Below are 57,671 nucleotides of genomic sequence, written 5' to 3'. Positions count from 1 at the left end.
CAAAATGCGCGGGAGTGCCTGCGGCCTGGGCTATCTCAAACTCGTTGCGGATGAATTCGTCTTCTTCGGCGTGCTCGGTGGTCAGGTAAAATGGAATCCGTTTGAAGTGGCAGTCGATGGAGAATTTGTTCGTCAAGCTCTCAATCATATCAACCGCCGAAGCTCTGGAAGCCATCACTCTGCTCACCGTTTCCTGGTCGTACTTGGTTTTGAGTTTCTGCAGGTACTCGCCTACGTAAGAATAGAGGTTTCCGGTGGAATAGCCCGTGGTACTTTCGGCTACTTGCAAAGCTTCCAGCACGACCACCCGCTTGCCGGCGGAGGCCAAAAGATGCGCCGTGGTGATACCGGTAATACCGCCGCCAATAATGGCCACGTCGGCTTCAATTTCTTCGTGTAAAGTAGGGTAATGCGTAGCTTCGGCATCTTGCCGCCAGATAGAAGTTGTCTTCATAGGTTTATTTTTCAGGTTTGGTAGAAAGGCATTCAAGGGTATACCTACATTAAACGCGATGAATCTGAAAAGGTAGGAGGGGCGGTACTTGAATTCAGGACTTTCACCTGCTCTACTGGATATAACTTGCTTTACTTACTTCTTGCTCTTCCGGATTTGCAATCCGGAAGCGGGTATACAGGGGATTTGTAATCCCCGTTGTTGCGCCATTGAACGGAAAAGCCGCGGAAGTAGTATTTGCTGCCCTTATCACTTTTATAGCATTATCCGTAAGCCACAGGCTACTTGAGGCAAAGTGGGATTTATAAATCCCGAACAGCGACGTCGAGGTTATGGTGTTTTTAGCCTAATTTTCGAAAAACAGCCTAAAAACAGCTCATACCGTTGAGTAGCTAGTTTGAAATACTTTCGTTAGCAAAGGTGAAGTGAGAAGAAGATGAATCTCCGCCACTACCTCTGCCGTTCACATAAATCAACATTCAACTACTCAGTCTCATGTCAGCAGCTTATTACTCTTCTAAAGTTGTTCTGATTACCGGAGGTGCCCAGGGCATAGGATTAGGAATGGCTCAGGCCTTCGCACAAGCCGGGGCAAAGGTTATTATATCAGATGTTGACGCTGAAGCAGGTAAAGAGGCAATAGTTCGTCTGGAAGAGCAGCACCTGCAGGCGGAGTTTCTGCCTTGCGATGTAGCCGAGGAAGACCAGGTGAAGCAATTAATGGCTGCAATAGAGCAGAAATACAACCAGCTGGACGCGCTCATCAACAATGCCGGAATAGCCTCGCCCGCCCGAAAGCCTTTGGCTGAATTGCCGATGGCAGAATTTGACCAGGTGCTGAACGTAAACCTGCGCGGCCCTATGCTATGCACCAAATATGCGTTGCCGCTTCTGCAGAAAGCCGCACACCCCGCTGTGTTGAACATTAGCTCTACCCGCGCTTTCATGTCGGAGCCCGATACGTTTGCCTACTCGGCCTCCAAAGGCGGGCTGGAGGCGCTCACGCATTCGCTGGCGGTAAGTCTGGGGCCTAAGATACGGGTAAACGCCATCAGCCCCGGCTGGATTGAAACCGGGCCGTGGGAGAAAAATAGTAAACGTTATGAGCCAGAGCACAGCGAAGAAGACAAAGCCCAGCACCCGGTGGGCAGGGTTGGGGTGCCGGAAGATGTGGCTGAGGCCGCTCTGTTTCTTTGCTCTGACCAAGCAGGCTTCATTACCGGCCAGAGCCTGATAATAGATGGTGGCATGACCGTGAAAATGATTTACCAATAGAGGCGCTGTTTTGGGCCTGATTTCTGAAAAAGAGGCCAAAAATGAAGCTTTCAACTAGCCACTACATCTGAAAATTTAACTTAGGTGCTGAACCTTTGTGTCGGAGTATTCAGTAAAAGACTTTAGACCAAAGATGGAGCCAATGCAAAACCTGCCAGATAATCCTAAACTGCTGTATGTAACAGATCCCATGTGCGCCTGGTGTTACGGGTTTACGCCCATCATTCGGCGGCTTCGGGCTCTTTGGTACGGCAGGCTGTCGGTGCAGGTGCTGGTGGGAGGGCTTCGGCCGTACGCGCAAGAGCCGCTCACTTCTGAAGAGTCAGACAAACTGGCGGTAAGCTGGCACCGGGCCCAGGAGAAATCACACCTGCCTTTTGACTATTCCTTCTTCCTGAAAAAAGAAATTTACTATGATACCGAGCCCGCCTGCAGGGCTCTGCTCACAGTACGGAACCTGCGGCCTAATTTAACATTGGAGGTGCTCCGCGCCCTGCATTCCGCTTTCTACGCCGATGGTCTGGATATCAGTAATCCACAGGTGCTGGTGCAGGTGGTAAAGCCATTCGGCATTTCTGAGAATCTGTTTTTGGCTCTCTTTGAAACCGAGGAAATCTACCGGCAGACCGAACAGGAATTCCAGTTCGTGGAAAATCTGGGTGTGACCACTCTACCAAGCGTCTACCTAGAACATCCCGCAGGGCCTCGGCTCATCTCCCGCGGCTTCTCCCAACTCCCAGACCTGGAAGAGCATCTTTTGCAGGCGTTCCAGATTCCATATTAAAAAACTCTAGCTGTTCCATTCAAAGAAAATGTACGGACAGATCGCGACCTGTCCCACTGCGGTGGCTGTCTTATTTTCTCTTGCTCCTGAGTGTCTTCGTTAGGTCCCTCGGCTTTGCTCGGGATGACCACAAAGGAGTAGGACCAACAATGTTTAGCTCTCCTTGTGTAAACATTCCCCTCGCCCCCTTCAAAAGGGGGAGTATCAGACATGCATGGTTGAGGTAAATATACTAAAGCAACTATATCTGGTCTGTTTGAGTAAAACATTAGAAATACTGAGCCAACCTTAAATGCCTACTACTATGATGAAAACAATAGCCGTTCTAACTGACTTTTCAGACGAAGCCCGCCACGCCACCACGTATGCTATAGAGCTAGCCCAAGCGCTGGAAGCGAAGTTGGTTTTTGTGCATGCCGGCCAATTAAATGCCTCCACCATGGGTACTTCTGTCACGGCCTCCGGATTAGCTTGGTCAGACCCTAATATATACAATCCTGCCACAGTGGAGATGGATGAAGAACGACTGCGGGACGAGGAGAGAAGGCTGAATGATATAGTATCAGAAGTTCGTCGTTCAGTGGCGCCCGACCAGCTGGTGGAGGCTGTTTTTCTAAGAGGAGTAGGCACCGATGTTATTCTGGATTACCTGGAGCAAAACCCAGTTGGGTTAGTGGTAATGGGCACCAAAGGTGCCCAGTCTTCTCTTGACCGCTGGATTGGCACCAACACCGGCTACATTATGGACAAAGCACCCTGCCCTGTTTTGGCTGTTCCGCGTCACAGCAACTACACCGGCCTCAAAAAGATTGTTTTCGCTGCCGACCCACACCATGAAGTACAGTGGCACATAGAGGAGTTAACCACCATTGCTAATACTTTCGGAGCCGAAGTAACGGTTCTGTATGTGCAGGAGCATGAAGGCGAACAGAAAGACGAGGATCGCTGGCTTGTGTTCTCCCAGAAAATGGAACTGCAGGCGCCCACGTTTAAATTCGCCAGAATCTTCAGTGGTGATTTGGCGCGTAGCATTGAAGAATACGCCCAAAGTAAAAACGCCGATATGTTGATCGTGGCCAAGCAGCACCGCTCTTACCTGGAGAATCTGTTCCATACCAGTACTACCGAGCGCCTTGCGCACGACAGCGTATTGCCGTTGCTCTCCTTGCCTGCGGTAGAAGAAGGAAAAGCGAGGCCTGATTCTATTTTTACGAGGTAGCAGGTTTGGTAAACGGTATTGGCACAGACACTAGCAGGTCTGCGCCATTGCCGTTTCTAGCCTGTTTTTCCAAAATCAGCTCCAAAACAGGTACCTTCAGAAGAAACTAGCTGCAATAGCAAACCTTATTACAGCTTTCCCACAAGTAACTTTCAGGATGACAAGAGAGAATATAATACACTTGACAATTCCTTATTCTCTATCAAAGTAAATTCGGAAACAGAAAGACGCCAGCAAAAGGCAGATTCTCCCCTTGAGGGGAGATAAAGAGGGGTGTTTACAAAGGAGAGCACGCATTGTCGATAAATCATTTCCTGAAGGATTGAATCCTAGATAGCATGGAACAATTGTAGGCAATGCGTGGACCGGCAGCTGTAAACACCCCTCTTCGCTCCCCTCAAGGGGAGAATCTCTGCAAAGGCGTAGAGGCGAAGTCTTTGGCAGTTGCAACTCCCTAGTTTACGTTAATTCCCATTTCCTAATTCCCAATTAAACCATACTCCCTCATAAACACCTCCTCCAGCTTCTTCGCTTCTGGCAAACCACCAGCGTAGGCGGCTTGTACTAAGTTCTGCAGCCCGTACAAGTTCAGCTGGCGCTCTCTGAAGAAGTGAGCAGGTTGCGTGCGGTAATAATTCAGCTGTGAGGCAAAACGGTTTGACAACAGGTTTGTCAAGTCTCGGGCTTCTTTGGTCAGTCCGGCTTGGGCGAGGGGCAGCACCAGGCTGGTGCTTTCATAGTTGTGCGGTGCGCCTTTGTCGGGCATGAGTTCCAGGGCTTTAATCAAAACGTGGCGGGCTTGGGCAGTGTCTCCGGCTTGTAAATGCGCTGAGGCCAGCTCCGCAAAATTGCTCCGGTACACCGGCACTATCTGCGTGGTGAAATTTTCCTCATACGGATGGTCATCTTCGGCCAAGCCGGTGTACTGGAAATTCTTTAATAGGCTTTCTTGGGTGCGGGCGCGGTCTACATAAAAGGGAGCCTTAGGGTCTGGGTTTCGGGCGGGCACCAACCGAAGCGCTTGCCCTTCTAACTGCAGGAACGGCTGCAGACCCAGTTCAGCCGTTTCAGAGCCGGTGCTGGCGAAGTAGATAGGTCGTTCCCATTGGTTTGCAGCCAGAACATCGAGCATGAAGAGGTGCTTTTTCTCCAATGCCCCAGCCGTTACTTCCCAGTTCATTACCTCCGGAACCTGATTCGCTCTTTCAGAAGAGACTGTTCCATTTTGCAGGACTGCGTTTCTGTCTACCCGAAGGCTTAGCTTTTTGGTGGGCAGTACACTGAGTGTTCGGCCGTCCTGAGTTTGCACCTGCAGCGCCGGATGGTTCTGTTTTAGCAAGTCCATGTACTGGTTTAAGTCCATGCCGCTGTCTTGCACGCTGGGGTTGGCCATGTACGGCAGGTAATTGTTTTTGCTGAAGGCGTAGTGCGACGGTTCTAATGTGGTGGGCAGCGGTGCTGAGGTGTTCACCTGCCGCATGGCCTGTTCCACGTACCAATCGGTGTTGAGGTAAGTCATTACCAGCACCCGCACATCGGTTCTAAAGCCCTCCACTTTCTGCGCGTACCACAGCGGAAACGTGTCGTTGTCGCCGTTAGTGAACAAGATGGCATTGGGCGCCACAGAACTTAACAAGTTTTTAGCGGATAGGAGAGCGTGGTAGCGGTTAGAACGGTCGTGGTCGTCATAGCCTTCGGCTAAGAGTATGATAGGAACTGAGAATGCCAGAACGGTGGCTATCACCGCTGTCGGAACCGCTGATTTCAGGAACTTGCGTAATCCTTCGGCGAGAGCCAGAACGCCTAAACCAATCCAGATGCTGAAGGCATAGTACGAGCCCGCAAAAGTGTAGTCCCGCTCGCGGGGTTCAATAGGCGGTTGGTTCAGGTACAGCACAATGGCTATGCCCGTGAAAAAGAATAAAAGCGCCACTACCCACGCATCTCTGTTTTGGCGCCGAAATTGGAAAATCAGCCCCAAAACACCTAACAGGAAGGGGAGCTGGAAGAACTGGTTCCGGTACTTGCTGCTGGCCATTGGCTCGGGTACGTCTTGTTTTTGTTTCCAAGGCCATAGCACCCCCGCGCCCTGCACTTCGCTTTCGCGGCCAATGAAATTCCACCCGAAATACCGCCAGTACATGTGGCCCAGCTGGTATTTCCACAGGAAACTCAGGTTCTGCCCGAAGCTAGGTTTCTGGCCCGCCTGTACGTCCACCCACTGCTGGTACGCCCGCAGGTGCACCGGCTGGTCTGAGTACAGGCGGGGGAGCAGGGTTTTGTCTTTGCCATCGTACACACTCTCAAACTTCTGGTCTACCACCACATATTTGCCGTTCTGCGGCGCGTATACCTTACCGGTGTTCTCGTAGCTCTGCGCCTGGGCAGGGAACTGCGGCCCGAACAGCAGCGGCCTTGAGCCGTACTGCTCGCGTTTTAGGTAACTCACGAAGGAGAGAATATTCTCAGGATTGTTTTCGTCAATAGGCGGATTAAAGCCAGACCGTATAGGCACCATCAGGTAAGAAGAATAGCCCACCAACACCAGTACCAGTGCCACCAGTGAAGTGTGCAACAGCGGCTTCTGATGCTGCTTCGCCCAGCGCAGTCCGTACACAATAGCTCCTGCCAGCAAGAGCAAGAACACCACCGCGCCGCTGCCAAAAGGCAAGCCTATGCTGTTCACGAAGAACACCTCAAACGCGCCTGCTATGGACGGAAGCCCCGTAATGACACCCTCCATCACCGCCAGCACCAGCGCCCCGCCAATGGCCAAGGCTGCCACCACGCCACCCTTTGTTAGTTTGTATTTCTTGAAATACACCAGCAGCGCCAACGCCGGAAGCGCCACCAGATTGAGCAGGTGCACACCAATGGAAAGCCCCACCAGATACGCCAGAAACAAGAGCCAACGGTCGGCCTCCGGAGCGTCTGCCTGTTCCTGCCACTTCAGCGCCGCCCACACCACAATGGCCGTAAAAAACGACGACATGCCATAGACTTCGGCCTCTACCGCACTAAACCAGAATGAATCTGTAAACGCAAAGGCCAACGCACCCACCGCCCCGCTGGCTATTAGCAAAATGCGTTGGGCAGGAGTAGGGCCTTCGGCCGAAATGGACATTAGCCGTTGCGCCAGCAGCGTAATGCTCCAGAACAGAAACAGCACCGTTCCCGCGCTACTCAACGCCGACAGAAAGTTCATCCACCACGCCACTTGTGATGTATCACCGAAACTGAACAACGTGAACAGTCGCCCGATGAGCAAAAAGAGCGGTGCCCCTGGCGGATGCGGCACCTGTAGTTTATAAGCCGCTGCAATGAACTCGCCCGTGTCCCAGAAGCTGGTGCTGGGCTCCAGCGTCAGCACATACACTCCCAGCGCCACTAAACCAACAAACCAGCCGGTTAAAGTATCAAGCTTTTGAAATGCGCGCCATGCCGGAGAAACCGTTACTTTTACTTTTGCTGGGAGAGGGGAGTCCTGCGGATGCGTTTCTGGCCTGTTTTTCCTGAAAATGCCCCAAAACGGAAGCGCCAACCCCACTACCACCAGCAACGGCCCCAGCGTGAGCCCCTGAAAGCCGTAACCCTGCGGGTGCGCGTCAGAAGCCATCAGGACAAACCCAAGTGCAATGATACCAATGCCAAGGAGCAGCGGCATGAACTGGCGTTTGGTGAATAGGAAATGTGGTTGTAAAACTGGTTTGCTAGGTGCTTTAATGATGGTACTCATAGTTGTCAGCGCTGTACTTACAGTTCTTGGTTCTCTATATAAATTGCTGTTCGGGATTTGCAATCCCGAATTTGGGTAACTGCGGATTTGTAATCCGCACAAAGGAGGCAGCTAGAATTGCGAAGGGGATTGCAAATCCCCAGTTAAATACTTCCGGATTGCAAATCCGAAAGAGCAAGGGTTCGCAAATCCGGAAGACAACAATGAAAGCAATTTCCTTTGCTAACTCCTTCTCCTTTGCAAACATACCGGCTTCTGTCAAGCACCTAGGTTAATGGTTTGTAAAAAGATGTTAATGAGATGTTAATGCGGTGGCGCAGAGGGAGAAAATCCGTACTTTTAACCCATGAGCAGACGGAAAATCCAAATCATTCTGGTGCTGGCCAGCGTTTCGCTGATGGCCTTGCTGGGCGCGCAACTGGTGTGGCTCACCAAAGCCTACAATGTGCAGGAACGGGAGTTCAACCACAGCGTGCAGGTGGCCCTGACCAATGTGGCCGACCAACTGCTGACCCAGCTGGGGCAAACGGCCTCTGCCAAGCCCATTCAGCAAGTAGCTTCTAATTTCTTCGTGGCCGAACTGAACGCGCCGGTAGACCCAACCGTGGCCGCGGCGCTGCTACAACAAGAACTGGGTCGACGGAAACTGCAGGAACCGTATGAATTCGGTTTGTACAACAGTCTGGATGATACGCTCATGTTTGGCCAGTTTGTGCCTGCTACGCAGCAAATTTCCTCCGCCAAAGAGCCTCAAACAGTGATACGTCATGAGAATGAAGGGGCAGTGCCGATGTACAATCTGGCAGTGGTGTTTCCCTCCAAAACCTCGTTTATTCTGAAGGAAATGGAGTTCTGGTGGTACAGCACCGGTGCCTTGCTGCTGGTGGTGCTGTTCTTCGCCTACACCATGATTCAGATTCTGCGCGAGAAGCGGTTAGCCGAACTCAAGACAGATTTCATCAACAACCTCACCCACGAACTGCAAACCCCTATTACCAATATCGGACTGGCCAGCGAGGTACTGCGCAAACGCGCCGAAACCTTGCCCGCTGAAAGGCTCACCCGTTACCACGACCTGATTCATTCTGAAAACGAAAGGCTGCGGGCGCAGGTGGAGCGGGTACTTCAGATGGCTACCATGGAAAGCCGGGAGCTGGCCCTGAAGAAAGAAGCGGTTGACCTGCACGCTCTTTTGCAGCAAACCTCAGAGAACCTGTCGCCGCGTTTGCAGCAGCGTTCTGGTCAGCTTAGGTTAGATCTACAGGCCACCCAGTCGTTGGTGCACGCCGACAGCCTGCACGTGGCCAATGCGCTGTACAGTTTGCTGGACAACGCCGAGAAATATTCGCCGCAGGCCCCGAAGATTGAAGTGAGCACCCAAGACGTGGAGCAAGGTATTCTCATCAGCATCCGCGACCATGGCATCGGTATCAAGAAAGAATTCCAGAAGTTTTTGTTTGACAAGTTTTACCGCGTGCCCACCGGCAACGTGCATGACGTGAAGGGTTTCGGCTTAGGGTTGAGCTATGTAAAAGCCATCATGGACGCGCACCACGGGCAAGTGACGGTTGAGAGCGCCGAGCAGCAGGGAACGTGTTTTAGATTGGTGCTGCCGGTGAGATAAAGATTAGCTGAATACGCTTAACTTTATCATCAATCCAATTGAGGATTTAAAATAACATTAAGCTATCTTGAAATGAATGCGAATAATATATTATTGATAAGTGCTCTAATATTATTTTGTAGTTGCGATTGGGGTAGAACCCCTAGTAAAAATAGATTTCAAACAGCTGCAGATATAATTATTCCTACAGACATTCAAATTATACAGGATGAGTACCAAGATATGTGGCAAGATTATGCCATTATATATAAAATCGGACTTACTCCGGCAAGTACTACTCAATTGATCAAAAGTATACATAAGTCAAAATATTACGATCCAGTAAAAGCGAAAAGTAGCATCTTAAAAGCTGGCTCAGAGAGTTACAATGGTGTTAGTGGAGAATGGTTAGATTCAGAAGATGGTTATCTCTTTCAGGGAAAGGAGGGGCGTACATTTTTTTCTATTGAACTAGACACAGTTAATCGGGAAGCTATCTTCAAAGAACTAGCGGATTGATTTATATAAAATAGTTGAAAATTAGCCTCAAAACAGAAACCCGCACCATGCCAACCCCTCTTAAAGAAGTATACTCTCCGCAATTTTTTGACGGCTTCACTAAAGTACTGCAGAAGGTAGTGCCAACTGTTGACCCGGTAGAATTCAAGCGGCAAATCTTTGCGGAGGGCTGGGAAGCGAAAGAACTGAAGGAGCGTATGCGGCATACGGCGCAGGTGCTACACCATTTTCTGCCGCAAGAATTTCCGGAAGCGGTGCGGCTCATTTTGCAGTCCATAAACCAACTGAAGGCAGAGCAGTTTCCAGTACGGCATGTGGAGTTCATGTTCTTTCCGGATTATGTGGAGCTGTACGGGCTGGATGATTTGGAAACGTCTACCATGGCCATGGAACAGATTACCCAGTTCATCAGCTGTGAATTTGCGGTGCGGCCGTTTCTTCTCAAGTACCCAGAACAGATGATGGCGCAGATGCTGGCGTGGTCTAAGCATGAGCACCATGCGGTAAGACGGTTTGCCAGCGAAGGTTGCCGGCCTAGATTGCCGTGGGCCATGGCGCTGCCGTTCCTGAAGAAAAATCCGTCGCCCATTCTACCCATTCTGGAAAACCTGAAGAACGACCCTTTTGAGTTTGTGCGCCGAAGTGTAGCCAACAACTTGAACGATATTTCCAAAGACAATCCGGAGCTGGTACTGGAACTGCTGGCCCAGTGGAAAGGCCAAACGCCGGAAGCGGATTGGGTGGTAAAACACGGCTGCCGTACCTTACTGAAACAGGGGCATACGGAGGTGCTGAAGTACTTCGGGTATGAAGGAGATGCACAGTTGGCACTACAAGACTTTAAAGTGCTCACGCCCGAGGTGTCGTTGGGTAAAGACTTGCTATTCTCGTTCGTGCTACAAAATACCTCAGACCTTCCGCAGAAGGTACGGCTGGAGTATGGCGTGTATTATCAGAAGGCGAACAAATCATTGGCGCGGAAGGTGTTTAAGATAAGTGAGCGGGAGTACGCGCCGGTAGAGAAGGTGGCCATCACGCGCAAGCAGAGCTTCAAATATATTACTACCCGCAAGTACTACACCGGTCCGCACCGCGTGTCACTTATTGTGAACGGGCAGGAGAAAGACATTGCTGATTTTGTAGTGGTGAATTAAACCATTGATAAGCGCTAAGGTTGTTTGCAATGTTTACGTTTTAACTCTTTAATTTTTTCTATGGCGCAAGCGTCCGCTTGTGCCAACTATGCAGAGTAGTAATACGTGCGGACTCAAGCGGACGCTTGCGCCAGAAAATAACTTTCTTTGCAGTACAAGACACTACACTAATCTACCAAAATCTAGAATCTAACGTCTAATATCTATAGTCTAACAAAATGCCGCACATCCTCATTGTAGAAGACGACCCAAATCTTGGTTTCCTGCTGCAGGACGGCTTGGAGAGCGCTGGCTATGCTGTGACTCTGTGCACGGACGGGGAAGCTGGGTTAGCGGCGGCGACAGGGGAAACGTATGACCTTTGCGTACTGGACGTGATGTTGCCCAGGCTAGATGGTTTTTCTCTGGCGCAGGAACTACGGAAAAAAAAAGCACAGGTACCCTTCATGTTTCTGACTGCCAAAGCCATGAAAACGGATAGATTGCAAGGCTTTGAATTGGGATGTGATGATTACCTGACCAAGCCCTTCGGGTTGGAGGAACTGGTGTACCGGGTAAAGGCAATTTTACGGCGCACCACCCGCCAAGTAGATGCTGCCTCTGCCTCTTCAGCTGTTCAACCGGCAGAGGATATGTTCAGAATTGGAGCCTCTACCTTAGAATTCAAGAACCTGCAGCTGCACGTAAATGGTCAGACCCACACGCTCACTGATAGAGAAGCTGAACTGTTACGGCTGTTTGCGCAGAACCCTCATCAACTATTGCGCCGCGAAGAAATTCTACAGCGACTGTGGCAAGACGACGGTTATTTTGTAGGCCGAAGTTTAGACGTGTTTATCTCGCGTTTGCGCAAGTATCTACAGCCAGACTCCAACGTGAAAATTACCACAGTGCACGGGCGCGGTTATAAGCTAGAGGTGGCGGAATAAAAGTGTTTTGGAGCTGTTTTTAGAAAAACAGGCCAAAAACAAATCACTAACTCAGTTCTTCTGCTGCTCCTCTTTTTTTTCCTCGGCCTCTTCTTTGGCTTTTTTGGTTTCTTTGATCTTTTTTAGTTGCTGCTTAATGTTGACGGAACCAGTTTTTTCTCCGCTCATTTCAACAGTGCCCACCACCTCACTTTTAGGCTCTATCACAGAATGCATGGTCATGTGGTAAGGCCAATCTTTGTCCCCGAAGATGGTTTTAAAGGTAGTCTTGATTGGGTTCTTTACGTCTGAGGTGGCTACCACTTGCACAGGGGTTTTGCTCTGCGCTTTAATAAGGTAATCTTTCTTCAATTTTCCGGAGGTGAAAACGTAATCTTTCAGCTTCATTTTTATGTCATAGCGCCGAACGTAAAAATCAAAGTGGTTTGGGTTGTCAATAACCATGGTCATAAGCATCTCCATGTTGTCCAGCCCAAAATCAGTAATCTTCACGTCTACCAATTCTTGGCCGGGCAGGGCCGGAATAATCATTTCAAGGTCTTGGTCTATGTCAAGTTTCTGCCGGCCGAAGAGCGGCATGTCAGTATACGCGTCAATATGCGCCTGCACCTTGCCACCCTCTTTTACCTGCCGCCGCACCAGTTCACGGGTAACGTTATGGTTCATGGTAACGGGGAGCTTGAGGACTTGGGTTTGACCTTTCTGTTCAGCTTTAGAAAATGTCTTTTTCCCTTTGGCGATGCTGATGCCGTACAGCCTGAAATCATAGGCCACGCTGTCCACAAAGCCCGATAACAGAGATGGTTTCACTTCGGCCAACATTTGCATGGTAGCGTTCTGTTCGTCCAGCTTCACATCGGTCACGCGCAGGTTGTCAATCTCTGGGGCGAAAAACGAGACCAGTTTACGGGTGGGAGTGAGGGCAAATACTAATACGCCAGCTACCAGAATGACCAGCAGTACCGTCAGTAGAATCTTCAGCCCCTTTTTCATCTTGGTAAAGTTTTAGGTGATGTGGCGAATAAAGTCCCTTTTCAGCAAACGCATCTAGGAAATCTTGGTTAGTGAGGACATGACAATTAGGTGTTTATTCTGATAGGTCAGCGGTTTCCTAAAACAAGGCTGGGGTAAAATGCAAGAGAAGCTGTTTTGGAGCTGCATTATTAAAAATAGCCCAAAAACAGCTTCTCTTGTATAAAGTTTGCCTGCGGCGGAGCCTCTTCTATGATTTTCTGAGAACAACAGAAGCTAACTAGTGTAGAAAACTGCTGATTAGTTTATTTTCATTTCGGATAATAACAGAAATCCCCACCAAATCTCTAGTGGGGATTTTCTTTAGATTAGCAGAAGAAGCTGGAATTAGGCCGGTATCATGGCTTTTTCTTCGCGTTCCCAGTGGCGGTACTCGCCCAGGCTTTCCAGGAAACTGCTCACGAAGCTTTTGACATCAGCGCCGGTGCCGGCCGTTACCACTCCTTTGCTGGTGGTAACGCTGCTGGCTTCTGGCTGCACAAAGTCTACACCCTGAATGTGGGAGGACTGCAGCAACTCAATGCCCTCGCCTAGGGCCGCAATGGTTTTGCAGTGCTTGAAAGCCTCATTCACAAAATGTAGGGCATCGCCTTGTTTTTTCATGGCCTCCACACTTTCTTTTCCCGCTGGAATAAGAACAGCATCAAACATGATTGAAGCAGTGGTAACGTGGTTTTTATCAACCTCCAGCTCATTTCCGTTCTTCCCTTTCAGTTTACCGAAGAACTTGGAGACGATTTTAGCTTCCACGCCCTCGGCCTTCAGAGCTTCTTTGATCTGCATTACCTGCTCCGCATCCACACCGTGGTCCGCCAAAACGGCTATTTTTAAGGTGGCTACGGTTTTCTTTTTGCCTTTTTCCTGGCTCAGCGCCGGCGACTCATCTACCATTTTTTTGGAGGAGAGTTTTTCTTTGAACGAGGCGAGGGTGCTTTTTACCTTTTCAGCCACTGAACCCGTTGGAACTTCAACGCCTATGCCCTCGGCCACCATGGCCGCAAGATCCAGATCTACGTGGGCCAGGTTGTGCACCATCCGCTCGCGCACCGCCAACGTTTCCACTTTGCCCAGCTCAAAATGTAAGGCACTGACAATATGCTTTTTCTCAGTTTCAGTCATGGAGTTCCAGAAGAGCGTGGCTTGGCTGTAGTGGTCATCAAAGCTTTCGCTCCGTTTCCTGATTTTGTGACCTTCCACTTTTTCCATGTAATGCACATAGCCGCCCATTTTTTCCGGTGCCATCATGGGGCATCCGCCGCCCAGGGAGTTAGGGGTATAGTTCACTTTTCCTTTGTTGATGGTGTGGCGCATGAAGCCGGCCCCGTTTACATTGTGAACCGGTACCACTGGTCGGTTGATAGGCACCTCCACAAAATTGGAGCTGTGGAAACGGTTTAACTGGGTATCTAGGTAAGAGAACAGGCGGCCCTGCAGCAATGGGTCATTGGTCACGTCAATGCCCGGAACCAGATTGCCCGGGTGAAATGCAACCTGCTCGGTCTCGGCGAAGAAGTTGTCTGGGTTGCGGTTGAGCACCATTTTACCGATGGGTGTGATGGGTACCAATTCTTCTGGGATTAACTTTGTTGGGTCTAGTAAATCGAAGGCGAACGCGTGCTCATCTTCTTCTTCCACAATCTGCACACCTAATTCAAATTCAGGGTAATTTCCTTCTTCAATGGCTTCCCATAGGTCGCGGCGGAGCCAGTCGGCATCTTTTCCGGCCAGCTTCTGGGCCTCGTCCCACACCAGAGATTTTACCCCCAACATGGGTCGCCAGTGGAGCTTGACAAAACGGCCTTTGCCTTCCTCGTTGATAAACCGGAACGTGTGCACGCCAAAGCCCTCCATCATTCTAAAGCTGCGCGGAATAGCTCGGTCAGAGAGAACCCACATGAGCATGTGAGTGCTTTCGGGCATGAGCGAGGCAAAGTCCCAGAAATTATCGTGCGCCGCCGAGGCTTGGGGCATTTCATTGTGCGGCTCGGGCTTAATAGAGTGCACTAAGTCCGGGAACTTGATTCCATCCTGAATAAAGAAGGGTGGCATGTTGTTGCCTACCAGATCATAGTTACCCTCAGCAGTGTAGAATTTGGTGGCGAAGCCGCGCACGTCACGCACGGTGTCAGCGGAGCCACGGGAGCCAACCACGGTAGAAAACCGTACAAACACGGGTGTACGGCGGTTAGGCTCGGTTAGGAACTTGGCCTTGGTGTATTTTTTCATGGAATCATCATAGGCCTGGAAATAGCCGTGGGCGCCAGAGCCGCGGGCGTGTACTATGCGCTCCGGAATAGACTCATGGTCAAAGTGGGTCATCTTCTCCCTCAGGTGAAAATCTTCCAGAAGCGTAGGCCCACGGTCACCGGCGGTGAGGGAGTTGTCGGTATCGCTGATGCGCAGGCCTTGGTTGGTGGTGTAATACTGCTCCTTTGGGTCTTCCCGAAAGGCTTCCAATTGCTGGTTTTTGCTGTTTTCATCTACCTTGTCAGGGTCAAAGGTAGTTTGAGGCTTGTCATTTTTTTTCTCGTTGTGATCCATGAGTCAATTGGTTTGGTGTGTGAAGAAAAGGCGCATTACGTGCTGGAGATAGCACAGGAATTATGGTGAAAGAGAGTAAACCAGTAAAGCTAATGTTAGGAATACGGGCTAAATCAACAGCTAGTTGTATTAAAATCAGTATAATTTATATTAAAACCATATTAAAATTGGATAATCAGAAGATCGTGCAAGTTTACGAGGTGGTAAAGAGAGCTGCGGAGGGCATTTTCTTTGATAAAGATTGCCAGCACACAAAACCTAACGGTATGTTGAGTAGTTAGAGCAAATGGCGTAGCCATACATAGCCTATTCTTTGAACAAACGGGGCTGCCCGCAATCAAAGATTTAATTAGTAGGTTTGCAGAGGAAAAGGGCAACAGCCGAAGAAGAGGACTGACAGGGCAACACCAAGAGCGACATGATCAGAAATTTCTACTTAAGAAAAGACGAACTTCATTGGGAGAAAAACCCAGATGACTTTGACGGAGAGGAGAAGGGGCGTATCATTTGGGTAGACCTGCAGGCACCCTCAGACCATGAGATGCGTCGGGTAGAGGAAGAGTTCGGTATTGAGTTCTTTACCCCGCAGGAGGCCGCCGAGATTGAGAGCAGTTCGCGCTATTATGAAGACGATAGCTTACTGGAGGCCAACGCAGCTTTTGTGATGCACCAAGACGGCGGCTACATTACCCGCCAGGTTTCCTTCATACTCAAAGACGATGTATTGTTTACCCTGCGCCGCACTGAAATGAAGTCGTTTGGGGAAACGGTACGCAAGATGAAGACTTTCAAGGGAACCACCATTAAGGCCATCCAGATTTGGCTTTTGCTCCTGGAAACCCAGATTGACAACGATGCCGACTTTATTGAGCTCCTCACCCGCAAAACCAACCTTGTAAGCAAGCGGCTGGTAAAGGAAAAGTCAATTGAAGAGGAAGTGCTGCTGCGTATTTCAGAACTGCAGGAAAACACCATTCAAATTCGCGAGAGCATTGTAGATAAGCAAAGGCTGGTGTCTTCGCTGCTGCGGTCTTTTATAGTAGAAGAGCCCGAGAAGGACAGGCTGCGCATTGTCATCAAAGACATTGGCTCCCTTTTGCAACATACCCAGTTCAGTTTTGAGCGGCTAGAGTACCTGCAGAACACGTTTCTGGGTTTGGTGAACATTGAGCAGAACCAAGTTATCAAAATATTTACCGTGGTAACGGTGGTGTTCATGCCGCCCACGCTTATTGCCAGCATTTACGGCATGAACTTCGATTTTATGCCGGAGCTGCGGTGGCGGTTTGGTTACCCTTTTGCCTTGGTGCTCATGCTGCTTTCTTCCATGGCGTTTTTGTGGTACTTCAAGCGGAAAAAGTGGCTTTAGTTTCTACTGGAGCTTGGCGTGGCGAATAGCCTGGCTAACTTCTCTAAATGTATTCAATGGATTTTTCAAACATAAAACTCATAGCCTCCGACATGGACGGCACCCTGCTGGACCCCCAGCACCAACTTAGTCCCGATTTCTATCCTGTTTATGAGGCGCTCAAAGCCAAGGGGATTCTGTTTGCCGCCGCCAGCGGAAGGCAGTACTACAACTTGCTGAACCTGTTTGAGCCTATCAAGAATGACATTGTGTTCATGGCCGAAAACGGAAGTTATACCGCTTTTCAAGGGGAAGAGATTTTGGTGCAGGCCATGCCGCTGGAAACAACCCAGCAGCTTCTGCAGAAAGCCCGAACAGTACCCGGCGTTTACATTGTGCTCTGTGGCAAGAAAACGGCTTATGTAGATAATACCGCGCAGGAGTTTATGGACCAGGTAAAGCTTTACTATGACGAGGTGCAGGTGGTAGAGGATCTGTTACAAATAACCGATGATGAGTTTCTTAAAATTGCCATCTGTGATTTAGCCGGATCTGAAAGTAACAGCAACACCTACTTTCAGGAAGAAAGAACGCACTTGCAGGTAACTGTTTCGGGTAAAATCTGGCTGGACATCTGCCACAGAGAAGCGAATAAGGGTGTTGCCCTGCAGGCCGTGCAGAAGAAATTCGGCATAACGCCGGAGCAAACCATGGTGTTCGGTGATTATTTGAATGACCTCAAAATGATGGACCATGCCCACTTCTCTTATGCCATGGAAAACGCGCATGAAGACATAAAACAGGCCGCTAAGCTCAGAGCCAAAAGCAACACCCAAAACGGAGTGGTGGAAGTGCTGCGGCAGGTTGCAGGGGAGTAGAGGTCAAAAGGAAAAGCTGTTTATCATCTATTTTAAGAAAAAGAGCCCCCAAACACTTACCCTTTTTAGCATGAAGAATGCCTCACTAGCCTTTCTGTTTGCCCGTCTGCCTATAGCATTGAGTTTTTTTGGGCACGGGCTGGTTCGGTTGCCAAAGCTTGACAAATTCAGCAGCTGGATGGTGGGGCTGTTCCAGGATTCTATGCTGCCCACGGCTTTGGTGCAGCCTTTTAGCTACTTCTTGCCTGTTGCCGAATTGGTCATTGGGTTGTTGCTGGTGCTTGGCCTTTTCACCCGCCAGAGCTTAATAGCCGGTGCCCTGGTGGTGCTGGCTCTTATTTTCGGCTCGTGCCTTTTAGAGGAATGGCAGAACGTATTTGTGCAAATGATGTACGGCCTGTACCTGGCGGGGCTGCTGCTGTTTGTGTCAGATTGGAATCAGTATTCCTTTGATGCCAAACTGCGCCGGAGCCGGTAGCGTTTTGGGCCTGCTTTCCGGAAAACAAACCTAAAACGCTCCAGCCGTATAGGTAAGCATATCAGTTAATTTTATGGCTATGGACGAGAGACTAGTAGCGGCAGTAAACGAGGCCGTACAGAAAAAGAAATTCCTGAAAATACAGTACCGCACCGAACTGCATGAGTACCTCACCGTCACCACCATGATAAAAAAAGTGGAGGAGAAAGATGGGGCCTTGACGCTGGAGCTGGTAACTGGGCAGGAAGTTCTGTTTGACCAATTGGTAAAAATAGGCGACGTGGCATCTGACAGTTACAACAGCCGCGACTTTACCTGCGATTGTTAACCGTTAAATCTGCTTACCGCTGCGGCTTGACTTTTCAGAGGAATAGAAGTACTTTAGAAGAAGAAGCAAAATCAGCAAGCCCAGCATGTTCAGAAATCCTTTCTCTTTTTCCGGCAGAATAAGAAGGTTAGAGTACGGACTGTCTTACCTTGTCTTCTTCTTGTTCGGGGTATTGCTCACGTACCTTACTGAGTCTGGAGGTAGTGTCATTGTGCTGGGTTTTCATCCTCTAACCAACCTCCAAAACTATTTGTCGTCTGCCACAGACTCACTGGAAATTGTGCTAGTGCTGGCCCTGAACGTACCCTTTCTGTGGTTTATTCTAGCTCAAGGTGCAAAACGAAGCCATGATATGGGCACCTCAGGTTGGTTACAGCTAATTCCTTTTTTTATGCTGGTTTTATTGTTCTGGGAGGGAGATCACAAAAAGAATAAATTCGGCCAACCTCCCGGATTTGATGAAAAAGTGCTGGAAGATTTGAATGATGAATTCTGGCAAAAGGAGCCTGTTCAGAAATAGCAAATAACCCATTGAGCCGCTTGACATGAAACAGCGTTTTAAACCTGTATTTCTAAAAATAGGGCTAAAACAGACAGTTTTTACTTCTTCCTGAATTACAGAAGGCGTAGGAAGTAGTTTTACAATTCCTTTATTTATGCTACTGAAATAATGCGAATCAGTAAGTAAAGCGGTTAAGTCTAGCATATATCTTAAAAATTTTGTAACATAGTGGTTCCGCCACGGGCTAATCTTGCCCTGGTGATTAACTTGACATGTACATAAGGGGAAAATATGGATAGGCGTTCCGCTGTAAAAGGCATTCTTATTTTAACCGGAGGGCTAATTGTGGTGCCGTCTTGCGTGATGGAAGACGGAAGAGCATCCATTCCGCTCCGGCACCTGGAGGTGAGCCAGACGCAGGAAAAACTGCTCGCTGAGGTGGTAGAAGTTCTTCTTCCGGCCACAGAAACACCCGGAGCCAAAGACCTGGGTCTGCACCTGTTCACGCTGGACATGGTAGATGATTGCTACTCCCCCAAAGAACAGAAAGATTTTATGCGTGGAATGGAGGTTTTCCAGAAAATAACCAAAAAGCAGTTAGGAAACTCTTTTCAAGAAGCCACTCCGGAGCAACGGCAGAGATTGATTGCTGAAGTAAACGCCGGGAAAGCACCTGAAGAGGTGCTGGCCTTTTATTCTATTTTGAAAAAACAAACCATTAAAGGGTATCTTAATTCAGAACTGGTCATGACCAAGCTTCGCAAGTATGAGTTAGTACCCAGCCGATACGTGGCAGTGCACCCAGTAACCACCGCCTCAATAAGCTAAGCCATGGCCAATTTGAATACAGAAAGTAAAAAGCAGCGCACGTATGACGCCATTGTCATAGGTTCAGGCATAAGTGGCGGTTGGGCAGCCAAGGAATTCACTGAGAAAGGCCTGAAAACCTTGGTGCTGGAACGTGGCCGCGATGTAAAGCACAACATAGATTACCCCACCACAAATAAAATGCCCTATGAATTTGAGCATAGGGGAGAGGTGCCGCATGAAATACGGGAGAAAAACCCAGTGGTGAGCCGCTGCTACGCGTTCCGGGAAGATGCCATGCATTTTTTTGTGAAGGACGAGGAGCAGCCCTATGTGCAGGAAAAGCCATTTGACTGGATACGCGGCCAGCAGGTAGGCGGTAAGTCGTTGCTATGGGCTCGGCAAACCCAACGCTGGAGCGACTTCGACTTTGAAGGCCCTGCGCGAGATGGTTTTGCGGTAGACTGGCCTATCAGGTACAAAGATCTGGCACCGTGGTACAGCCACGTAGAAAAATTTGCCGGTATCTCCGGAAATACCGACGGTCTGCCTGAATTGCCAGACGGTGATTTTCTGCCAGCTTACCCGCTGAACAGCGTTGAGAATTATTTCAGCCAGTCGCTCAGAAAGAACTATGGCAACCGGCATGTCATCAGTGCCCGCTGCGCGCACTTGTCAAAGCCTAACCAAATACATTTTGACCAGGGCCGGGCGCAGTGCCAGAACCGAACGCTTTGCCAGCGCGGCTGTCCGTTTGGGGGCTATTTCAGCAGCAATGCTTCTACACTGCCATGGGCTGAAAGAACTGGTAACCTGACGCTGCTGCCGCATTCGGTGGTGGAATCAGTGCTGTATGACGAGCAGGCCGGAAAAGCCACGGGCGTGCGGGTAATTAACGCCCAAACTAAAGAAGCAACAGAGTATTACGCGCCGGTTATTTTTGTAAACGCCTCGGCTTTCAACACAAACCAGATTCTGCTCAACTCCACCTCGTCCCGTTTCCCGAATGGATTGGGCAATGACAATGGTTTGCTGGGCAAGTACGTGGCCTTCCATAACTACAGAGCCAGAATAAGGGCGGAATATGAGGGACTTCAGGAGTTCACCACCGATGGCCGTAACCCTGCCGGCGGTGGCTATATCCCGCGCTTCCGGAACCTGCACCGCCAGGAAACAGACTTTTTGCGTGGCTACGCAGCAGGTTTCAATGCCCAGCGGGGTTTGGTGGAAGATACTTCTGGTTTTGGTGTAGAATTGAAAAAACAGCTCCTAAACCCAAGGTTAGGCAACTGGGAAGTACAATCGCACATGATGGGCGAAACAATTCCGAAGGAAGAAAGTCAGTTGAGTTTGAGCAAAGACCAGAAAGACGCCTGGGGTATACCGCTTCTGAACATCTCCATTGGCTATGATGACAATGACGAGAAGATGGTAGCCGATTACCTGACCCAGATGGAGGAAATGTTCACCAAGGCAGGCTTTACTAACATTCATAAATCAGATTCAAAGCAGGCCCCGGGGCTGGATATACACGAAATGGGTGGCGTACGCATGGGCAATGACCCTAAGACCTCGCTGCTGAACAAATACAACCAGCTGCACGCTTGCCCCAATGTGTACGTAACAGACGGCGCTTGCATGACCTCCACCTCCACTCAAAACCCATCGCTCACGTACATGGCTTTAACGGCCCGTGCGGTAGACCATGCGGTAGGGGAGCTGAAGAAGCAGAATATCTAGAAAAAAACCGGGTCCTGTTTTAGGCCTGCTTTCATGAAAACAGCCCCAAAACAGGATCAGGTTTATAAAGTGCTATAACTAAAACTTCAATGCCGAGGGCTCTGTCTTAAACAGACATTAGCCATTGTTCGGCTTGCTCTTCGCTTTTGAAGGTTCTTATCTCAAATTCGTCATCAATGCGCTGAATCAAAGATTCAACGGTGAGGGTGGCGAAAATACTGGCGGGTACTACGTAAGCCAAATAGCGCAGACCGGCTTTCCGCATAGCGGGTGCCCATTCATTTTCGGCCCATTCCAAGGCCATGTCCCATGAGCCTATGACATGCTCATTACTGTTCATGAGTTTGTTATAAGGCTTTTCTTTGATTAAGCTCAACATTTTGTAACCGCCGTCTTTCACGGTCTCTTCACTCTGCACTCCGTACCAATAGGCATACAGAATGGATTTGTCTTCTTTTCTGCCGGCTCTGAAAAAAACGTCACCAAAGACCTTTTTAAGTTCTATCTGCTCTTCCATTTTGTTGCCTTACCTAAATTAAACTGGAACCATTATGAAGGGAATACTTTCTGAGCCAACGGCTTGCCTCTTCCAGATTATCAAAAACATTAATCTTGAAGGCTTTTACGTTAGAGTAGAAGTTCTCGGCCGAAGTCTGAGCAAAGGTCTCTGGGGCGGTCACCATGGCAAAGTGCCTCACTCCGGCAGCCGCGGCCTGCACGCTCCATTCGTTCACCACCCAGTCTAGAGAGTGGTCCCAACTACCTACTACCTTGGTAGTGTCATTTAGTACGCAGCTAAACCCAGTGTCTTTAATGACTTTGGTGTAAGCCAAGGCGCCAGCCTTTATATTTTCTTCTGTTAAATACCCCGACCAGTCGACAAAAACCCAGCGGTTTTCATGATCCTCGGTAATCGTTAAAAAAACCTTGTCAAATATATTGCGAAGTTCTTGGGTCATAGGTTGATGATAAGCGGACGGTGCTGGTTGAACTTTTTCCACTGTAATGAAACATTTATCTTACAATGATTTTATAGAAGATGTATTTCAGGCTTCTGGCTAAATGCGGCCTATTTACCCAACACTTTACGAACAGGCAAGTAATGCCACATGCAGTCTTAAATCAAGTGCACCTACGCAATTCAGGAAGAAAGGATATGCAGTTACATGAAAATAATCAATGATTTAGAAATGGCTTGTGGAGCTGATTTGATTATTGGTCAACTTGTACGCTGATAGGAGCATAGGTGACATATGTGTAAGCTTCTGTTTTAGAGCCGTTTTAAGAAAAACAGCTTTAAAACAGAAGCTTAATTTGCTTTGAAAGGGTACTTAGGAAAGAACCTCAAAAAAGCCCCTTTTTCCAATACGTACTTTTACTGGGAAGCTGCTGGGTTCTAAGCTACTTTGGGCATAGGTTACTTTTAGGCCATTCACTGTCACGCTACCGGCTTCTATTAACTTTTTCAGGTTAGACCGGCTTTCTTCAGGTTTAAGGCCTTTGCACAGGTCAATCAGCCGCAGGTTTTCAGAAATGCCTAAACCAAGGGTGACCAAAGAAACAGTAATGAATTCTTTCTCATCAAAGCGCTTGTTCTGAAACTGGTTCTGGAAAAAGTCTTGAGCCTGCTGCGCCTCATCTGTGCTGTGGTATTGGGTAACTACGTTCAACCCTACCAGTTTCTTTATGTTCATCGGGTTTTCGCCCTGTTGCAGTCTGTCTAACAGTTCCTGCTTTTCAGACTTGCTGAAGTCAGTAGTGAGGTGCAGGTACTCAGGCAGCAGCGCGTCTGGAATTGACATAATTTTACCGAACATTTCGTTGGGATGGTCAGTGAGACCTACAATGTTGCCTTCAGACTTGCTCATTTTGGCAGATCCATCTATTCCCCTGAGCAAGGGCATGCATACTACTGCTTGCCCGGTGCTGCCAGCGCTTTCCTGCATTTGGCGGCCCATGGAGCAATTAAACAATTGATCGGTTCCGCCCATTTCAATGTCTGCGTGTATAACTGAAGAGTCAAAACCCTGCAGCAGCGGGTACACCAGTTCATGCAGAGAAATGGGCAGACCGCTGGTAAAGCGGTTGTTGAAATCAGTGCGCTGCATGATCTGGGCTAAGGTCACCTGAGACAGCAGCGAAATAGCCGCAGTCATGTCCATGGCGCCCAACCATTCTGAGTTGTACCTGATCACGCATTTGCTTACGTCCAGAATTTTGGAGAGCTGGTTCACGTACGTCTGCGCGTTTACCTTTACTTGCTCCGAACTCAGCGGCGGCCTCGATTTATTTTTGCCGGTAGGGTCACCAATGCGGGCCGTGAAATCACCAATAATAATGACAATGGTGTGTCCCAGCTCCTGAAACTGCCGGAGTTTCTTGAGTACCACCGCGTGGCCCAGGTGCAGGTCTGGGGCGGTGGGGTCAAAGCCCAGCTTGATGATCAGCTTCCGGTTTTCTTTTTCAGCCAGAGCCAGTTTTTCCTCTAAGGCGTTGTCTGGTAGAAAAATCTCTACGTTTTCTTTTAGAAGTTGTACTTGTGCGGTTGCGTCCATTTTGTAAAAGTGATTTTGAGAAAAAATGTAGTTGGAGGCGCAAGACACGGCTGGGCAAAAAGCAAGAAAGCCCAGGTCCGTGAACCTGGGCTTCTGTATTGAAAGGTGTTATTATTTCAAATCAGGCATAGTTTTCCCAGGCTACGGCTATTTTGCAATAGGTAGAGTAGGCTGAGTACTTATAAAACGTAAGCTGGTGTAGCGTCATTTTGAATGCCGAAATATTTTGCAAAGGAAGCGGGTTTAGTGAAGAAATGCAAGTTTCTGTTTTCGGCCTGTTTTCTGAAAAGGAAGCTAAAAACAACAATGCTGCGCCGAAGCCGCATGCTTCAGCTTTTATTTTTTTGAGCTAATAACATTTGTTGAAATGACCAAGGCGTAGGATAAGTGTTCGTTTGATTATTTGGTTCAAACAAAAAACCAAATATTACGTTAGCGCCAAAACCAGTAGTGTAGCGTTGTATATAGTTGTCTATTAATAAAGAAAATTTTAGCCAGTTCAGCAGGTGTTCTTCTTATAGTAGCTGGGTATTTCAGTGCCGCATGAAAATAATTCAAGAATAACCTCCGTACTAGTTAAGTTTATTCTAACTTTACTCAATCAGCTACAGTGAGTGTTAAATAAAAAGTAATTCAATGGATCAAGCCTTCGCTCAAGAGAATACAAATCTAAAAGAGGTAGAAAAAGCTCTTGAAAATCAGCTTAAGATAACAAACACCATTACTGATAACGCAACGGTAGCCCTTTTCATGATGAATGATAAAGGGTTTTGCACTTTTATGAACCCCGCCGCTGAGAAAATGACAGGGTTTTCACTAGCTGAAGTGCAGGATAAACCGTTGCATTACTTCATACACCACCATCACCCAGACGGTAGCCCTTACCCTATGGAAGATTGCCCCATTGACAGGGCGTTACCTACCAACAACAATGTGCGGGCTCATAAAGATATGTTCATCCGGAAGGACGGAACGTTTTTTCCAGTGAGTTGTGCCGCCAGCCCCATATTTGAAAACGGTGTGCCGGTGTCTACAGTTATTGAGGTAAAAGACCTGACCGAAGAAGTCGCCTCAGAAAAAGCACTGCGTGAAAGCGAGGAGAAGTTCAGGTTTATGGCCGAGTCTCTGCCGCAGATGTTCTGGACCACCCGGCCAGACGGTTACTGTGACTATTACAACCAGAAGTGGGTAGAGTATTCTGGGCTTTCTATGGAGGAACTCTACGGGTATGGCTGGATTGAGATAGTGCACCCCGATGATAGAGAAAAAGCAAGTGCCGCCTGGCGCAAAGCAGTAGAATCTAAAACAGATTACCAGGTAGAGTACCGCGTACGCCGCGCAGACGGCAAGTACAGATGGCATTTAACCAAAGGCCTTCCTCGTTTGAATGAGAAAGGCGAGGTAATTATGTGGGTGGGAAGCACCACTGACTATCATGAACAGAAGTCATTGGTAGAAGAGTTAGTTTCAACCAATGAAGAACTGGCGGCCTCTTTTGACCGTGAGGTAGCAGCTTCATTACAAGTAGAGACCCAACGGCAGATGTTGCATGACCTGTTTATGGAGGCGCCCGCGCTTATTGCCATACAGCGGGGCCCAGAGCATGTGTATGAACTAGTGAACCCCAATTACCAGAAATTAGCCCCCGGCCGTGAGTTCTTAGGCAAAACGGTAGAAGAAGCATGGCCTGAGCTGAAAGCGCAGGGCTTCTTTGATTTGCTAGACAACGTGTACAAAACCGGTGAGCCATTTATTGGAAAAGAGCTTTTGGCTAAGATTGACAGACACGGCACCGGCGAGATGATTGACACCTACTATAATTTTGTATACCAGGCTTTTAAAGAAGATGGAAAAATAGTAGGCATTGTTACCTTTGCCTTTGAAGTAACCGACCTTGTAGAAGCCAAGCAAAAGCTACAAGAAAATAAAGAAAATTCTTCAAAGTAAACCAGTTCACCAGTATTTGTGTTGCCTATACACAACCCCCATTTATGCTATATACCCAGGTGAACCTTGAGCAATTTGACATTCAGCAGGCCCGAATAAAATTTATTTTATTCAAGTCAAAGCTGCGGGCTATTCTGTACGGCGGGGATTTAGACGATGCTGTTCTTTCTCCCCGTGAAAATGCCTTTGGTAAATGGTTGTACAGTGAAGCTCTGCAAAAATTAAGTAACAATGCTGAGGTAAGAGAACTGGAAAAGCTTAACATGGCCTTTACAAGAAAGGCCAGCGAACTGATCAGTTTGTACCGAAAAGGTAAAATTGAAGAAGCGCGTACTGGACTAAGAGAGATAGAAGAGTATGAAGAAGACTTGCTACGTTTATTGTCTCTTCTGCAGCGTAATACAGCCGCTTAAGTACTAAACACCATATAAACAAAAAGGTGGGCAAACGCCCACCTTTTCTGTTTATATGGTGTTCCAGATTACAATAATTTTACCAGAAAGCGAGATAGTAATTGTTTTGGCCTTGGTTTCAGAAAAACAGGCTAAAAACCCATTTAACCACGCCAATACTCCACCAGCAGAAAAATGGCGTAAATCCAGCTATTGTAGAGTACGGTGTAGAGTAGTCCGTAGCCAATGCTGGAAAAGAATTTACCTTTGGTTTGGTGGCTGTGCCGAAACACCAGGCGCAGTGCTCTGAAGAAGATCCAGTACAGCATGGCTATAAAAGCGAATATTGCCACCAGCAACACTTCACCAAACAAGAACAGCACCACGCTCAGCACCACGGCTGCCGCTACCCAGGCTAACACACCTACAATAACCGCTACAAAACCCTCTCCGTCTCCAAAGTCTCCAAAGTCAAAGCTGCTCCCACCACCACCAGAGTCTGTAGAGCTGCTCTTGGAGAAGGAGGGTAATAATCCAGACACATCTATTAGGTTGCTGCTGCTTTGCCCACTGTTCTTATTCTTTCGCCTGAACGGAATTTTGTCTGTGACTCTGCCCAAGGTATCTCTGAGCTTCACGCCCCGGTATAGACCAGAACACACAAAGGCAAAGAATACAACTGAAAGCAGCGTAGTGGAAAGCAGCGAGTTCTGGAAAAATGTATGGTGCCGACCAAGCCCGAATAGGTAAACTCCTAAAACGGTCATTCCTAGCACCAGTAAAGTGAGAGTGAAAACGGTGGTGGAGTTGAGGAGGGGGCGGGAGGACAGCTTTATTAACATCTTGTATTTTAGGTCAATAGTGATTTGTGATTAGTGATCAATTAGCAAGTATAAATCTCATATTTCTTAGGATATTCAAAAATAAATATTTACCTTTTTTTATATAGATAAATTTTTATTAACCTAAACAATACAACTATGGATTTTCAGGACATTATAAAGGCATTGGGCGAGAAAGTCTCGCGTATGCAAGATTCGATTCATACTGAAGAGGCCACTAAAATGGCTTTCGTCATGCCATTCATTTCAGCATTAGGATATGATGTTTTTAACCCAATGGAAGTAGTTCCTGAATTCATAGCTGATATAGGTATAAAGAAAGGAGAGAAAGTTGATTATTGCATTTTCAAAGACGGAGCTGCGTCAATCATCATTGAATGCAAACATTGGAAAGAAAAGCTTGATGTGCACAATTCGCAGTTACATAGATATTTTCACGTCACCTCAGCCCGTTTTGGCATTCTGACTAATGGTGTAGTTTATAGGTTTTACACAGACTTAGTAGAGCCGAACAAAATGGATGACAAACCGTTTTGGGAGTTCAACATTACAGAAGTAAGCGAGCAGGCTATCTTTGAACTGAAGAAATACCACAAAGCCCAGTTTAGCGTAGAGAATATTTTAAGTTCAGCCACAGAGCTTAAATATGCTAAAGAGATTAAGCGCATCATGTTGGAGGAAATGGCAAACCCCACGGATGTGTTTGTAAAGCATTTTGCTCGCCAAATAGTATCTGGGGCTATGACTGCTAAAGTACTGGAACAATATACGGGGCTCGTGAAAAAGTCTATCAATGGGCTTATAAGTGAAATGATAAGCGACAGACTTAAATCAGCTCTTGCCTCTGAAGAAGACAGAAACTTTGTGCAAACAAGAGTAGAAGACGAAAAAACCGTTCATCCAGCTAATCCTGAACCGGCCAATAAAGTGACTACTACTGAAATGGAAAAAGAAGCCTTCTATATTGTTCGCTCCATTCTTAGAGGAAGTATAGACGCCAGCCGTATTTATCATCGTGATACCCAAAGTTATTTTGGAGTTTTATTAGACGATAATAACCGTAAACCCATTTGTAGGCTGAATTTGGAAGGAGCGAAGAAATCAATTACTCTCTTTGATGAATTAAAGAAAGAATCACGACATGAGCTGCAAAGCCTAGATGACATTTACGCTCACGCTGAGCAACTGATCAATACTGCCATGAGCTATGATTTGAAATCTGTTTCGTTAAACTAAGATTATACCCATGGTAGAAATATAAGAAAGTAGAAAGAGTCTGGCTTGAGTAGAAGAACCCTACTAAGCCAGACTCTTATTACTATGGCGCGGAAGTTACTTCCGTGCCTTTTGTCATTCTATAAAAGATACTGCTATTAGTCCTTTACCGCCTGCGTAGTCAGTGGCACTACTAAAGACATAAGCTTCCGCCTCGCTTACAATTCCAGTCGCTACCGGATTCTGATGAATGTAGTCTAAGCACCGTTGCTGCTGATCATTATTGGTCAACTCCACTGGGTGGTATTGGTTCTGCCAAAACTGGTATTTCAGATGTTTGGAGCTTCCTGCTGCGGCTTCCTTTAAGATGGATAACATCCAGTCTTTTCTGCTCTCCTGTATGTTCTCCTGAATAGCCCGTACCAATGCCACTGAGGTGTATTTCTTGAAATCACGAATTATGTCTGCCAATGCCATGCCACCATCTGTGCCTAACGCTAAGTGCAAGTGATTGGTCATGATGCACCATGCATAGATGATCAACCCTTTTTTCTGTTGGCAGTAGCGCAGGCTTTCAACAAGTATGTCTTTATACTCCCGCCGTGTAAATACATCAACCCACTGAACTACCGCAAAGGTGACAAAATAGATTCCTTCAGGATTTTTAGCTTTGTACTTTTCGCTCATAGCTAGCTAATTGGCTCTACATACACTAACTGTGGAAGGCACGGAAGTAACTTCCGCGCCATAGTTGTAAGAATTATGGTCTTCTATTATTTAGCTATCTTCTCAAGCCCTTCTCCGCATCCTGCTCATATGCCATGCGCATATAAAACAGCACCTCCTCATTCAGATCTTCTTTATCATAAAACCGCACGTAGTGGTTTGTGAGCTTATCGCCAAGATGCCCTATTTTGTGGAAGCAGAGCGTGTTGTCATAAACTTGGTTCAGAGGCAGGCACACGTCCAGAAAGTTTCTTCCGAACTGAAATATGGAGCAGAAGCGTGTGTTCTTGGCCAGCGAGATCATGGTTTTGGCGGGGTGAATTTTATAGTCGCCAATGGTGCGGTACTGCGCCAGAAAGTGGTGGTACAGGCTCACCGTCACCTCAGATTTGCCGCGCAAAAAATCAGCCTCGGTTTTGTCTAGGCAGGAGTGGGACTGGTGCGTGCGCAGAAAAGATTGGGTGCAGGTGGGGCAGGTCCACATGGGCGGGCGTTTTAGTCTTGTTTTCAGAAAACTAGGGCATAAACAGCAGCGAAGCAACTGAGCGTGCCTAAATTTAGAGCTAAGTGCTGGGGCAAAGCTCTGAGGTTCAATCTATAGTTTTGCTGCCAGCATTATGTATACTTCGTTTAATGATCAATTGTATGAATTTGTAGAGCCCTTTAGATTTACCTTTTTGGTATTTATACTAAATTTGTACGTATTTATACTGAATGTGAAACTTCAATGGGTGATTTGTCAGTTAATTGTCATTCCGAAAAAGAGTTCGTTGAATTTCTTTGTAAGGTGTTTAAATGCCTGCACCAAGACTGGAGCAAGATAAAGGCCATTGATTGGGACGATAACAATCAAGTTTTTTGGTTGATCACTAACAGTGAATTAAAGTGGTACGTGCAATCAGATATCATTGTGTTCAACGCCAATGGTTCAATACTCACCACGCAGGTTCCTCAAAATTCTGAACTACAGAAAAAGCTGACGCAGTTTCACACAGAATTCATCCACCCCGTCTTCTTGTTTAAGGAATATAAAGAGGATTTAAAGAATTGCGTGGAATGGAATTCCTAAAAATATAAATTGCTTTACACTGTTTTTGGCCTGTTTTAAGAAAAGTAAGCCAAAAACAATTTCTTCTTAGAGCGGAAGTAGCACTTATAGGGGAGGGCGGAGCTACCGAGTGCCTTACCTTACTGACGTGATCCACCAGGTGTTGCCACAAAAGTCTTTCACGCCGCCGCTGCGGCCGTATTCCTGATCGCGGAGTTCCAGTACTGAGGTAGCGCCTTCCGCCAGCGCCTTCTGATACGCCTCGTCGGCGTTGGGTACGTATAGGAAGAGACCTGCAGGCTGGGCAGTCCATTCGTCTGTGGCTTCGGCAATCATAAGCGTGCTGCCGCTAATGGTCACTTCAGCATGCATGATCAAACCGTCTTCACGTAGGTGCTTCATTTTTTCCTCCGCCCCAAACACCTTGTGCAGGAAATCTATAAGCTGCGAGGCTTTGGGTACGATCAGGTACGGCATTACGGCCTGGTAGCCAGCGGGAATAGTAGGACTGTTCATTTTGTCTTTTTTTAGAAGATCTTACCTGAAAACATAATTGCCAGCAGCGTTAACCTGTACCGTCGGCAGCTTTTTATTTTTCTCGAAATAGGTGTACCCACCTTTCAGGTTCTCCCAAAACGAGAGCAAAGGTTTCTTGTTAGCGTACTCCTGTTGTAGCTGGGTATAGGCCGTTGTGCTGTAACGTGCCGGAAAAATATGCACCGGAATTTTGGTTTGCCCGTTGTTAAAAGCCTCCGCCGCCAGCAGGTACACCTCCTTTATTTTGTCATCGGTGATGGTGATGCAGCCAATGGTCACGCAGGCTCCGTGAATAAAGATGTCACCGCCCAAACGGCCTTTGCCTTTGATCTTATCGGCGGCATTGGGGTAATTAATGCCCAACGAGAGGTAGAAATTACTCTGGGGATTAAAGCGGTCTATGAAGTAATAGCCTTCTGGAATTTGTAAGTCCCCTTCCTGGCGTTTAGGCCCCAGCGTGCCTGACATGGAGCAGAAGGGGTAAGTAATCAGCAACTGGTAGTTCTGATCGGTTTTGTTTTTAGCCCACACCTCCAGCACTTCTTCCTGCTTGAAAGCCCTCATGTACAGCTGCAGCGTGTTCAAAGAAAGGGATTTGCTTTTCAGCAGCCGCTCTGCCCCGGCCTTTTTTTCCTGATATGCCGTTTGCACCCGTTCGTGCTTCAGTTGTTGATCTTTGAAACTATCGGCGGTGAGTAGGCCTGCTAAAAGGAGCAGAATGAAGGCGTGTTTCATGTGTTAAGTCATTGAACACATGAATTTAATGAATTATTCTATTCTTGCTATGTTTGGGTTGTTATTCTGTAATAGGAGTCAATAAAGACGAAGGCAAGGCTGAAAAAACCTTCTCTTTTTGCCCTCCAAAAGGATCTTGGGACAAGCCAGAAAAGCCTTTTTTCCCGTGCTACTGCAGCTTGCCTTTGAGATCTGCCAAAGTCTATTGAAAATTTAAAAATGCCAATCGGGAGATTGGCTGTACGGTAGGTGCGTAGAGCGCTACGCTAACTCTACGCACAACAAAATTATGAAAAGTCAGTCGCTCAAATAGATGCCAAAAAACAATCAGCAACAAACAATCAACTATCAATTAGTCTTGCGGTACGGTTTTTTGGCTGGTGCGGCTTTCTTTTCTTCTGGGGTGCCGCGCATGTGTATGACAAGGCCATTCAGGAAGTTACGCAGCAGTTGGTCTCCGCAGGGTTTATAGTTGGGGTGGTCTTCTTTCCGGAATATAGCGCCTAATTCACTTTTGGTCACGTTGAAATCCACCAGCTTCAGAATGTTGATTATGTCGTCATCGCGCAGTTGCAGGGCCACGCGCAGCTTTTTCATGATGTCGTTGTTGGTCATAAAGCAGGTTCAAGTTGGGTGTAAAAGTACAACTTCTTACGTAAGCCCAGCAAAGCTGGCGTAACACCCGCTCATTTTTCCTGTTTTAGGCTTGGTTTTAGAAATTCAGGTCTAAAACAGCCCCAAAACTCAGCCTCTTTTCTGCTCAGGCTCGTCTACCAGTTTCTTCAACACTTTGTCAGACTTGAATTCCATTTTGCCGAACCGGAAGTTAAAGCTCAGGCGCACAATGCGGTTGTAGTTGTTGTTGAAGTTGCTGTTCACCGAGTTTGGGTTACGCACCGTGGTTTGAATGGTGTTGTTGCTGAACAGAAAATTCTCCACGTTCAGGCTAAGGCTGGCTTTCCGGTTCATGAACTGTTTGCGTAGCCCCATGCTGTACGAGTAGAAGGGGGTGCTTTTGCTTTGCAACGACATGCGCCCAGAATTATATGAGCCAGCCGCCTGTACGCTGAACTCCTTCTGGAAACGGTAAGAAGCATTGGAGCTCATGTTGTACATAAACCCGGAGCGGCGCAGTGTGGTGGTTCCGTTGTCAATGAGCAGGTCGTTGTAGAAAATGTTGAAGTTGGCGCCAAACTGCCCTTTCTCCAGAAATCGGGTGTTCAGGGAGAGGTTGGTGCCGTAAGAGGCGTTTTTGCCCAGGTTGCGGTAAGTAGTGTGCTGAATGGTGTCACCGTTCTCTACCACCGGAAGCTGGTAGTGCCCAATGTCATTGTTCGTTTGCCGCCAATACGCCGAAGCCGATACGCTGGTGCGCTTGATAAACCAGCTGTAGCTAAGGTCAGTGTTGTGCGTCAGCTCAGATTCCAGCTCGGGGTTGCCGTACCTGATGTTGATGCGGTTGCTTTCGTTGCGGTAAGGGTTTAACTGCCAAATGCCGGGCCGGTGTATACGGGTGGAGTAACTGATTCTGATGCGCTGGTTGTTCTCGAAATTGCGCAGGAACATGATGTTGGGCATAAAGTTGCTGAACGGTCGGTCAATGGTAGAACCCGTGGTGGCAAAATGACCGTGAACGTTGGTGTACTCATAGCGCCCGCCCAACCGCAGCACATATTTCTTATCTAGGCGGTAACGGTACGAGAAGTAGGAGGAGTACACATCCTGATCATAGTTGAACACATTAGACCGGGCCGGGTTTACCTCCAACGGTGCTTCTGGTGACCGTGCCGAAGAGAACTGGTAGTTGCTGGCCGAGGAGCGGAGTACCGCCTTGCTGCCTACTTCCAGATGCCCCCACTTGTCAAACGGGTGAGAGTAGTCAGCCTGAAAGACCATTTCTCGGTTTGTGCCGTGGTTGTCGTTCCGCTCCAGGTAATCAATTACACCATCGGCGTTCTGTTGGTCAAGGCTGTAGTCGCTGTTGCGCTGGTTTGTGTTGTAAATAGCCATCAGTTCCAGCTCCTGGTCTTCCTTATGGAATTTCTTTTTGTGGCGCACATTCAGGTCAACGCTGCGCGATTGGCCCACATTGTCTATGTTGCGGTTGTACTGCCGGATCAGAGCTCCATCGGCGTTTGTTTCAATAGAGTTCAAGATGCGCTCGTTCAGGCTGCCGGAGCGGTTTACCCGCATGTTGGCGCTCAGGTTGTTCTTCTCATTGAAGTCATAGTCAGCGCCCAGCTGAGAAAACAGTGAGCGGCCGGTGTTGTCAAAAGTGCTGGTCTGTCTTATTTGTTTTGAGGCATAAAGCACCTGATCTTCCTCCATAAAATACTGCTGCTCTGATTCAGAATCGCCGAAGCGGTCGTTGAAATTGCCGCCCACGCTGGCTCTCACACCCAGTCCTTTCTTGCGGACATTCAGGTGAGTGTTCAGCCTATTGGCGCGGTTACCGGTGGTGGCCGTTACAGATCCGGTCATGCCTTCCAGATTGCTTTGCTTCGTGATGATGTTCACTACCCCGGCACTGCCCTCGGCGTCATACTTTGCGGAGGGGCTGGTAATTACCTCAACACTTTTGATCATGTCAGACGGAATCTGCTCCAGCGCCTCAGCCAAATTGTCGCCTAAAATAGAGGAAGGTTTGCCGTTAATAAGTATGCGTACTTTGTTACTGCCCCTCAGCTCTACGTTTCCGTCTAAATCAACAGAGAGCTGCGGTACTTTTTTCAGCACATCGGCGGCTGTGCCTCCAATGTTTGTGATGTCGTTTTCGGCGTTGTACACCAGCCCGTCATCGGTTTCCTGCACCAGGTCTTTTTCACCGGTAACCACTACCTCTTCCAGTTTCTTGCTGTCGGTTTCTAATAAAATGGTACCTACGTTTAAAGTGGTTGCGCCACTAGAAACCGTAATAGGGTAAATTTTAGTTTGATACCCAATAAAACTGATGGCGAGGTTGTATTTGCCCGGTGCTACTTGCGGCAAACTGAATTTCCCATTTTCATCGGCAGAGGTGCCGGTCAGGTTTTTGCCCTCCTTGTCTTGCAGCGCCACGGTGGCAAAGCCTACTGCTTGTTTGCTGGTGGTATCTTGCACCACGCCTGTTACTGTAGTAGAATTATGTTGACTTCGCTTAGTAAAAGATACAGAAGTGTTGGCCCCTGAAGCGGCAATTGTGGAGGAAAAACAGACTAAAAGCGCAAAAATGCTCAGGAGGAAAAGTTTCTTCATTAATGCCTTCAGGCCATGTGCCTGTTGAGTTTACAGGTAAAAGACGTTTGGTAAAGAGTTAAGCCGCACTACCTCCGCCACTTCCTAAGCTTTAACTCCTGCTTTTAGATAACGCTAGGCCTCAAAGGTTTAATGTGCTGAGGTAAAAAAAGAAAATGTAGCCAATGTTTGAGCTAAAGATGAAAAATAGAAGACAGTCTCTACAGATTGCACCAAGTCTTTACTAGTTCAAATTTCTTACTTCTGGCATTTTGAAAGGAGTACTAGCGACAAACTTTTGTAATAGAATTGGAGCTATTTTCTAGCTCGTAATTAAGTTCTTTACAAGAAATCAGCGGGAGAAGCTTATTTCATGTCAATAAATTGTGTGGCGTCAGGCTGCTTTCTGCTTCAGTTTCTAAAAATTGTGTTTTAGGGCAGTTTTTGGAAAAATGGCTCCAAAGCAGCTTCGCAAGAATCAGGAGCGTTTTTAGTGGAATGGTTTGGTGCCTAACTAGTACCTTTACGGCTTAACTGAATCTTCTGAATACTATGAAACAATATCTGATTACTGGCATAGATTATACCGATGCAGGTGCCTTAGATCGTAGAATGGCAGCCCGGCCTGCGCATTTAGAGGGGGTGAAAAAGCTGAAAGAAAATGGCAACTTCATCTTAGGTGGTGCTCATTTAAGTTCTGAAGACAAGATGATAGGTTCTACCATGGTCATGCAGTTTGAGCAAGAGGCTGACCTGCAGAACTACCTTGACCAGGAGCCATACATTCTGCAGAAGGTTTGGGAACAAGTTGAAGTTAAACCGTTCAAAGTAGCGCAGGTCTAAGCAAGGGGTTCCAAAGTCATGTCTCGTAAGGGGCTGAGTTTCTGTGCGAGTGATTCTCCGCCACGAATCACTCACACTGCGCCCCCAAGCTTACAGAGCGACCATCCTCTCCTTGGCAATGAAAGCTACTTCACTAATCCTCTCCCTCAATTTTGCCTGTGCCAGGTTCAGGGGTTTTAAAGGAAGAGACGGTAACAGGGGCACCCTCAGGATTGATAAACTGAACCTGTTGCCTTGGGTAAACGGGTATGATAATGCCTGTGTACTCAGGTTTGTTCAGCTCTTGGGTGATTTTAAAAGTCAGGTCGCTTTTCCACTTTCTTCTTTCACGCGCACCCACTAAATAGCGGGTGGTGATATTTGTCCAGGAATCTTCCAGAGAAACAAATACCTGGGGCTTTTCCGAAACGGAGTCAGAGATTCCCACACGTTCCAGCAGCTTGCCATATTGACGGGCGGGTTCCATCATATAGTTCCCTAATAAATCTGAAGCTACGTTTTCTATTACATCAGCCGCAATTTTTAAATTAGATTCGTTGGCTACGGCCACGGATAATTCATCCCAGACATAGGGGAAGTCGCCGGTGAGGTTGATGACGGTGCCAGACAAGATTTCATTGTTCGGAAACGTGACCATACGGCCGGTAGGCTGCTCTGCCTGCACAAAGCCCGGGGCATAGGGGGCGCCAATTTCCCAGACGGTCGTGGTCAAAAAGTCTATGCGGTACACATCTCCGAACACTTCGCCTACCCTAATGCGGTCGCCTACCCGGTAGTACCCCTGAAAAGAGTTGAGCAGCCAACCCGTGAAGCTTTCAATAGGTGTTTGCAACGACCATGACAATGCCAAACCGATCAAGCCAAAAGAGCCAACCAACGCTCTGATATCTCCGGCCACAATACTGACTGTTATACCAATTGCCAAAAGCCAGATGGAAATAGTAATGAGGGTAATAATGGCCCCGGAGCTATGCCAGTGCCCTATGCTTTTCCGAAGCAGCGTTTTTACCAACCTTACAATAAGCCAGGCAAGCAACAGTGCTCCAAGGGCTATCAATATTTTAGGCAGGTTGTAAAAAAAGCTGTTCCAGAGGTTCTGAATGGCGCTGAGGGCTTCATCGGTGGCTTCCTGACTTGACTGTGGCGCCTGCAGCGCCAGGGAATCTACCGCGGCGGAGTCTAGAGAGTCAGAAAGCGTATCAACCACCACTACTTCCGTCTCCTGCAGCGTGGTGTCGTCTTGAAAACCAAGCCCGGCCTCGCTAGGAGAGATAAGCATGAGAATAAAACCCGTAATGGCCACAGCCAATACCGAGGCTTGCCTGAAGCCTTTTAATCGGTTTTCAGCTCCCTTTACCGCGGAACCTTGCCGTAACCGGCGCTGCCTTTTGCCAATGACGACCCTCTTTCTGGAGGTGGTGACCTCGTGGCTTTTGGTCACTACCCTTCGGGTTGATGTCTGGTGAGATGGTACAGGAGCCTTTGTATTTCTGAAGTAGCGTTTGGGTGAGCGCATTTTTCCGTGCTAATGTCTGAAATGAAGATGCCGAAAACCCTGCTCAGGCCTTCGGTTTCTTCTCTATACGGAAAAACCAACCTCAAATGATTTGTTTAAAGCTGATTCCTTGGTTTACCCGATTCTGTGCCACACGCCGCTCACGTTTCTTTGCACTATAAACTTTGAGTTACCTGTTGAACAGAACACTCATCAATAGAATGAGGGCCAGCAGAATGTGAGGCATATAGGTTGTGCCCCCCATCTGGTGCAGCCGATCTACCCGTTCCTGTGGACTAAGGCTGGTTCTTTTCAGGCGGTTAACTTTGGTTTCGGCTTGCCGCAGGTAGAGGTAATTGCCCAAAAAGCCAACCACAATGCCCCATACTAAGGTCATGCCACGGTCAATGTACAAGGCGGTTTCTTTGGTTATAATGCTTCGTTCTGTAAGGGAAACAATGATCATGCCCTGTGCTATTACCAAGCCAAGGTATACCAGAGCCGGAATAAACATTTTGCGGTATAGCATCCAGAGCATAGAAAAGAAAAATGCTCCAAGGTTAAAAGTGAATTTTCGGCCATTCTGGTACTGCTCCAGCTTGCGCAGGTAATAATCTGCACTTTGCCCAAAGTAAGCGTGGTAATAGTCTTCAGTATAGTCTTCTTCTGGTTCTGCCATTTAAGGAATATAAGTGGAGCTATTAGGTATAACTCCTTGAAAATTGAAGCCTCCAGTTGTTTTAGACGTCTTTTACGAAAAGTAAGGCTAAAACAACGGAAGAACCTTATGCGGTTTCTCAAAGAAGGGGCGTTAATCCCCTCCTGAGGGTACTGGGTTCAGGTTCAGTTCCTGGGCGTGCGGCTGTAGCGTCTTAATAATGAAATCAATATGCTGGGCTAGGTCTACTTCAAGTAACTCTGCGCCTAACTTTACTTCGCCACGGTCTACAGATGCGGCAAAGCTGGCTTGCTTCAATTTCTTAAGTACAGATTTAGCTTCTAAGCCTTCCAGGCGCTGTGGCCGGACCTGTGCACAGGCTACTACAAAGCCGGTAATCTCATCACAGCCAAGTAGTGCCTTGTCTAGCAGACTTTCGTGCGGAACACCCCAATGGCTGTAGTGCCCCGAAATAGCGTGAGCCATTTCAGGTTCGCCTTTTTCCTTTAGTAGGTTTACAATTACCTGCGGGTGCTGCTCAGGGTAGGCTTCATAATCTGCGTCGTGCAAGAGGCCAGTGTTACCCCACAGCTCCGGATCTTGATTTTGTTGCTGAGCGTAAGCCCTCATGACCAACTCAACGGTGCGGGCATGGCGCAAAAGACTTTCGCTCTTAGTGTATTGGTGTAAAATATCAGTAGCTTCTTCTCTGGTCATATAGCATATATAGGCCATGAAATTAAAAGAAGACCACGGGCTACGCAAGAAAAGGTAAGAGAAGAGAGTTGTTTTAGGCCTGTTTTGCAGAAAACGCAGGCAAAACGCTACTGCAGTTCTTTGAACAGATCATCTTTAATGGTGGTGGTGATGATGGTGATCGTCATCACTTGGGTCGTGGCGTAAGTTCTGGACGGTGCCAAATATGAAAAGAACTCCCCAGCACAGATATAAGTAATTGAACGATTCAACTTCTTTTCCCCACAAGTGTAGCAGTACATGTGCCAAAGCAGACATGATAATTCCCGTGAGGGCAACGAACTGGAAGGAGTTCATCTGCTTGGGGTTGTATATTTTAGACCATTCCATAGGCGGTTGTTTATACTAAAAGCGTGTTCTGCTGCCCATAAATATTCATTGTCTATACGCATTTAGCGCTTGAAGAGGTAAAAAATGAGCAACAGCAAAAAAGCTGTCTGTATAGATAGGGGCTTTGATAAATGATTTATGGCAACTGGGCAAAGGTAGCATTTTCCGCAGCTACTGAATAACTCTGCCTGATTATTATAGCGCGTCAATACGGCTGTATTGTATAGACTTTATTACAGCGCCAGTTGGGTGAAAAAGAAAAAGGCCCCAAGTATTGGGGCCCTCTTCCGCTTTTGGGGGATTGCTCAGGTAAAGTTTTTATAGCTATTGCCCTTTTATTTTTTGGGTCAGCGTTGTAAAGTTAGCTTCAGGACGTTGTTTGAATTCCGCGTAAGCAGCCACTTGGCGGCTATTCAGTATTTTGAAGACTTTCTCCTCATATTCCTCCTCAATTTCTTGAAGGCGGCTATTGAGCATCACTTCGTCATCGGCGTAAAGTTTTTCAACTTCTGTGGTTAAGGTTAGTCTTTCAGTGTTGATGGCTTTCAGTTTGATATAGTCAACTTCATTTAGAGCCATGCTCTCTGCCATTAATCTGGTAAGGTCTGTTGTAGCCTTCTCCATAGCTGGGTTTTGAGGAGTATTTTGGGCTACGGCACTTACTGCAAGTGCTAATAAGAAGTACAGGGTAAGAGTAAAGTTTTTCATAGTGCATTTGTACTTTAGTTTTTTAAAAAAGATGCTTTTAAGGTAGTGTTTTGTTCTAGGTCTTAGTAAAATCAAATAACTTGATTTATTAGATTTAACGGCTTTGTCTAATCATAGTTTTGGTAAAATGCGCTTAAACGCTATTTTGTTATTATTTTATAACTATAATGTTTGAATAATACAATTATTAATATAAAAACAGTATTGGAAAACTTAAATATATTGTTTTGGTGTTTTGATATAATAGGTTTGCAATATATTTGGTTTTAATAATGGGTTGTTGTGGGGTTCTCTATAATGTTTGGCTAGTGATAGTTAAAATAATAGATGGAATGTAGTCCCATTAGTTGGGTTGAGTAATTGCTGAAAAGGGAGGAGGAGGGGTAAGATAATTGTCTGTGCTGTGGTAAGTTAAACGAGAGGGTTCTTTCAACGGGAACAGGGTCTGGTAAAAATAAATCGCCCGTTTCAGGCCTGCTTTTTTAAAAACAAACCTGAAACGGGCGATTTATATGTAGCTGTAGGTGTTAGCCTACCAAAGCCACTGGGGGCACAGGAGGCGCCCTTTGTTTTGTAATTTGATACCTAAGATTAATTCGTGGCTTCCGGCGCTGGCGGTGCTAAGTTCTGAGGTAGTAAGATCGTAAGAGTATCCCATATCTAATATGTAATTTAAATTTATTCCGGCCAGAGCTGCTACTGCGTCTTTATGTCGGTAAGAAATTCCAGCCCATATCCGGTTGGCGTAAGTAGCTTTTAAGTTAAGGTCTACTGAAACCGGGCTCGGTGCTGCTACTTTCACCATGACAGATGGTTCAAGCGACAAGTCGTACCGTACGCGTAACCGTACCCCGGAGGTGGCGAAGTAATGTGGCTGGAGCCCTTGCTTTGCTATGGCGCTGTTTTCGTTTTTAGCCATTTTCTCGGTAAGAAGTTGGGCAGCAGAAAAGCCTACATAGAAATTGTCTGAGTAAATCCAGGTGCCTAGGCCTAAGTCAAAGTTAGTCTGAGATAAACGGCCATGCTGTAACGCAGGGTCTCCTTCGTTTCTGAGGTGAATGGCATTGCCGTCAAGTCTAGTTTGTACTAATCCGCTAGACACCCCAACTGACATGTTGATCCGTTTTGAGAGAGGGTGGTGGTAGGCGTAGGTTGCGTTAAGGCTGGTATTGCTTAAAGGACCAGTTCTGTCAACCTGAGCCATGGCTCCAAAGCCATGGTGTGGGCGTGATTTATGGAATTTGGTGTTCCGGTTACCTATAACAGGAGTTTTGGGTATAAACCCTTTGCCTGTCTGGCCAAGGGGTCTGTTGCGGTCACTCATGCCCAGAGAAGTGTGTCCACTGACATAATATGTGACAGGTGCGCCTTCTATGCCTACCCATTGTCTGCGGGTACCCATACGAACATCAGTGTAATTTTCTATGCCTGAAAGAGCAGGGTTCAGCAGGTAGTTGTTAAACAAATATTGGCTGTACTGCGGTTTTTGCTGGGCCATGGCTGGGGTTAACAGCACCAGAAAGGCCACAAGGTGTGCAAGCTTCTTCATTATTGCTTACTTAATAATAGTTACGTTACCGGTGATCGGCTCTTCTTGGCCGCTTAATCTTATGATATAATAGTAAGTGGCAGCCGGAAGCGGTTGGCCGTTGTGGCGACCATCCCAGGCGGTGTTGTAGCCCCTTGATTCAAATATTTTACTTCCCCAGCGGTTGAAGACCTGTACCTGGCAATTAGGGTAGTCCAGTAGGTCCGGAATCTCCCAAGTTTCGTTCATGTTGTCTCCGTTCGGGGTAAAGCCGTTCGGGATTTCTACTGGTTGCATGACCTTCACCAGAACTTGGTCGGTTGATGTACAGCCATCGGCAGTGGTCACTGTCACGGTGTAAAGCTGTGTTTGGGTTGGTTTGGCCACTGGGTTGGCTATTTTATCATTATTCAATCCCTGGCTCGGTGACCAGCTGTAGCTAACTCCACCAATGGCCTGCAGTTCCGCAAACTTTCCTCTGGCAATGGTTACATCAGCCCCCGCATCAGCCGTTGGTGCCGGAATGTCTACCGTAACCGCTACTCTTTCACTGGCGCAGCTCTGCGCTACGGTTTGTATATAATAGGTAGTGGTTTTATGCAGTACTGGCGTGGTAAAGGTAGTGCCTGTGTGTAACAGCTTGCCTCCCAGTGGCTGGTCATACCACTCAATAGTAGGTGCTACAGCAGTAGCCTCTAAGGTAGCAGTGTTGCCGGCGCAAGAAAACACGTTGGCAGCCACTGGCGGCTTAGGTAACGGAGTGGTGGTTACTTTCACGGCTGCGCTAGGTTCGCTTAAGCAATTGCCGGAAATAACTCTTCTTCTAAACCAGGTGTCTCGGAGCAGAGCAGATGGGGTGTAGTCTTTCTCAGAACTTACTCCAGGAGCAGTGGTGAAACCTGATGTGGGGTTGGTGGAGCTTTCCCACAAATATCTGAAGTTGCTGCCAGCACCTCCCTTAGGCGTAGAGCCTACTAAAGTTGTAGGTGCGCTGCCTACGCAGACGGTTTGCTCTGGCGAGGTAATGTTATTGAAAGTAATAGGAACCAGCACGATCACCTCTATTTCATTAGAGACGGTGGTGATGCCATGCAGAACCGCCTTTCTCCGGAAGATGGTGGTCTCAGTTAAAGCAGGAACTTTATAGTCTCTCTCGCGGGCAGCTGCGCCAGTAAGGGTGATGTAGTCTCTGTTTTTGGTTTTGCTTTCCCAGTAGTAGGTCACATCCTGTGCGTCATAGGTAGGTTGGTTACCAGTTAATATTAGATTGGTTGGCTCATTGTAACACACCTGGCCTCCTCCGGAAATGGTATTGTCAGCAAAGCCGCTTACCACCGTAATTTTAACAGGGACCGAGTAGTCAAAGCAACCGCTAATGATTACCTGGCGTCTGAAATAAGTGGTTTTAGTTAACTCCCCTGGCTGATAGTTGATGCCAGTTGCACCTTCAATAGCTTTGTAATCTGCCATTTCATCGGTTTTGTAGTGCCACTGATAGGTATACTGGTTGCCATCAACAATCTGGCTGCCCACTAACTCGCGCGGCGCAGTATTGGCCGGAATGAATTGTGCGGCTTTCACGTAGTTGCTTCCTGCGGCTACTGGAATGTTCACTTTTACCTCTACTTCAGGGCTTAATACTTCATCACAAGTGCCAGATGTAACGCCCCGCTTAAACCAAACCGTTTCTGTTAAGATGCCGTGCTGGTGGTTTGCCTGTGTTGCGTTAGGTATAGGCTCGTAATTTTTGTACTTAGTTCTGATGTACCACTGGTAGGTGTATTTCCCGCTGCCCCCCTTAGGGTTGCTGCCTATTAAAAGAGCAGGCGCAGACTCAAAGCAAACGGCCTCTACTGGTTCAATGAAGTTATTCGTCACCTTCTGCTCTACTTCTACTGTAACGGCGGTAAGCGTGCTGGCACACTGGGCATCGCTTATCACCTGGGCGTAGAAGGTGGTAGTCTCGGTAAGAACCGGAGTTCTGAAAACTGAGCCGGAAGAACCTTTGTGCAATACTTTCCCCTGGGCATCTAGCCACTGAATGACACCGTTTCCGGTAGCGCTTAAGCTTGCCGTGCTGCCAACGCAGGTGGTGGTGCCTTGTGCCAATGGGGCTTCAGGTACTGGGTTCACGTGCAGGTAAATGACATTTGATTCCAGTGTACAAGCGCCAGAGGTTACTACTCTTCTAAACCAGGTGTCCTGAGTGATGGGTCCGGGAGTAAAGGTGGCCAGTGTGTCTGAAGCAGAAGTGCGCTTGTACGGCTGGTTCGGGCTCGTGCGGAATTCCCACAGATACTTATATAGTTTACCATCTCCTCCTGAGGCCCGTCCACCTAAAGAGATGGCTGGCTGAAGGTTGTAGCAGACTTCGCCGTTGCCACCAGATATGGCAATGGTATTTATGATTGGTGCATCAACAGAAACCTGCACCACAGATGACTGGCTTTCACAGTTGCCAGAAATCACTACTCTGCGGTAATAGGTGGCCTGAGTTAATGGGCCTGGTAAATAACTTTCTAATGTGTCGGCAGCGCCAATCGGACTGAATGGTTTATTTAAATCAGTGGTAAATTCCCAGCGATAAGAATATTTTCCTGTGCCGCCCGTTGGAGCCGTAGCGGTTAAAGGCATAGTTGGGGCCGATCCGTAGCAAACAGTCTGAATTCCGCTTGCTACTGTAGCGCTAATGGCTGGCAATACGGTGACTTTTACCGGCACCCTCTCTAAAGCGAAGCATCCTTTGCCAGACCGTGCTTCTACATAAAAGGTATAGGTGGTTGCGTCTGCAATGTTCTGGCTGGAAACGGTCACTGCTGGCGTGGTGCCAATAGAATTTCCGCTTTGGTCAAACCACTGGTAGGAGATTCCTGACACTGGTGAGACTTCTAGTTTAGCTGAGGCGCCTTGGCAAACAGTTATCTCTGCTGCTTTCACTACTGGTAAAGCAGGTAGCGGAATAATGTGAACAGCAATAGCGTTGCTTGGTAAAGAACAGCCCCCTGAAATGGCCACTCTCTTAAACCAGGTAGTGGGGGCGCTAAGGTTCTCGGGCTGATACGTAGCAGCAGTGTTCGCGCCTGGTGCCTCTTCAAAGCCGCTGTTGGCGCCGGTGGTGCTCATGAGCCACTTGTAAGTAATACCTTCTGCTGGGTCGCCGCCGGTCACAGATTTGCCTGCTACTTCTTGTAAAAGCGGAGCGGTGGTACCTTCGCAGAATTCAGTGTTGGCCGGTAAGATGTTATTTGCCAGCCCTGGTGTTACTTCTATTTTAATAACGTTGCTGTACTCCACGCACTTGCCCAAAGTCACTTTTCTCCTGAACCAGGTAGTGGTTTGCAGAACGCCTGCCTCGTAGCTTTGGCTGTTTTTGCTAGCCGCAGTGGCTAGTTTAAAGACTTTGCTGTTTACATCTGCATGTTCGGTATCAGTGCTGAATTCCCACACGTATTTAGGGGTGCCTGAGCCACCTGTTGGTACTGAGCCTTTAATGGTACCTGCCGAGGTGCCAGCGCAAATGGTGGCTACTTCTTCAATGGTGTTGTTTCTGATAGGTGGTTCCACTACAACTCGCACCGCTGTTCTCTCCACGGTACAGCCACCGGTTGCCTCAGATTGCACATAAAAGGTGAAAGTAATAGGGCTGTCGGTGTTGTTGATGAGCGGCTGGGTGATGAAAGTGTTGCCAGTGTGCAATAAGTTGCCGTTCACGGGGGCGTCGTGCCAGGTGTAGGGTCCGCTTGGAGCGGTGGCAGTCAAAGAGGCTGTGCTGCCGCTACAAATGGTCACACCTTTAGCGGTTGGAGGTAAAGAAAGTGGGTTAACCTTGATTTCTACTGCCTCTGAAATGCTCTCGCAGCCATTGATAATAACTTTGCGGTGGAACCACGTGTTGGCTGACAAAGCCTCTGGTTGAAAAGAGGTTAAGCTGCCTGTTCCTTTGGCGGCTTTGTAAGTGCCGTTTTTGCTAGTGCTGCTTTCCCATACAAATACAGGTTCTGAACCATCTCCTCCTTCTGGTTGAGTGGCAGTAATGGCCGGAGGTACAGTGCCCGCGCAAATAGGCTGAGGGTCGGCTTGTATAACATTATTAGTGATGAGCGGTACGGCAGAGATTTTGATTGGCTGCGTTGCTTCAGAACAAGCACCCAGGCGCACACTTCTCCGGAACCAGGTGGTTTCAAGCAGGGTAGTGGCAGGTAAGTTTTGACCTGTCATTCCCTCCATGTCTTGGAAGTTTACGCCATCGGTGCTGCGTTGCCACTGGTATTTAGGAGTGCCAGATCCGCCAGTTGGTTTGGTGGCTGCTATCTCTTTTGTTGTGCTGCCAATACACAGCCCGTAGCTTAGGGTAGTAATGGTGTTATTAGAAATAGGTTTTTCTACTGTTACCATAACGGAAGCGCGGGCAGAGGATGCGCAATTGCCTATGTCTGACCGGCTGCCTACATAAAAGGTAGTGGTTGCAGAAAGCAACGTGTCAAGGGTGTTACCTACAAAGAAAGGAGTGCCGCCGGTAGAGGAGGTGAACCACTCAATTTGAGCATCTGCTACCGAGGTACTGAGCACAGTTCTGGTGCCGGTACAAACGGTAAGGTTTGTTACTGCCGGAGTGGCAGGCAAAGGCTGTACAGTTACCACTACCTCGGTGCGGGTAGAGCTGAAGCATTGGTTTTCTGAAACTGCCTCAACAAAATAGGAAGTGGTGGCTTTAAGAACTGGGGTAGTGAATACAGCTTCCGTAGATAGCACTTTTGTAGAGGTGGCAGAGGCAAACCAACGGTAAGAGGCGCCATTGCCTACGGCGGTTAAGGTGGCAGTGCCACCTTCGCAGATCATCACGGGCTCTACGGACTGTACAAGAGGCAACTCATGAATGGTAACGGTTTGGGTAGCGGCAGTAGAGACGCCACACTCATTCCAGGCTTGTACCTGAAGCTGATACACACCGCTTTTGGTGAATAAGATAGTAGGGTGGGCTTCGGTTGCCATGTCGGCCTCGGCAAATTGCACACCGTCACCACCAGATAGCGTCCACTGGTAGCGGGTAATGGTGCTGCTTTCGTCGTTATAAACAGGAGCTACAGCCGGAGAAGAAGCTGAGTAAGTTAATGTTTGCGGACCGCAGAACGCTGCGGTAGCGGGTAAAGTTATGGTAGGATTGGCCTTGATAACAATCTCTTCGGTGGCGGTAGTAGTGCCGCAGGAGTTGGTAGCAGATAAGGTAACTTTATAGTTTCCTGATTTCGAGAAAAGGATAACTGGTTCGGCATCAGTTGCAGTACCAGATTCAAAAGTTACGCCTTCTGCCGGAAGCACAGACCATTTGTATTGAATATTTTCTCCCGGAGTGGTGTTTTTGGTAGCCACTCGGCTAGGCAAACAAAAGCTCTCAGGCTGTAGAGTGAAAGCCGCTTGAGTAGGGTCTTCAACTATGATAGTTTGTTTGGCAATGTTTTCAGTACAGGAAGGGTTGCTGCCTAGTGGTCGTACTGTCAGCGTCACTTCATACTTGCCGGCCGTGTTGAAATGAAGAACAGGTTTTTCTGAAGAAGACGAAGAGCCTGAGGCATAACTCCAGCCGGTGGCCGGTGAAACAGACCAGATACGGCGGTAGGCATCGCTGTTGGCAGGGTTGTCGCTATTGTAGCCACCTGTTGATTTGTCAATTAGCGTAACTGCTGAGTTGGTGCAGACGGTGTTTCCGGGGTTTACTTTAAAATCGGCTACTGGCGGAACTGAAATTCTAATACTGCCTATTGTGGCGGTAGAGGTTTTACAGTCAATGGCCTCCCCGAACATAGTAAAACCGTCTGGCTTGCCCGTAGATCCTTTGTCAAACTTTTTGGTGATGTACTTGGGAATGTTGTTTTGGGTGAAATATAAAGTGTCAGACCCGTCATCAAACCAGATCTTATATGTGGTGTTGGGGGAGTTGTTGTCTGTTCCGGTTACCGCAAACACAAACGTTGAGCCCACGCAGCCAGAAGAACCACCTGGGTTCTGTAAGCCGAACCTGGGGTTAGTGCCGTTGTATACATGATACACTTTGCTTTCAACACATCCTTCGGCTCCTTTTACAGTAAAAACCAGATCAAACTTTGACTGGGCCAAATAAGTGTGGCTGGCACCGGTGAAAGAAGCAGGAAATGTTTCTGTGGTCCCGTCTCCCCAGTCAATGGTGTATTCAAGATTGGTTTCCTTGGTGGAGGAGTTGTTGGTCACCTCCAGATTGAAACTCTGCCCCCCTAACGCGGAACTACATTGAATGAAATTACCGCCATTGGCATCTTCCAGTGTGGGGTCTGGAGTGTTTGGGCAAGTTTGTGCGTAAGAAGTGACGCTCCAGAAAAGCAGGAACGTTAGCAGGTAATAAAATTTGTTTCTAGGCGCCATGGTGCCGTAAAGAATTGTTGCTAGGTGTTGTCTATCAATTAGTTGATAAAATGTGCCAAGGCAGAATAACATCTGGCTTGTTGCCTTTCATCCAGAATGAATTGTTTGCGTGGGGGGAGCGCATCTGGATAAAATAAAGAAGTGTAAATGTTAAAAGTTTGCTTTTGGCCTTACTTTACAGAATGGAAGATGGCCGAAGTAAAACATTAGGACTAGGGTAGTATATGTTTTTCATAGAAATTATAAATTGCATTGTGTGTTTATATGGTCAATTTTTAATGCTGGGCATAAGTTTCTGATAAATAAGAAAAGTTATGCTAATTGACCGTATTTTGAGGGCTTAACATTGATGTATCAAAGTTTGGTTCAAATACAATGTTAAAATTATAAAAAAATATGATAGCTGTAAATATGAATATTTTTATAATTTGTTGAATAGGTAAAATCTAGTATTTGCTATTTTATATATTTGTTTTAATATTGTGCAACGCAAGGTGGGCAGTGCTGCTGCAAAAAGAACTGAAAATTCATTTTTTCAGGAGGCTTGAGGCAGCTGTTTATACTTTGTAAGTTTGTGTTCTCTGAACCTTTTAGTTGTAAAGCTGTTATAGGCGCAAGAGATTTTTGAGCGAAAGTTTGAAAATGTAAGGAGAGTAAGAAGGAGATTTAATGGGGAGAGTGAATTGGTTCATCCCGCTAAAGGGGTTATTCATCTGGAAACATCTCTCGCTCACCGAAAATCAAATGCAGTAGAAAAAATACCTATTACCTTTGACTTATTAAAACAGCAGAACAAGTTTGCTGAACAAGACATAAAGGAGCGGCGGGGCACTTCTGCCTCGGTAGAAGCGTCAAAAGATCTGGTGCTTATTGGGGGATATGCTACAGAACCTAATGACAATTGCCTCGCTTGCCCCTATTTTCAAAAGCCTCTTCAAACGGTAACGTTTGAAGAGGCTTCTTTTTTTTGCCTGCATTCTACTTAAGCACGCCAAATGCTGCGTTTCACCGGCGGTGTGGTCGCTAAAGGATGCTTTCTAACCCCGGTGCCCTCTTTTTTTGCTTATCTTTGTATACCAATAAGCAGCCATTCTACATGAAGCAGCAATTAACAGAGAATGAAAGAGAAGTGATCAAGTTGATAAATTTCTTCAAAAGCCGCGGGGAGCGTTTGGCCCAGGAGGGCGCACTTACCCAGGAACATGAAGATTTGAATGCCGCTTGTGAGCGCCTCACCGAGAAAATATACAACCATGCCGCCTTCCGGCAACAAGTGCTGGAAAAGCATGAAACCCTGAAGGGAATAATTGAAGACCATGCCCAGTGCCCCACCTGCTCTAAAGCAGACATGCTCAAGAAAGTGGGGGTGGCAACCAATGAAAGAGGCTGGAAAATGAACCGATACAAGTGCCGCCGCTGCAACATTGAATTCACGTGGAACCGGCCCAATAATCCTTGGGATATGATTCCGTTTCTGGAGGTTTGTCTGCAGGAGCTAGACGCAAACATGCAGAGTGATGCGCTGGAAGGAGATCTGCGGGAGAGGGCTCAAGGCGCCAGGGATCATATGGCGGTAAGCCTGGAGCAGTTAAAAGCCGCTATTGAATCTGCTGACACAGAGAAAGGGCAAATGGAGGAGCAGGACCGGGAGATGGCCCGCATGCTGCATGAATTCAAAAAATACCTCATGATTGAGAAAATAAAGCTGGAGCCTTTCAGCGAAAACTAATCAGAGGCAAGCCTTGATAGAAGGGTCTGTTTTAGGGCTGTTTTTGAGAAAACAGCCCTAAAACAGACCCTTCTTCATTATTTCGTAATAAACAAAATCAGGCGCGCGCGTACAAAGGAGAAAGCAACTGAGTTGGTTGCCGAAACTTTAAATGCAGAAGATCATGCCAATTGAAAACGATAACATTACCAACGCAGACGAAAGCAAACGCTTGCCCGATGAAAATCCAACTCCCAACGAGGGGCATCAGTCAACCGGCGAGGAAATAGCCAAACCAGACCGGGGCGGAAGTAAAATCCAGGCTCAGGAAACCGACTATTTTGACCCAGCCCCCGAAGGCAGCAAAGAGGTAGGAAACATTGGAGCCGAAAACGAAGAAGATGCCTGGAAACTGGACGGCAGCAACGCGAACAACCTGAGAACGAAGTAGCAATTGCCGCCAAAGGGCCCCTGGTTTCCAGTCTGGCTTTAGTTTCCGGAAAACAGGCGAAAAACCGAAATGCAGTTGCTATCGTTAAGAAAGAGTGTTTAACTCTAACTTAACACCTAATCTCATGAATAGAAATCAGCAGAATCAGGACTACGGGCGCGACCGGAACCAAGGTCGTCGTTCCGATGAAGATCAATACCGCGGAGCGTATCGTCAGGATGATTATCGTGGAGGAGAGTACGACCGCTTGAACAGGAGAAATGATTTTAACGATAACGATATCCGCAACGATTACCGCAGCCGTGACTACTACGGCTCAGACCAGGATCGTAGGGCTAACTTCAGCAGCAACAGCCCCGACTATGGCCGTGACAGAGACCGCCAGGGCGAGCGCTTTGACAACCCCAACGTGTTCCCCAGCGAGAGTAACAACGGGTTGCGCAGCGCTGCCCGCAACCACGGCAACATGGGTAGCTTTGGCGGTGCCCAGGGCTGGGGCTCCTCAAGAAACGGTTCACACCAAGGATCGTCAGACGGAAGCCAGTGGGCCAGCGGGCACGGCCGCGATGACCGTCAGCAGGTAAATCGCCAGGTGTACGGCGCGTACCGTGACCACAATAGCTTTGCAGAAGGAGAGCGCGAGCAGTACGACGGCTCTGGCCGTTACGGCACCCAAGGCTCAGATAGCACCCGCGGCTGGGAGCCAGCCGACAGAGCCGGTTCAAACGGAGCAGTGTACAGTTTCGGAACTAACGACGTATCTCGCCGCGGCGATGACAGCCAGTACGAAATCTACGACAACACCCAGTCGCAGTACAACCGTGGCCAGTATGGTAACAACATGGGTGGCGATTCTTACATGGGAAGCCTGTATGACCGCAACGGGGCAACAGGAAATTCGGGTATAGGAAACTGGAATGAGCCAAGACGCCAGCATTACGACCAACAAAATGAAGGAATGCATAGCGAGAACTACGGCAATGAGGCCGGCTCTCTGAGCTGGGGCAATGACCGTGATTACAGAACCGAAGAAGGCCGCAACCGCCGCTATGACCCCATGAGCGGGCACGTGCGTAACCAGGGTTCCACACCGCCTTCTCGCGAAGACTTTAGTTGGTAACCAGCTATTTAAAAAAAAACAGAAAAGCCGCCTGCAACATTGTAGGCGGCTTTTCTGTTTTCGGCCTCTTTTTATGAAAATAGCTCTAAAACAGTGGCGGTGTCAATAGCACGGCAGGTTCTGTAGTGAAAGCAGAAGGCTCAAAAGTTAAGTACGCATAATCTTCAAGATTAAAGTGCGTTCTATGGGCACAGGTTCTACCTTTGTGGCAGAATTTTTAGAACCTATATATAAATGAGAAATAGCATAACTTCCTTGGTGGTGTGCCTGTTGGCATTGGCTGGCTGTGCGCCCTCTGAGGAACAAATGGCCAAGGAGCTAGAGACTGAAGTAATAGCCTTACATGATTCGGTTATGGCCAACATGGGAGACCTTTATAATTCACGGAAAGAACTCGCCGCACTGAAAGATTCTTTATTGGCAGATGATACCTTGCTACAGCAGAAGTTTGATGCAGGTATTGCCCAACTAGCGGAGGCCGATGAGCAAATGATGCAGTGGATGCGGAATTACAAAGCCCCTGACCTGAAGCAGCCTGCTGAGGCGGTGCCCTACCTTCAGCAGGAAAAGGAGAAAATGGAGAAAGTGCAGCAAAACATTGAGCAGAGTCTGCAGCATGCCCAAGATTTAAAAGCGCAGCTTAAGTAAAATGAAGAAGTTACTAGTGTATGCCGCATTCGGCTTAGCAATTTTTAGTGCTTGCACCTCAGAGCCGCAAGAGCGGCAACTGCCCATTTTAGGGCCGCGCACGCCAGATGTGAAAATGGTGGAAGGGAAACCCGTAGTAGATACTATTTATCATACCATCCCTGATTTTGCCTTCCTAGACCAGGACAGCCAATGGGTAACTCCCAAAACGGTAGAGGGTAAAATTTACGTAGCCGATTTCTTTTTTACTTCTTGTCCTTCCATCTGCCCTAAAATGAAGAGCCAGATGTTGCGGGTATACGAGAAGTTTAAAGGAAACCCTAATGTGGCGTTGCTCTCACATTCCATTGATCCCCGTCATGACACCGTAGCGGTGCTGCGTGACTATGCTGATCGGCTTGGGGTGAAAAGTGACACCTGGCATTTTCTTACCGGCGACCGAGACTCCATTATGGACCTGGCCCAGAAACACTATTTCGTTACTGCCATGCAAGACGAAAGTGTACCTGGCGGATTTGAGCACACAGATGGCTTCTTGCTCATAGATGAGCAACGCCGAATCAGGGGGCACTATCATGGTTTGGATGAAGAAGACGTAGATCGACTAATGCAGGACATGGAGCTGCTTTTGGCTGAACAAAAGAATAAGAATGGGCAAGGCAAAAAGTAATGTACTGGCCTTGGTGTGGGTAGGGCTGCTGCTCATAGGCTGCTTCACCGAAAGGGGAGAAGAGGGCAAGCTTCTTTACGGCCGCCATTGTGCCAGCTGCCATCTTGAAAACGGAGAAGGCTTGCGTGGTATCATTCCGCCCTTGGCCAACTCAGATTTTTCTGACAAGAACAGGAGTGAATTAGCCTGTATTATCCGGAATGGTATGAGTGGCCCAGTAGAGGTGAACGGAGTGGTGTATAATCAGCCTATGCCCGGCAATGCGGCTCTAACGGAGACTGACATCACTAACATCATCAACTATCTGCATAATGAGTTCGGATCACCAAAACAGAAGGTAAGCATTGGTGAGGTAAGGGAGCAGCTAAAGTCATGTCAGTGATAAAGCGGCTTATTTAACATGTCTAACAAAAGAAAAGGGAGCGAATTTATTCGCTCCCTTTTCTTTTGTTAGTTATACTACTACATGCCGTTGGTATTGCCGGTAGTTCCTGTTGTGCCACCACTGGTTCCATCGGTGGTGATTGTAGTGTTGTTGTTGTTATTGTTGGTGCCGGTGCCAGCGTTAGTGCCTCCAGTTGTGCCATTTGTTCCTGAGTTCTGTCTGTTCGTTCCAGTAGCTCCATTCGTCGTTCCAGAAGCTCTGGTTGTGTCAGTAGTTGAGCCAGTCGTGGCACCGTGGGTGCCGGCTGTTCCACCGTGGTTATTGCCGGAGCCATGCATTTCAACAGTGCTGCTGTAACCATCTCCACCAATGCTGTTGTCAACGGTTGGGTTGTCGGCGGTGGTACCAGTACTGTCTCCGCAGGCCGTGAACATAAAGGTCGCGGCAAATAAACAAGAAGCTGCTAATTTCAATTTCAGAATTTTCATAGTTAGGTGTTGTTAAGGTGAAACAATTCATCTCGTCTATGCTCTTACGATTTCTGAAAAAATAGGGGGTATAATTTTTCTGTAATTTAAAGTGGAATTAGAAAATTCAGTATAAATGACAAGCATGTTTTAAAGTTATGGGGTATTGGAAATAGAGCTGTTTTATAGTTGCGCCTTCTGGAATTGGTAGAGTGAATGATTGTTTGTCTAAGTTTTGGGTTGATACTGTAATGCAAATATGGGATTAACATCTTACTAAATTTATTAGCTTATCTAGTTGCTTGGTTTATTTTAAGCTAATATATTTAGCTATGGAAAATAAGCATACGGAAGGAACGAAAGCAAAGCGGCCTTGGCAGGAAAGTGATTTGGTGAAGGGACGAGGAGCACAGTTCAACCCAACAAATCCCTATCTCAAGAATGAGTATGTATTAGAGCATCTGGAGGGGCTTGACGAGCCATGGGAGCAGAAGACGGCCACGCAATTTTTTCAGGAATTCCCGAAAAAGATCGTGAATGAAGTCACATCGCCTGACTTAGGTTTGTCCTATTCTATGAATCCGTACCAAGGTTGCGAGCATGGCTGCGTTTACTGTTACGCCCGCAATACCCATGCCTACTGGGGGCTAGGAGCCGGTATAGATTTTGAGCAGAAGATCATCATCAAAGAGAATGCGGCAGACGTGCTGAAGGCTCAGTTAGAGAACCCGAAGTGGGTGGTAAGGCCTATCATGTTGTCGGGCAACACAGATTGCTATCAACCCATTGAGGCTAAGAAAAAGATTACCCGTCAGCTGCTGGAAGTGCTGCTGCAGTACCGCCACCCTGTAAGCGTCATCACTAAAAACGCCCTTGTTTTACGCGACCTGGATCTGCTGCAGGAACTGCACCGCCACCGGCTGGTACACGTGAACATCTCTATCACTTCTTTGCAAGAATCGGTGAGGCAAAAGCTGGAACCGCGCACCGCTACTGGTGCCAAAAGACTGGCGGTGGTGCGGGCTTTGTCAGAGGCGGGTATTCCGGTAAACGTGATGGTGGCTCCAATTATACCAGGCTTAAATGATCATGAGGTGCCCGCTATTCTGGAGGCTTCAGCTCAGGCGGGAGCCCTGTCGGCGGCGTATACCATTGTTCGTCTTAACGGGGCCATTGCCGAGACTTTTGAAGACTGGATTCATAAAGCATACCCCGACAGAGCGGCCAAAGTTCTGAACCAGATCAAGGCTTGCCATGGGGGTTCTTTAAACGACAGTCAGTTTGGAAGACGCATGACAGGGGAGGGGAAGTGGGCTGAAACAATCAAGGCGCTGTTCCAGGTGGCTTACCGCAAGCATTTTGCCGGAAGAGAAATGCCTCCCTATGATTTAACCGCCTTTACTCCCAGAACAGGCAAGCAGCTCACCATCTTCTAAAGCAGCTATTACGCATTGTTTATGAAATATTCAGTACAAGATACAAGAAGTCTGTGGTGAAGTGATACTTGAAGTATAAGATTCTAATTGATTGACTCAGTTAAAATAGGATATTCGGTAAAAATCAATGGATGTCAGTATGTCAGTATAGATGTAAAATTATTATTGATAGGCTTAGGTAGCTTATGAGCGGGTGAAATGCAATATGCAAGAGTAAGAGGCAGTACTTGGTGAGCCTGGTAAGGGAATAGTGGTTGTGACAAATTTAGGGCATTCAGGAAATGAAGGTTTGCATCAGAGATTAGTGGGGGAAACAATGTTCCACGGGTGAAAGGAAAGATGCGCTAGAAACAAATAAATTCAAGTAAGCCAAATTAATATAGCTTATTACTTAAATAAAAAGTAGAGGTGTTTTGACTTGCTCCAACTCAAATAGCAGGTGCTGCCGGAACAAAAGACGTGTGAAGGAGTATACGAGCCTTATGGCACAAGGTTAGAGGCAGCTTATGAAATTTAGCTGGTTTTTGAAGAGTATACTTTTAGCCTCTTTTGCAGCCAAACAAAATCTTCATTTGTATCTTTATAGGCGGGGAGATCCTTGCTATATTTGAGCGCGTGCACGGAAATAAAATCAAAAGAAGCTTCTTGTTTAAACTCATCGTGTTTCTGAATATAGGAGCTGCGGTGGCTTTGGTGCTCTCTCATTTCTCCTCTTACATTAACCCTTCCTTCTTTTGGGTAGCCAGTCTGGTAGCCTTGACTTTTCCAGCGCTACTGTTCCTGAACCTGCTCTTTATTCTGTACTGGTTACTGGTCAAAAGCCGGGCAATTTTTATATCAATGTTTGCGGTGCTTATAAGCTTTGACAACCTGAAAACCCAGCTCCAAATGAACCTCTTGGCAGACGAGTTGCCGGAGCAGGCGGAACAGATGCGGGTGCTCAGTTTCAATGCCCGTCTTTTCGATTTGTACAGGTGGAGCGGAAACCCTCGCACCCGCGAAAAGATATTTAAGATGGTGCAGGAAGAGTCACCAGACATTGTGTGCTTTCAGGAGTTTTACACTTCTAAGAAAGCGGGGCGTAATAACCTTGACACGCTTATAGTATTGCAGCGGGCTAAAAACAATCACGTGGCCTATACAGAAACTCTCCGCAAAACCGATCACTGGGGAATAGCCACGTTCAGTGTTTACCCAATCGTGCATAAAGGAAATATACTATTTAACGAAGAAACTAACAACCTCTGCATTTACACTGATCTACTGGTGGGGCAGGATACGGTGAGGGTGTATAACGTGCATTTTCAGTCGAACCGGTTTAAGCGGGAAGACTATGAATTTCTGGAAAACCCGGGGGCTGTCCCTTCAAGCGATGAGAAAATTGCTGCCTCCAGAAACATCATCAGGCGGTTGCAGGTGGGCGCTATAAAGCGGGCACGGCAGGTGGAAAAAGTAGCGGAACATATCAAGAACTCTCCGTACCCTGTCATTATTTGCGGTGACTTCAATGATCCGCCAGCTTCCTTCACGTATAATAAAATTAGCAAAGGCTTAGAAGATGCCTTTGTGAAAACCGGTTGGGGAGTAGGTAATACGTACAATGGGCTGTACCCAATTTTACGCATAGATTACCTGTTGCATTCTCCGGAATTCTCCAGCAGCGGCTACCGAACTATCCGTCAGAATTTGTCAGATCATTACCCAATACTAGCAGATATCTGGTTGCCAAAAGGGACAGGACAAACAAATAAATCAGAATAAATAGGCAGCTGTTTTTAGCCTGAATTTCTGAAATTAAGCCTGAAACAAAAGGGCTGCATTCAAGATAAAGGCCGTTTGCTAAGCTGTTAAAGGGCGTGCTTTTCGTTTACAATTACGTTACTTAAGGTCCATTCTACCCGGTCTACAAACACATGTTCCCTTACTTTGCAGTCTGACTTGGTGCAGAGCCGGCAACTCAGCGGGGGCAGGCAGGGGTCCAGGTGAACGAAGAGTTCCACCACATCGCCCAGTTCTTCCTCAATGGTTTCCTGAAACAGCTCTACCTCTTTGTGAGACTCCTGCAGGTTGAAATACCAAGGCAAGGTTAGATGGCAGTCTATGTGCAGGTGGCTGCCGTACTTGATCACGCGCATGTTGTGCAGGTCAATCCAGTTCTGGCGGCGGCGCTGGTTCAGTACCTGTATAATCCGCTCAATGAGCTGGTGGTCGGCCTCGTCCATCACGCCGGAAATTGAGTTGCGTACCAGTCCGTAGCCGGTGTAGGTAATGAAGGAGCCGAATATAATGGCCACCACAGAGTCTAACCAGAGCAGATCGGTAAAGTAGATGCACGCAAGGCCAATGATAAGGCCAAGGCTGGAATAGGCGTCAGAGAGCAGGTGCTTGCCGTTGGCGATGAGGGTAACGGAGCTGTGGCGGGTGCCATGCCGCACCAGGTACCGGCCGGCAAGATAGTTGGCTCCCCCTGTCAAGAACGTAAGGTACATACCCGTGTCAATTCTTGCAATAGTCTGCGGGTAAACCAGGTTGTAGACAGATTTACCAATAATGCCTATTCCGGCTATAGCAATTAAGGTGCCCTCTAAACCTGAAGACAGAAATTCTATTTTCCCATGGCCATACGGGTGGTCCTGGTCTTTGGGTTTGGCCGCCAGATACACACTGTACAGCGCTACCCCACCGGTCACAAAGTTGATGATGGATTCCAGGGCATCCGTTAGAATGGCATTTGATCGGGTAAGAAAAAAAGCACCAAACTTCACGCCTAAGAGCACTAACGCCAATAAAAGCATATAGGCCATCAGGCGGATGGAAGATGTTGCCGAGGGTTGGGGCATGCGTAAAGAATTAGTAACCGTACCAGCTGTTCAAACGCAACAAAGCCGGAGAGGTGCTAAGGTAAACGCATTTTTTTTAAGAAAGGGCAAGAAGAGACTGTCAAAGACCTAATGCAAATATTAGACCCTGTATTCTCTAGAAAACGAACGAAAGAGGGGGGGGGAGGCTACCCAAAGATGAGGCTCAATAGCCACGTTACCAGGGAAGCCAGCAGGCCTAAAAAGAAAAATAAGAAACCTAGTAGTGGATTCATAACAAAAATCTTTAATTAGAGTAAACATATTAAGATTCTTGCGGTATAACAAATTTAAGAAAGTCATGGCACATTAATATTTTGTTAATGTTGCTGTCGGAGTTTAGGGAATGAATGTATATACTTGTAATCTGTATCTCTAACAAATTGAGAAATGGACACTGCAGTTAAAAAGAAAGTGGCCGGCAAGCCCATCGAAGATTTACTAAAGAACAACACGTTTCTTCCGTCAGGTGACAGCTACCTGCAGGAGTCTCTGCAAAGGCTTCAGCAGTTGCGTCAAGCCTACATGATCTCCCCTGCGGGGAAGAAAAGCGTATTCCGTTTACCCAAGCTTCAAAAGAAGTAGTCTGCTAAGAACCTTCACGTTACAGTAAGTGGCGGAGTAGGTTTTTTATAAATAAAATCCGACGTCTGTTTTGGGCCTGATTTTAAGAAATC

Annotated in this window: 53 protein-coding genes (1 of these 53 running past the window's edge); 29 read left to right on the top strand and 24 right to left on the bottom strand. The window is 47.5% G+C overall.

The annotated features are described in order from the left end of the window. Positions 1–454, bottom strand: the 5' portion of a protein-coding gene (locus A8O23_RS16360; protein ID WP_082883125.1) for an FAD-dependent oxidoreductase. 1,148 nt of this gene lie to the left of the window's left edge; 454 of the gene's 1,602 nt are visible here — the first part of the coding sequence; its start codon is at positions 452–454; its stop codon lies off the left edge, out of view. 495 nt (positions 455–949) lie between these two features. Between A8O23_RS16360 and A8O23_RS16355 the strand changes: the two genes are divergently transcribed. From A8O23_RS16355 to A8O23_RS16345, 3 genes are all read left to right on the top strand, one after another. Beyond that, positions 950–1,729 (top strand): SDR family NAD(P)-dependent oxidoreductase, encoded by a 780-nt coding sequence (locus tag A8O23_RS16355; RefSeq protein ID WP_066623475.1) that lies wholly within the window; start codon positions 950–952, stop codon positions 1,727–1,729. Positions 1,730–1,862: 133 nt separating this feature from the next. Beyond that, positions 1,863–2,513, top strand: a complete 651-nt coding sequence (locus A8O23_RS16350; RefSeq protein ID WP_239693426.1) for a DsbA family protein — start codon at positions 1,863–1,865, stop codon at positions 2,511–2,513. A 304-nt stretch (positions 2,514–2,817) separates the two neighbouring features. Further along, the gene (locus tag A8O23_RS16345) at positions 2,818–3,732 is read left to right on the top strand and encodes a universal stress protein (RefSeq protein ID WP_161486756.1); all 915 of its coding nucleotides are present in this window, start codon (positions 2,818–2,820) and stop codon (positions 3,730–3,732) included. Between the two features lie 478 nt (positions 3,733–4,210). Here A8O23_RS16345 and A8O23_RS16340 read toward each other — a convergent pair whose 3' ends face one another. Next, positions 4,211–7,468 carry a DUF3098 domain-containing protein gene (locus A8O23_RS16340; RefSeq protein WP_153042253.1) on the bottom strand — a complete coding sequence of 1,086 codons (3,258 nt, stop codon included), beginning with the start codon at positions 7,466–7,468 and terminating at the stop codon, positions 4,211–4,213. Positions 7,469–7,502: 34 nt separating this feature from the next. Then, complete coding sequence (locus A8O23_RS16335; protein WP_153042252.1) at positions 7,503–7,730, bottom strand: hypothetical protein; 228 nt, start codon at positions 7,728–7,730, stop codon at positions 7,503–7,505. A gap of 84 nt (positions 7,731–7,814) precedes the next feature. Between A8O23_RS16335 and A8O23_RS16330 the strand changes: the two genes are divergently transcribed. From A8O23_RS16330 to A8O23_RS16315, 4 genes are all read left to right on the top strand, one after another. Then, positions 7,815–9,092 carry a sensor histidine kinase gene (locus A8O23_RS16330; protein ID WP_066623466.1) on the top strand — a complete coding sequence of 426 codons (1,278 nt, stop codon included), beginning with the start codon at positions 7,815–7,817 and terminating at the stop codon, positions 9,090–9,092. A gap of 72 nt (positions 9,093–9,164) precedes the next feature. Then, positions 9,165–9,590, top strand: a complete 426-nt coding sequence (locus A8O23_RS16325; RefSeq protein WP_066623463.1) for a hypothetical protein — start codon at positions 9,165–9,167, stop codon at positions 9,588–9,590. Between the two features lie 47 nt (positions 9,591–9,637). Then, positions 9,638–10,744 (top strand): DNA alkylation repair protein, encoded by a 1,107-nt coding sequence (locus A8O23_RS16320; RefSeq protein WP_066623622.1) that lies wholly within the window; start codon positions 9,638–9,640, stop codon positions 10,742–10,744. A gap of 218 nt (positions 10,745–10,962) precedes the next feature. Continuing rightward, the gene (locus tag A8O23_RS16315) at positions 10,963–11,673 is read left to right on the top strand and encodes a response regulator transcription factor (protein WP_066623460.1); all 711 of its coding nucleotides are present in this window, start codon (positions 10,963–10,965) and stop codon (positions 11,671–11,673) included. A 51-nt stretch (positions 11,674–11,724) separates the two neighbouring features. Here the strand turns inward: A8O23_RS16315 and A8O23_RS16310 are convergent, their stop codons facing one another. Then, positions 11,725–12,666 carry a hypothetical protein gene (locus A8O23_RS16310; protein WP_066623457.1) on the bottom strand — a complete coding sequence of 314 codons (942 nt, stop codon included), beginning with the start codon at positions 12,664–12,666 and terminating at the stop codon, positions 11,725–11,727. 366 nt (positions 12,667–13,032) lie between these two features. Beyond that, a complete protein-coding gene (locus A8O23_RS16305) occupies positions 13,033–15,246 on the bottom strand; it encodes a catalase (protein WP_066623454.1) in 2,214 nt (737 codons plus the stop codon). A gap of 418 nt (positions 15,247–15,664) precedes the next feature. On the opposite strand from A8O23_RS16305, the gene corA reads away from it, so the two are divergent. The 7 genes from corA (at position 15,665) to A8O23_RS16265 (ending at position 21,327) form a co-directional block, all read left to right on the top strand. Continuing rightward, the gene (gene corA, locus A8O23_RS16295; protein WP_066623451.1) at positions 15,665–16,615 is read left to right on the top strand and encodes a magnesium/cobalt transporter CorA; all 951 of its coding nucleotides are present in this window, start codon (positions 15,665–15,667) and stop codon (positions 16,613–16,615) included. Positions 16,616–16,671: 56 nt separating this feature from the next. Continuing rightward, positions 16,672–17,472, top strand: a complete 801-nt coding sequence (locus A8O23_RS16290; protein WP_066623450.1) for a Cof-type HAD-IIB family hydrolase — start codon at positions 16,672–16,674, stop codon at positions 17,470–17,472. A gap of 70 nt (positions 17,473–17,542) precedes the next feature. Continuing rightward, positions 17,543–17,950 (top strand): DoxX family membrane protein, encoded by a 408-nt coding sequence (locus A8O23_RS16285; RefSeq protein WP_066623448.1) that lies wholly within the window; start codon positions 17,543–17,545, stop codon positions 17,948–17,950. A 79-nt stretch (positions 17,951–18,029) separates the two neighbouring features. Beyond that, on the top strand, positions 18,030–18,278 hold the full coding sequence (locus A8O23_RS16280) for a hypothetical protein (protein ID WP_066623446.1): 249 nt from the start codon (positions 18,030–18,032) through the stop codon (positions 18,276–18,278). 85 nt (positions 18,279–18,363) lie between these two features. Further along, on the top strand, positions 18,364–18,798 hold the full coding sequence (locus tag A8O23_RS16275; RefSeq protein WP_066623443.1) for a DUF805 domain-containing protein: 435 nt from the start codon (positions 18,364–18,366) through the stop codon (positions 18,796–18,798). A 273-nt stretch (positions 18,799–19,071) separates the two neighbouring features. After that, entirely contained in the window at positions 19,072–19,608 is a 537-nt protein-coding gene (locus A8O23_RS16270) for a gluconate 2-dehydrogenase subunit 3 family protein (RefSeq protein ID WP_066623440.1), read from the top strand. 3 nt (positions 19,609–19,611) lie between these two features. Further along, positions 19,612–21,327, top strand: coding sequence for a GMC oxidoreductase (locus tag A8O23_RS16265; protein WP_066623438.1), 1,716 nt, complete (start codon positions 19,612–19,614; stop codon positions 21,325–21,327). A gap of 106 nt (positions 21,328–21,433) precedes the next feature. On the opposite strand, the gene A8O23_RS16260 is transcribed toward A8O23_RS16265, so the two are convergent. From A8O23_RS16260 to tyrS, 3 genes are all read right to left on the bottom strand, one after another. Continuing rightward, on the bottom strand, positions 21,434–21,844 hold the full coding sequence (locus tag A8O23_RS16260; protein WP_066623436.1) for a hypothetical protein: 411 nt from the start codon (positions 21,842–21,844) through the stop codon (positions 21,434–21,436). A gap of 13 nt (positions 21,845–21,857) precedes the next feature. Then, complete coding sequence (locus A8O23_RS16255; RefSeq protein WP_066623434.1) at positions 21,858–22,286, bottom strand: STAS/SEC14 domain-containing protein; 429 nt, start codon at positions 22,284–22,286, stop codon at positions 21,858–21,860. 372 nt (positions 22,287–22,658) lie between these two features. After that, positions 22,659–23,882, bottom strand: coding sequence for a tyrosine--tRNA ligase (tyrS, locus tag A8O23_RS16250; RefSeq protein WP_066623431.1), 1,224 nt, complete (start codon positions 23,880–23,882; stop codon positions 22,659–22,661). Positions 23,883–24,091: 209 nt separating this feature from the next. Here tyrS and A8O23_RS21645 point away from each other — a divergent pair, with 209 nt between their 5' ends. From A8O23_RS21645 to A8O23_RS16240, 3 genes are all read left to right on the top strand, one after another. Then, the gene (locus A8O23_RS21645) at positions 24,092–24,235 is read left to right on the top strand and encodes a hypothetical protein (RefSeq protein WP_161486755.1); all 144 of its coding nucleotides are present in this window, start codon (positions 24,092–24,094) and stop codon (positions 24,233–24,235) included. Between the two features lie 283 nt (positions 24,236–24,518). Further along, positions 24,519–25,829, top strand: a complete 1,311-nt coding sequence (locus A8O23_RS16245) for a PAS domain-containing protein (RefSeq protein ID WP_066623425.1) — start codon at positions 24,519–24,521, stop codon at positions 25,827–25,829. 44 nt (positions 25,830–25,873) lie between these two features. Beyond that, entirely contained in the window at positions 25,874–26,242 is a 369-nt protein-coding gene (locus A8O23_RS16240; protein WP_066623422.1) for a CZB domain-containing protein, read from the top strand. Between the two features lie 143 nt (positions 26,243–26,385). On the opposite strand, the gene A8O23_RS16235 is transcribed toward A8O23_RS16240, so the two are convergent. Then, complete coding sequence (locus tag A8O23_RS16235) at positions 26,386–27,063, bottom strand: hypothetical protein (RefSeq protein ID WP_153042251.1); 678 nt, start codon at positions 27,061–27,063, stop codon at positions 26,386–26,388. A 138-nt stretch (positions 27,064–27,201) separates the two neighbouring features. On the opposite strand from A8O23_RS16235, the gene A8O23_RS16230 reads away from it, so the two are divergent. Continuing rightward, entirely contained in the window at positions 27,202–28,299 is a 1,098-nt protein-coding gene (locus A8O23_RS16230; RefSeq protein ID WP_066623420.1) for a type I restriction endonuclease, read from the top strand. 114 nt (positions 28,300–28,413) lie between these two features. On the opposite strand, the gene A8O23_RS16225 is transcribed toward A8O23_RS16230, so the two are convergent. After that, positions 28,414–28,965 carry an REP-associated tyrosine transposase gene (locus tag A8O23_RS16225; RefSeq protein WP_066623414.1) on the bottom strand — a complete coding sequence of 184 codons (552 nt, stop codon included), beginning with the start codon at positions 28,963–28,965 and terminating at the stop codon, positions 28,414–28,416. Between the two features lie 94 nt (positions 28,966–29,059). Continuing rightward, on the bottom strand, positions 29,060–29,488 hold the full coding sequence (locus tag A8O23_RS16220) for a DUF5655 domain-containing protein (RefSeq protein WP_082883120.1): 429 nt from the start codon (positions 29,486–29,488) through the stop codon (positions 29,060–29,062). Between the two features lie 303 nt (positions 29,489–29,791). Between A8O23_RS16220 and A8O23_RS16215 the strand changes: the two genes are divergently transcribed. Further along, positions 29,792–30,073 (top strand): hypothetical protein, encoded by a 282-nt coding sequence (locus tag A8O23_RS16215; RefSeq protein ID WP_153042250.1) that lies wholly within the window; start codon positions 29,792–29,794, stop codon positions 30,071–30,073. A gap of 114 nt (positions 30,074–30,187) precedes the next feature. On the opposite strand, the gene A8O23_RS16210 is transcribed toward A8O23_RS16215, so the two are convergent. From A8O23_RS16210 to A8O23_RS16195, 4 genes are all read right to left on the bottom strand, one after another. After that, the gene (locus A8O23_RS16210) at positions 30,188–30,568 is read right to left on the bottom strand and encodes a VOC family protein (protein ID WP_066623409.1); all 381 of its coding nucleotides are present in this window, start codon (positions 30,566–30,568) and stop codon (positions 30,188–30,190) included. A 21-nt stretch (positions 30,569–30,589) separates the two neighbouring features. Continuing rightward, positions 30,590–31,324, bottom strand: coding sequence for a L,D-transpeptidase family protein (locus tag A8O23_RS16205; RefSeq protein WP_066623406.1), 735 nt, complete (start codon positions 31,322–31,324; stop codon positions 30,590–30,592). 348 nt (positions 31,325–31,672) lie between these two features. Continuing rightward, positions 31,673–31,939: a DUF1456 family protein gene (locus A8O23_RS16200; protein ID WP_066623403.1), complete on the bottom strand. Its 267-nt coding sequence runs from the start codon at positions 31,937–31,939 to the stop codon at positions 31,673–31,675. Between the two features lie 129 nt (positions 31,940–32,068). Continuing rightward, positions 32,069–34,558 (bottom strand): outer membrane beta-barrel family protein, encoded by a 2,490-nt coding sequence (locus tag A8O23_RS16195; protein ID WP_066623400.1) that lies wholly within the window; start codon positions 34,556–34,558, stop codon positions 32,069–32,071. A 531-nt stretch (positions 34,559–35,089) separates the two neighbouring features. Between A8O23_RS16195 and A8O23_RS16190 the strand changes: the two genes are divergently transcribed. Beyond that, positions 35,090–35,380: a YciI family protein gene (locus A8O23_RS16190; RefSeq protein WP_066623398.1), complete on the top strand. Its 291-nt coding sequence runs from the start codon at positions 35,090–35,092 to the stop codon at positions 35,378–35,380. 133 nt (positions 35,381–35,513) lie between these two features. On the opposite strand, the gene A8O23_RS16185 is transcribed toward A8O23_RS16190, so the two are convergent. The 7 genes from A8O23_RS16185 to A8O23_RS16160 form a co-directional block, all read right to left on the bottom strand. Continuing rightward, positions 35,514–36,896 carry a mechanosensitive ion channel family protein gene (locus tag A8O23_RS16185; RefSeq protein WP_082883119.1) on the bottom strand — a complete coding sequence of 461 codons (1,383 nt, stop codon included), beginning with the start codon at positions 36,894–36,896 and terminating at the stop codon, positions 35,514–35,516. Between the two features lie 169 nt (positions 36,897–37,065). Then, complete coding sequence (locus A8O23_RS16180) at positions 37,066–37,554, bottom strand: DUF2628 domain-containing protein (protein ID WP_066623396.1); 489 nt, start codon at positions 37,552–37,554, stop codon at positions 37,066–37,068. Between the two features lie 132 nt (positions 37,555–37,686). Continuing rightward, entirely contained in the window at positions 37,687–38,250 is a 564-nt protein-coding gene (locus tag A8O23_RS16175) for an HD domain-containing protein (RefSeq protein ID WP_066623389.1), read from the bottom strand. Between the two features lie 135 nt (positions 38,251–38,385). Then, on the bottom strand, positions 38,386–38,619 hold the full coding sequence (locus A8O23_RS21240; protein WP_074988413.1) for a hypothetical protein: 234 nt from the start codon (positions 38,617–38,619) through the stop codon (positions 38,386–38,388). Between the two features lie 324 nt (positions 38,620–38,943). Further along, positions 38,944–39,327: a hypothetical protein gene (locus A8O23_RS16170; RefSeq protein WP_066623387.1), complete on the bottom strand. Its 384-nt coding sequence runs from the start codon at positions 39,325–39,327 to the stop codon at positions 38,944–38,946. A 532-nt stretch (positions 39,328–39,859) separates the two neighbouring features. Beyond that, complete coding sequence (locus A8O23_RS16165) at positions 39,860–40,876, bottom strand: PorP/SprF family type IX secretion system membrane protein (protein ID WP_066623384.1); 1,017 nt, start codon at positions 40,874–40,876, stop codon at positions 39,860–39,862. A gap of 6 nt (positions 40,877–40,882) precedes the next feature. Further along, a complete protein-coding gene (locus A8O23_RS16160) occupies positions 40,883–47,251 on the bottom strand; it encodes a gliding motility-associated C-terminal domain-containing protein (RefSeq protein ID WP_066623382.1) in 6,369 nt (2,122 codons plus the stop codon). 1,096 nt (positions 47,252–48,347) lie between these two features. Between A8O23_RS16160 and A8O23_RS16150 the strand changes: the two genes are divergently transcribed. From A8O23_RS16150 to A8O23_RS16125, 6 genes are all read left to right on the top strand, one after another. Beyond that, positions 48,348–48,980, top strand: coding sequence for a hypothetical protein (locus A8O23_RS16150; RefSeq protein WP_066623610.1), 633 nt, complete (start codon positions 48,348–48,350; stop codon positions 48,978–48,980). A 151-nt stretch (positions 48,981–49,131) separates the two neighbouring features. Further along, positions 49,132–49,410, top strand: a complete 279-nt coding sequence (locus A8O23_RS16145) for a hypothetical protein (RefSeq protein WP_066623376.1) — start codon at positions 49,132–49,134, stop codon at positions 49,408–49,410. Between the two features lie 124 nt (positions 49,411–49,534). Further along, on the top strand, positions 49,535–50,530 hold the full coding sequence (locus A8O23_RS16140; protein WP_066623373.1) for a hypothetical protein: 996 nt from the start codon (positions 49,535–49,537) through the stop codon (positions 50,528–50,530). 234 nt (positions 50,531–50,764) lie between these two features. Beyond that, positions 50,765–51,178: a hypothetical protein gene (locus A8O23_RS16135; RefSeq protein ID WP_066623370.1), complete on the top strand. Its 414-nt coding sequence runs from the start codon at positions 50,765–50,767 to the stop codon at positions 51,176–51,178. 1 nt (position 51,179) lies between these two features. After that, on the top strand, positions 51,180–51,848 hold the full coding sequence (locus tag A8O23_RS16130; protein WP_066623367.1) for an SCO family protein: 669 nt from the start codon (positions 51,180–51,182) through the stop codon (positions 51,846–51,848). Continuing rightward, the gene (locus A8O23_RS16125; RefSeq protein WP_066623362.1) at positions 51,829–52,230 is read left to right on the top strand and encodes a c-type cytochrome; all 402 of its coding nucleotides are present in this window, start codon (positions 51,829–51,831) and stop codon (positions 52,228–52,230) included. The genes A8O23_RS16130 and A8O23_RS16125 overlap by 20 nt, the downstream gene beginning before the upstream one ends. Before the next feature lie 80 nt (positions 52,231–52,310). Here A8O23_RS16125 and A8O23_RS16120 read toward each other — a convergent pair whose 3' ends face one another. Next, a complete protein-coding gene (locus A8O23_RS16120; protein WP_066623359.1) occupies positions 52,311–52,721 on the bottom strand; it encodes a hypothetical protein in 411 nt (136 codons plus the stop codon). 311 nt (positions 52,722–53,032) lie between these two features. Between A8O23_RS16120 and A8O23_RS16115 the strand changes: the two genes are divergently transcribed. Further along, positions 53,033–54,136 (top strand): PA0069 family radical SAM protein, encoded by a 1,104-nt coding sequence (locus A8O23_RS16115; protein ID WP_066623356.1) that lies wholly within the window; start codon positions 53,033–53,035, stop codon positions 54,134–54,136. Positions 54,137–54,781: 645 nt separating this feature from the next. Beyond that, a complete protein-coding gene (locus tag A8O23_RS16110; protein ID WP_153042249.1) occupies positions 54,782–55,897 on the top strand; it encodes an endonuclease/exonuclease/phosphatase family protein in 1,116 nt (371 codons plus the stop codon). Positions 55,898–55,983: 86 nt separating this feature from the next. Here the strand turns inward: A8O23_RS16110 and A8O23_RS16105 are convergent, their stop codons facing one another. Then, positions 55,984–56,976: a cation diffusion facilitator family transporter gene (locus A8O23_RS16105; RefSeq protein ID WP_066623350.1), complete on the bottom strand. Its 993-nt coding sequence runs from the start codon at positions 56,974–56,976 to the stop codon at positions 55,984–55,986. Positions 56,977–57,384: 408 nt separating this feature from the next. On the opposite strand from A8O23_RS16105, the gene A8O23_RS16100 reads away from it, so the two are divergent. After that, a complete protein-coding gene (locus A8O23_RS16100) occupies positions 57,385–57,579 on the top strand; it encodes a hypothetical protein (protein ID WP_066623348.1) in 195 nt (64 codons plus the stop codon). Positions 57,580–57,671: the final 92 nt, after the last annotated feature.

The organism is Rufibacter roseus (genome assembly GCF_001647285.1).
Classification (GTDB): Bacteria; Bacteroidota; Bacteroidia; order Cytophagales; family Hymenobacteraceae; genus Nibribacter; species Nibribacter roseus.
This window is presented reverse-complemented; position numbering and strand designations above follow the sequence as displayed.

Excerpts from the sequence above, each read along its gene's own strand:
- A8O23_RS16290 (WP_066623450.1), top strand. The coding sequence starts at position 16,672 with ATGGATTTTTCAAACATAAAACTCATAGCCTCCGACATGGACGGCACC.
- A8O23_RS16135 (WP_066623370.1), top strand. The coding sequence starts at position 50,765 with ATGAGAAATAGCATAACTTCCTTGGTGGTGTGCCTGTTGGCATTGGCT.
- A8O23_RS16175 (WP_066623389.1), bottom strand. The coding sequence starts at position 38,250 with ATGACCAGAGAAGAAGCTACTGATATTTTACACCAATACACTAAGAGC.
- A8O23_RS16355 (WP_066623475.1), top strand. The coding sequence starts at position 950 with ATGTCAGCAGCTTATTACTCTTCTAAAGTTGTTCTGATTACCGGAGGT.
- A8O23_RS16280 (WP_066623446.1), top strand. The coding sequence starts at position 18,030 with ATGGACGAGAGACTAGTAGCGGCAGTAAACGAGGCCGTACAGAAAAAG.
- A8O23_RS16160 (WP_066623382.1), bottom strand. The coding sequence starts at position 47,251 with ATGGCGCCTAGAAACAAATTTTATTACCTGCTAACGTTCCTGCTTTTC.
- A8O23_RS16315 (WP_066623460.1), top strand. The coding sequence starts at position 10,963 with ATGCCGCACATCCTCATTGTAGAAGACGACCCAAATCTTGGTTTCCTG.
- A8O23_RS16105 (WP_066623350.1), bottom strand. The coding sequence starts at position 56,976 with ATGCCCCAACCCTCGGCAACATCTTCCATCCGCCTGATGGCCTATATG.
- A8O23_RS16220 (WP_082883120.1), bottom strand. The coding sequence starts at position 29,488 with ATGTGGACCTGCCCCACCTGCACCCAATCTTTTCTGCGCACGCACCAG.
- A8O23_RS16260 (WP_066623436.1), bottom strand. The coding sequence starts at position 21,844 with ATGGAAGAGCAGATAGAACTTAAAAAGGTCTTTGGTGACGTTTTTTTC.
- A8O23_RS16120 (WP_066623359.1), bottom strand. The coding sequence starts at position 52,721 with ATGAAAATTCTGAAATTGAAATTAGCAGCTTCTTGTTTATTTGCCGCG.
- A8O23_RS16345 (WP_161486756.1), top strand. The coding sequence starts at position 2,818 with ATGATGAAAACAATAGCCGTTCTAACTGACTTTTCAGACGAAGCCCGC.
- A8O23_RS16305 (WP_066623454.1), bottom strand. The coding sequence starts at position 15,246 with ATGGATCACAACGAGAAAAAAAATGACAAGCCTCAAACTACCTTTGAC.
- A8O23_RS16165 (WP_066623384.1), bottom strand. The coding sequence starts at position 40,876 with ATGAAGAAGCTTGCACACCTTGTGGCCTTTCTGGTGCTGTTAACCCCA.
- A8O23_RS16270 (WP_066623440.1), top strand. The coding sequence starts at position 19,072 with ATGGATAGGCGTTCCGCTGTAAAAGGCATTCTTATTTTAACCGGAGGG.
- A8O23_RS16265 (WP_066623438.1), top strand. The coding sequence starts at position 19,612 with ATGGCCAATTTGAATACAGAAAGTAAAAAGCAGCGCACGTATGACGCC.
- A8O23_RS16205 (WP_066623406.1), bottom strand. The coding sequence starts at position 31,324 with ATGAAACACGCCTTCATTCTGCTCCTTTTAGCAGGCCTACTCACCGCC.
- A8O23_RS16330 (WP_066623466.1), top strand. The coding sequence starts at position 7,815 with ATGAGCAGACGGAAAATCCAAATCATTCTGGTGCTGGCCAGCGTTTCG.
- A8O23_RS16130 (WP_066623367.1), top strand. The coding sequence starts at position 51,180 with ATGAAGAAGTTACTAGTGTATGCCGCATTCGGCTTAGCAATTTTTAGT.
- A8O23_RS16140 (WP_066623373.1), top strand. The coding sequence starts at position 49,535 with ATGAATAGAAATCAGCAGAATCAGGACTACGGGCGCGACCGGAACCAA.
- A8O23_RS16310 (WP_066623457.1), bottom strand. The coding sequence starts at position 12,666 with ATGAAAAAGGGGCTGAAGATTCTACTGACGGTACTGCTGGTCATTCTG.
- A8O23_RS16185 (WP_082883119.1), bottom strand. The coding sequence starts at position 36,896 with ATGCGCTCACCCAAACGCTACTTCAGAAATACAAAGGCTCCTGTACCA.
- A8O23_RS16100 (WP_066623348.1), top strand. The coding sequence starts at position 57,385 with ATGGACACTGCAGTTAAAAAGAAAGTGGCCGGCAAGCCCATCGAAGAT.
- A8O23_RS16350 (WP_239693426.1), top strand. The coding sequence starts at position 1,863 with ATGGAGCCAATGCAAAACCTGCCAGATAATCCTAAACTGCTGTATGTA.
- A8O23_RS16230 (WP_066623420.1), top strand. The coding sequence starts at position 27,202 with ATGGATTTTCAGGACATTATAAAGGCATTGGGCGAGAAAGTCTCGCGT.
- A8O23_RS16145 (WP_066623376.1), top strand. The coding sequence starts at position 49,132 with ATGCAGAAGATCATGCCAATTGAAAACGATAACATTACCAACGCAGAC.
- A8O23_RS16245 (WP_066623425.1), top strand. The coding sequence starts at position 24,519 with ATGGATCAAGCCTTCGCTCAAGAGAATACAAATCTAAAAGAGGTAGAA.
- A8O23_RS16235 (WP_153042251.1), bottom strand. The coding sequence starts at position 27,063 with ATGTTAATAAAGCTGTCCTCCCGCCCCCTCCTCAACTCCACCACCGTT.
- tyrS (WP_066623431.1), bottom strand. The coding sequence starts at position 23,882 with ATGGACGCAACCGCACAAGTACAACTTCTAAAAGAAAACGTAGAGATT.
- A8O23_RS21240 (WP_074988413.1), bottom strand. The coding sequence starts at position 38,619 with ATGGAATGGTCTAAAATATACAACCCCAAGCAGATGAACTCCTTCCAG.
- A8O23_RS16150 (WP_066623610.1), top strand. The coding sequence starts at position 48,348 with ATGAAGCAGCAATTAACAGAGAATGAAAGAGAAGTGATCAAGTTGATA.
- A8O23_RS16190 (WP_066623398.1), top strand. The coding sequence starts at position 35,090 with ATGAAACAATATCTGATTACTGGCATAGATTATACCGATGCAGGTGCC.
- A8O23_RS16340 (WP_153042253.1), bottom strand. The coding sequence starts at position 7,468 with ATGAGTACCATCATTAAAGCACCTAGCAAACCAGTTTTACAACCACAT.
- A8O23_RS16240 (WP_066623422.1), top strand. The coding sequence starts at position 25,874 with ATGCTATATACCCAGGTGAACCTTGAGCAATTTGACATTCAGCAGGCC.
- A8O23_RS16180 (WP_066623396.1), bottom strand. The coding sequence starts at position 37,554 with ATGGCAGAACCAGAAGAAGACTATACTGAAGACTATTACCACGCTTAC.
- A8O23_RS16320 (WP_066623622.1), top strand. The coding sequence starts at position 9,638 with ATGCCAACCCCTCTTAAAGAAGTATACTCTCCGCAATTTTTTGACGGC.
- A8O23_RS16125 (WP_066623362.1), top strand. The coding sequence starts at position 51,829 with ATGGGCAAGGCAAAAAGTAATGTACTGGCCTTGGTGTGGGTAGGGCTG.
- A8O23_RS16225 (WP_066623414.1), bottom strand. The coding sequence starts at position 28,965 with ATGAGCGAAAAGTACAAAGCTAAAAATCCTGAAGGAATCTATTTTGTC.
- A8O23_RS16285 (WP_066623448.1), top strand. The coding sequence starts at position 17,543 with ATGAAGAATGCCTCACTAGCCTTTCTGTTTGCCCGTCTGCCTATAGCA.
- A8O23_RS16325 (WP_066623463.1), top strand. The coding sequence starts at position 9,165 with ATGAATGCGAATAATATATTATTGATAAGTGCTCTAATATTATTTTGT.
- A8O23_RS16275 (WP_066623443.1), top strand. The coding sequence starts at position 18,364 with ATGTTCAGAAATCCTTTCTCTTTTTCCGGCAGAATAAGAAGGTTAGAG.
- A8O23_RS16170 (WP_066623387.1), bottom strand. The coding sequence starts at position 39,327 with ATGAAAAACTTTACTCTTACCCTGTACTTCTTATTAGCACTTGCAGTA.
- A8O23_RS16210 (WP_066623409.1), bottom strand. The coding sequence starts at position 30,568 with ATGAACAGTCCTACTATTCCCGCTGGCTACCAGGCCGTAATGCCGTAC.
- A8O23_RS16195 (WP_066623400.1), bottom strand. The coding sequence starts at position 34,558 with ATGAAGAAACTTTTCCTCCTGAGCATTTTTGCGCTTTTAGTCTGTTTT.
- A8O23_RS16255 (WP_066623434.1), bottom strand. The coding sequence starts at position 22,286 with ATGACCCAAGAACTTCGCAATATATTTGACAAGGTTTTTTTAACGATT.
- corA (WP_066623451.1), top strand. The coding sequence starts at position 15,665 with ATGATCAGAAATTTCTACTTAAGAAAAGACGAACTTCATTGGGAGAAA.
- A8O23_RS16200 (WP_066623403.1), bottom strand. The coding sequence starts at position 31,939 with ATGACCAACAACGACATCATGAAAAAGCTGCGCGTGGCCCTGCAACTG.
- A8O23_RS16115 (WP_066623356.1), top strand. The coding sequence starts at position 53,033 with ATGGAAAATAAGCATACGGAAGGAACGAAAGCAAAGCGGCCTTGGCAG.